Annotated in this window: 67 protein-coding genes and 6 pseudogenes; 38 read left to right on the top strand and 35 right to left on the bottom strand. The window is 34.9% G+C overall.

Annotated features, from left to right (window positions below):
- The first annotated feature begins 139 nt into the window (after window positions 1-139).
- From BWD121_RS07840 to traG, 3 genes are all read left to right on the top strand, one after another.
- Entirely contained in the window at window positions 140-358 is a 219-nt protein-coding gene (locus tag BWD121_RS07840) for a TraC family protein (protein ID WP_078664110.1), read from the top strand.
- Window positions 359-422: 64 nt separating this feature from the next.
- Window positions 423-635, top strand: coding sequence for a conjugal transfer protein TraD (locus tag BWD121_RS07845; RefSeq protein WP_078664111.1), 213 nt, complete (start codon window positions 423-425; stop codon window positions 633-635).
- Entirely contained in the window at window positions 625-2,538 is a 1,914-nt protein-coding gene (traG, locus tag BWD121_RS07850) for a Ti-type conjugative transfer system protein TraG (RefSeq protein ID WP_078664112.1), read from the top strand. The genes BWD121_RS07845 and traG overlap by 11 nt, the downstream gene beginning before the upstream one ends.
- Window positions 2,539-3,635: 1,097 nt before the next feature.
- Here the strand turns inward: traG and BWD121_RS07860 are convergent.
- Window positions 3,636-4,292 (bottom strand): hypothetical protein, encoded by a 657-nt coding sequence (locus tag BWD121_RS07860; protein WP_078664114.1) that lies wholly within the window; start codon window positions 4,290-4,292, stop codon window positions 3,636-3,638.
- An 805-nt stretch (window positions 4,293-5,097) separates the two neighbouring features.
- Here BWD121_RS07860 and BWD121_RS07865 point away from each other — a divergent pair.
- From BWD121_RS07865 to BWD121_RS07880, 4 genes are all read left to right on the top strand, one after another.
- Window positions 5,098-5,319, top strand: coding sequence for an antitoxin MazE family protein (locus BWD121_RS07865; protein ID WP_078664115.1), 222 nt, complete (start codon window positions 5,098-5,100; stop codon window positions 5,317-5,319).
- The gene (locus tag BWD121_RS07870; RefSeq protein WP_197684881.1) at window positions 5,319-5,645 is read left to right on the top strand and encodes a type II toxin-antitoxin system PemK/MazF family toxin; all 327 of its coding nucleotides are present in this window, start codon (window positions 5,319-5,321) and stop codon (window positions 5,643-5,645) included. The genes BWD121_RS07865 and BWD121_RS07870 overlap by 1 nt, the downstream gene beginning before the upstream one ends.
- Window positions 5,646-6,292: 647 nt before the next feature.
- Window positions 6,293-6,976, top strand: coding sequence for a ParA family protein (locus BWD121_RS07875; protein WP_078664117.1), 684 nt, complete (start codon window positions 6,293-6,295; stop codon window positions 6,974-6,976).
- The gene (locus BWD121_RS07880) at window positions 6,973-7,341 is read left to right on the top strand and encodes a hypothetical protein (protein ID WP_078664118.1); all 369 of its coding nucleotides are present in this window, start codon (window positions 6,973-6,975) and stop codon (window positions 7,339-7,341) included. The genes BWD121_RS07875 and BWD121_RS07880 overlap by 4 nt, the downstream gene beginning before the upstream one ends.
- On the opposite strand, the gene BWD121_RS07885 is transcribed toward BWD121_RS07880, so the two are convergent.
- Window positions 7,342-7,665 carry a helix-turn-helix transcriptional regulator gene (locus BWD121_RS07885; RefSeq protein ID WP_078664119.1) on the bottom strand — a complete coding sequence of 108 codons (324 nt, stop codon included), beginning with the start codon at window positions 7,663-7,665 and terminating at the stop codon, window positions 7,342-7,344. It lies immediately after the preceding gene.
- Between the two features lie 822 nt (window positions 7,666-8,487).
- On the opposite strand from BWD121_RS07885, the gene BWD121_RS07890 reads away from it, so the two are divergent.
- Window positions 8,488-8,739: a DNA-binding protein gene (locus tag BWD121_RS07890; RefSeq protein WP_078664120.1), complete on the top strand. Its 252-nt coding sequence runs from the start codon at window positions 8,488-8,490 to the stop codon at window positions 8,737-8,739.
- Window positions 8,736-9,134: a type II toxin-antitoxin system VapC family toxin gene (locus tag BWD121_RS07895; RefSeq protein WP_078664121.1), complete on the top strand. Its 399-nt coding sequence runs from the start codon at window positions 8,736-8,738 to the stop codon at window positions 9,132-9,134. The genes BWD121_RS07890 and BWD121_RS07895 overlap by 4 nt, the downstream gene beginning before the upstream one ends.
- 8 nt (window positions 9,135-9,142) lie before the next feature.
- Here the strand turns inward: BWD121_RS07895 and BWD121_RS07900 are convergent, their stop codons facing one another.
- Entirely contained in the window at window positions 9,143-9,799 is a 657-nt protein-coding gene (locus BWD121_RS07900; RefSeq protein WP_078664122.1) for a recombinase family protein, read from the bottom strand.
- A gap of 178 nt (window positions 9,800-9,977) precedes the next feature.
- Between BWD121_RS07900 and BWD121_RS07905 the strand changes: the two genes are divergently transcribed.
- Both BWD121_RS07905 and BWD121_RS07910 read left to right on the top strand, forming a co-directional pair.
- Window positions 9,978-10,268, top strand: a complete 291-nt coding sequence (locus BWD121_RS07905; RefSeq protein ID WP_078664123.1) for a hypothetical protein — start codon at window positions 9,978-9,980, stop codon at window positions 10,266-10,268.
- Window positions 10,265-10,532, top strand: a pseudogene (locus tag BWD121_RS07910) (type II toxin-antitoxin system RelE/ParE family toxin). Before BWD121_RS07905 ends, BWD121_RS07910 begins: the two are co-directional and overlap by 4 nt.
- A 412-nt stretch (window positions 10,533-10,944) precedes the next feature.
- Here the strand turns inward: BWD121_RS07910 and BWD121_RS08565 are convergent.
- The 5 genes from BWD121_RS08565 to BWD121_RS07935 form a co-directional block, all read right to left on the bottom strand.
- Entirely contained in the window at window positions 10,945-11,445 is a 501-nt protein-coding gene (locus tag BWD121_RS08565; protein WP_346418176.1) for a hypothetical protein, read from the bottom strand.
- 28 nt (window positions 11,446-11,473) lie between these two features.
- Complete coding sequence (locus BWD121_RS07920; RefSeq protein WP_078664124.1) at window positions 11,474-11,779, bottom strand: hypothetical protein; 306 nt, start codon at window positions 11,777-11,779, stop codon at window positions 11,474-11,476.
- A 176-nt stretch (window positions 11,780-11,955) separates the two neighbouring features.
- The gene (locus BWD121_RS07925) at window positions 11,956-12,225 is read right to left on the bottom strand and encodes a type II toxin-antitoxin system mRNA interferase toxin, RelE/StbE family (RefSeq protein WP_078664125.1); all 270 of its coding nucleotides are present in this window, start codon (window positions 12,223-12,225) and stop codon (window positions 11,956-11,958) included.
- Between the two features lie 2 nt (window positions 12,226-12,227).
- A complete protein-coding gene (locus BWD121_RS07930) occupies window positions 12,228-12,500 on the bottom strand; it encodes a type II toxin-antitoxin system RelB/DinJ family antitoxin (RefSeq protein WP_010703143.1) in 273 nt (90 codons plus the stop codon).
- Between the two features lie 245 nt (window positions 12,501-12,745).
- On the bottom strand, window positions 12,746-13,267 hold the full coding sequence (locus BWD121_RS07935) for a hypothetical protein (protein WP_240536719.1): 522 nt from the start codon (window positions 13,265-13,267) through the stop codon (window positions 12,746-12,748).
- Between the two features lie 819 nt (window positions 13,268-14,086).
- Here BWD121_RS07935 and BWD121_RS07940 point away from each other — a divergent pair.
- On the top strand, window positions 14,087-14,482 hold the full coding sequence (locus BWD121_RS07940) for a helix-turn-helix transcriptional regulator (protein WP_078664126.1): 396 nt from the start codon (window positions 14,087-14,089) through the stop codon (window positions 14,480-14,482).
- Window positions 14,483-14,596: 114 nt separating this feature from the next.
- On the opposite strand, the gene BWD121_RS07945 is transcribed toward BWD121_RS07940, so the two are convergent.
- From BWD121_RS07945 to BWD121_RS07955, 3 genes are all read right to left on the bottom strand, one after another.
- On the bottom strand, window positions 14,597-14,773 hold the full coding sequence (locus tag BWD121_RS07945; protein WP_240536720.1) for a hypothetical protein: 177 nt from the start codon (window positions 14,771-14,773) through the stop codon (window positions 14,597-14,599).
- A 93-nt stretch (window positions 14,774-14,866) separates the two neighbouring features.
- Window positions 14,867-15,175 (bottom strand): HigA family addiction module antitoxin, encoded by a 309-nt coding sequence (locus BWD121_RS07950; protein WP_078664127.1) that lies wholly within the window; start codon window positions 15,173-15,175, stop codon window positions 14,867-14,869.
- A 10-nt stretch (window positions 15,176-15,185) separates the two neighbouring features.
- A complete protein-coding gene (locus BWD121_RS07955) occupies window positions 15,186-15,464 on the bottom strand; it encodes a type II toxin-antitoxin system RelE/ParE family toxin (RefSeq protein ID WP_078664128.1) in 279 nt (92 codons plus the stop codon).
- 140 nt (window positions 15,465-15,604) lie between these two features.
- On the opposite strand from BWD121_RS07955, the pseudogene BWD121_RS07960 reads away from it, so the two are divergent.
- Window positions 15,605-15,786: pseudogene (locus tag BWD121_RS07960) on the top strand (type II toxin-antitoxin system HicA family toxin).
- A gap of 16 nt (window positions 15,787-15,802) precedes the next feature.
- A pseudogene (locus tag BWD121_RS07965) lies at window positions 15,803-16,196 on the top strand (type II toxin-antitoxin system HicB family antitoxin).
- Window positions 16,197-16,306: 110 nt separating this feature from the next.
- On the opposite strand, the gene BWD121_RS07970 reads toward BWD121_RS07965, so the two are convergent.
- The 16 genes and pseudogenes from BWD121_RS07970 to BWD121_RS08045 form a co-directional block, all read right to left on the bottom strand.
- Complete coding sequence (locus BWD121_RS07970; protein WP_240536721.1) at window positions 16,307-16,831, bottom strand: hypothetical protein; 525 nt, start codon at window positions 16,829-16,831, stop codon at window positions 16,307-16,309.
- Window positions 16,832-16,856: 25 nt separating this feature from the next.
- Entirely contained in the window at window positions 16,857-17,162 is a 306-nt protein-coding gene (locus BWD121_RS07975; protein WP_078664129.1) for a hypothetical protein, read from the bottom strand.
- Window positions 17,163-17,344: 182 nt separating this feature from the next.
- Window positions 17,345-17,803 carry a hypothetical protein gene (locus BWD121_RS07980; protein WP_240536722.1) on the bottom strand — a complete coding sequence of 153 codons (459 nt, stop codon included), beginning with the start codon at window positions 17,801-17,803 and terminating at the stop codon, window positions 17,345-17,347.
- An 82-nt stretch (window positions 17,804-17,885) separates the two neighbouring features.
- Window positions 17,886-18,191 (bottom strand): hypothetical protein, encoded by a 306-nt coding sequence (locus tag BWD121_RS07985; RefSeq protein WP_078664130.1) that lies wholly within the window; start codon window positions 18,189-18,191, stop codon window positions 17,886-17,888.
- A 109-nt stretch (window positions 18,192-18,300) separates the two neighbouring features.
- On the bottom strand, window positions 18,301-19,578 hold the full coding sequence (repC, locus tag BWD121_RS07990) for a plasmid replication protein RepC (protein WP_078664163.1): 1,278 nt from the start codon (window positions 19,576-19,578) through the stop codon (window positions 18,301-18,303).
- Window positions 19,579-20,446: 868 nt separating this feature from the next.
- The gene (locus BWD121_RS07995; protein WP_078664131.1) at window positions 20,447-20,716 is read right to left on the bottom strand and encodes a type II toxin-antitoxin system mRNA interferase toxin, RelE/StbE family; all 270 of its coding nucleotides are present in this window, start codon (window positions 20,714-20,716) and stop codon (window positions 20,447-20,449) included.
- The gene (locus BWD121_RS08000; protein ID WP_078664132.1) at window positions 20,716-20,988 is read right to left on the bottom strand and encodes a type II toxin-antitoxin system RelB/DinJ family antitoxin; all 273 of its coding nucleotides are present in this window, start codon (window positions 20,986-20,988) and stop codon (window positions 20,716-20,718) included. The genes BWD121_RS07995 and BWD121_RS08000 overlap by 1 nt, the downstream gene beginning before the upstream one ends.
- Before the next feature lie 79 nt (window positions 20,989-21,067).
- Window positions 21,068-21,373 (bottom strand): hypothetical protein, encoded by a 306-nt coding sequence (locus BWD121_RS08005; RefSeq protein WP_078664133.1) that lies wholly within the window; start codon window positions 21,371-21,373, stop codon window positions 21,068-21,070.
- A 110-nt stretch (window positions 21,374-21,483) separates the two neighbouring features.
- A complete protein-coding gene (gene repC, locus BWD121_RS08010) occupies window positions 21,484-22,761 on the bottom strand; it encodes a plasmid replication protein RepC (RefSeq protein ID WP_078664163.1) in 1,278 nt (425 codons plus the stop codon).
- Between the two features lie 802 nt (window positions 22,762-23,563).
- Complete coding sequence (locus tag BWD121_RS08330; protein ID WP_158078258.1) at window positions 23,564-23,719, bottom strand: hypothetical protein; 156 nt, start codon at window positions 23,717-23,719, stop codon at window positions 23,564-23,566.
- A 261-nt stretch (window positions 23,720-23,980) separates the two neighbouring features.
- Complete coding sequence (locus BWD121_RS08015) at window positions 23,981-24,409, bottom strand: type II toxin-antitoxin system HicB family antitoxin (protein ID WP_078664134.1); 429 nt, start codon at window positions 24,407-24,409, stop codon at window positions 23,981-23,983.
- A gap of 428 nt (window positions 24,410-24,837) precedes the next feature.
- Window positions 24,838-25,131, bottom strand: coding sequence for a HigA family addiction module antitoxin (locus BWD121_RS08025; RefSeq protein WP_078664135.1), 294 nt, complete (start codon window positions 25,129-25,131; stop codon window positions 24,838-24,840).
- Between the two features lie 16 nt (window positions 25,132-25,147).
- Window positions 25,148-25,429: pseudogene (locus tag BWD121_RS08030) on the bottom strand (type II toxin-antitoxin system RelE/ParE family toxin).
- Window positions 25,430-25,772: 343 nt separating this feature from the next.
- Entirely contained in the window at window positions 25,773-26,078 is a 306-nt protein-coding gene (locus BWD121_RS08035; protein ID WP_078664136.1) for a BrnA antitoxin family protein, read from the bottom strand.
- Window positions 26,056-26,355, bottom strand: a complete 300-nt coding sequence (locus BWD121_RS08040; protein ID WP_078664137.1) for a BrnT family toxin — start codon at window positions 26,353-26,355, stop codon at window positions 26,056-26,058. Before BWD121_RS08040 ends, BWD121_RS08035 begins: the two co-directional genes overlap by 23 nt.
- 45 nt (window positions 26,356-26,400) lie before the next feature.
- Window positions 26,401-27,309, bottom strand: coding sequence for a DUF488 domain-containing protein (locus BWD121_RS08045; RefSeq protein ID WP_078664138.1), 909 nt, complete (start codon window positions 27,307-27,309; stop codon window positions 26,401-26,403).
- Between the two features lie 272 nt (window positions 27,310-27,581).
- On the opposite strand from BWD121_RS08045, the pseudogene ssb reads away from it, so the two are divergent.
- The 4 genes and pseudogenes from ssb to BWD121_RS08065 all read left to right on the top strand — a co-directional run bounded on the left by ssb (window position 27,582) and on the right by BWD121_RS08065 (window position 29,233).
- A pseudogene (gene ssb, locus BWD121_RS08050) lies at window positions 27,582-28,030 on the top strand (single-stranded DNA-binding protein).
- Window positions 28,031-28,044: 14 nt separating this feature from the next.
- Window positions 28,045-28,580 (top strand): annotated as a pseudogene (locus tag BWD121_RS08055) (hypothetical protein).
- Window positions 28,581-28,643: 63 nt separating this feature from the next.
- The gene (locus BWD121_RS08060; RefSeq protein ID WP_078664139.1) at window positions 28,644-28,901 is read left to right on the top strand and encodes an antitoxin; all 258 of its coding nucleotides are present in this window, start codon (window positions 28,644-28,646) and stop codon (window positions 28,899-28,901) included.
- Window positions 28,901-29,233 carry a type II toxin-antitoxin system PemK/MazF family toxin gene (locus tag BWD121_RS08065; RefSeq protein ID WP_010703163.1) on the top strand — a complete coding sequence of 111 codons (333 nt, stop codon included), beginning with the start codon at window positions 28,901-28,903 and terminating at the stop codon, window positions 29,231-29,233. The genes BWD121_RS08060 and BWD121_RS08065 overlap by 1 nt, the downstream gene beginning before the upstream one ends.
- A gap of 105 nt (window positions 29,234-29,338) precedes the next feature.
- Here BWD121_RS08065 and BWD121_RS08070 read toward each other — a convergent pair whose 3' ends face one another.
- The gene (locus BWD121_RS08070) at window positions 29,339-29,542 is read right to left on the bottom strand and encodes a hypothetical protein (protein WP_240536723.1); all 204 of its coding nucleotides are present in this window, start codon (window positions 29,540-29,542) and stop codon (window positions 29,339-29,341) included.
- On the opposite strand from BWD121_RS08070, the gene BWD121_RS08075 reads away from it, so the two are divergent.
- Together BWD121_RS08075 and BWD121_RS08570 are read left to right on the top strand one after the other, a co-directional pair.
- The gene (locus BWD121_RS08075; RefSeq protein WP_078664140.1) at window positions 29,527-29,772 is read left to right on the top strand and encodes a type II toxin-antitoxin system HicB family antitoxin; all 246 of its coding nucleotides are present in this window, start codon (window positions 29,527-29,529) and stop codon (window positions 29,770-29,772) included. The two genes, BWD121_RS08070 and BWD121_RS08075, sit on opposite strands and share 16 nt — an antisense overlap.
- Before the next feature lie 244 nt (window positions 29,773-30,016).
- Complete coding sequence (locus BWD121_RS08570) at window positions 30,017-30,235, top strand: hypothetical protein (RefSeq protein ID WP_240536724.1); 219 nt, start codon at window positions 30,017-30,019, stop codon at window positions 30,233-30,235.
- A 197-nt stretch (window positions 30,236-30,432) separates the two neighbouring features.
- Here the strand turns inward: BWD121_RS08570 and BWD121_RS08365 are convergent, their stop codons facing one another.
- The gene (locus BWD121_RS08365) at window positions 30,433-30,624 is read right to left on the bottom strand and encodes a hypothetical protein (RefSeq protein ID WP_206779516.1); all 192 of its coding nucleotides are present in this window, start codon (window positions 30,622-30,624) and stop codon (window positions 30,433-30,435) included.
- A 190-nt stretch (window positions 30,625-30,814) separates the two neighbouring features.
- Window positions 30,815-31,534 carry a nuclease gene (locus tag BWD121_RS08085; RefSeq protein ID WP_078664141.1) on the bottom strand — a complete coding sequence of 240 codons (720 nt, stop codon included), beginning with the start codon at window positions 31,532-31,534 and terminating at the stop codon, window positions 30,815-30,817.
- A gap of 104 nt (window positions 31,535-31,638) precedes the next feature.
- On the opposite strand from BWD121_RS08085, the gene BWD121_RS08090 reads away from it, so the two are divergent.
- The 18 genes from BWD121_RS08090 to virB11 all read left to right on the top strand — a co-directional run bounded on the left by BWD121_RS08090 (window position 31,639) and on the right by virB11 (window position 43,439).
- Window positions 31,639-31,953 (top strand): TrbC/VirB2 family protein, encoded by a 315-nt coding sequence (locus BWD121_RS08090; protein ID WP_078664142.1) that lies wholly within the window; start codon window positions 31,639-31,641, stop codon window positions 31,951-31,953.
- A 16-nt stretch (window positions 31,954-31,969) separates the two neighbouring features.
- Window positions 31,970-32,296, top strand: coding sequence for a type IV secretion system protein VirB3 (locus BWD121_RS08095; protein ID WP_078664143.1), 327 nt, complete (start codon window positions 31,970-31,972; stop codon window positions 32,294-32,296).
- Window positions 32,293-34,653 (top strand): VirB4 family type IV secretion/conjugal transfer ATPase, encoded by a 2,361-nt coding sequence (locus BWD121_RS08100; protein WP_078664144.1) that lies wholly within the window; start codon window positions 32,293-32,295, stop codon window positions 34,651-34,653. The genes BWD121_RS08095 and BWD121_RS08100 overlap by 4 nt, the downstream gene beginning before the upstream one ends.
- Window positions 34,650-35,357 (top strand): type IV secretion system protein, encoded by a 708-nt coding sequence (locus tag BWD121_RS08105; RefSeq protein WP_078664145.1) that lies wholly within the window; start codon window positions 34,650-34,652, stop codon window positions 35,355-35,357. The genes BWD121_RS08100 and BWD121_RS08105 overlap by 4 nt, the downstream gene beginning before the upstream one ends.
- Before the next feature lie 32 nt (window positions 35,358-35,389).
- Window positions 35,390-35,605, top strand: a complete 216-nt coding sequence (locus BWD121_RS08110) for an EexN family lipoprotein (RefSeq protein WP_078664146.1) — start codon at window positions 35,390-35,392, stop codon at window positions 35,603-35,605.
- A 109-nt stretch (window positions 35,606-35,714) separates the two neighbouring features.
- Entirely contained in the window at window positions 35,715-35,999 is a 285-nt protein-coding gene (locus tag BWD121_RS08115; RefSeq protein WP_078664147.1) for an EexN family lipoprotein, read from the top strand.
- 50 nt (window positions 36,000-36,049) lie between these two features.
- A complete protein-coding gene (locus tag BWD121_RS08120; protein WP_078664148.1) occupies window positions 36,050-36,955 on the top strand; it encodes a type IV secretion system protein in 906 nt (301 codons plus the stop codon).
- Window positions 36,956-36,971: 16 nt separating this feature from the next.
- Window positions 36,972-37,319, top strand: a complete 348-nt coding sequence (locus tag BWD121_RS08125; RefSeq protein ID WP_240536725.1) for a type IV secretion protein VblB7 — start codon at window positions 36,972-36,974, stop codon at window positions 37,317-37,319.
- A gap of 49 nt (window positions 37,320-37,368) precedes the next feature.
- Complete coding sequence (locus BWD121_RS08130) at window positions 37,369-37,764, top strand: EexN family lipoprotein (protein ID WP_240536726.1); 396 nt, start codon at window positions 37,369-37,371, stop codon at window positions 37,762-37,764.
- A gap of 40 nt (window positions 37,765-37,804) precedes the next feature.
- A complete protein-coding gene (locus tag BWD121_RS08135; RefSeq protein ID WP_078664149.1) occupies window positions 37,805-38,029 on the top strand; it encodes an EexN family lipoprotein in 225 nt (74 codons plus the stop codon).
- Window positions 38,026-38,379, top strand: coding sequence for an EexN family lipoprotein (locus tag BWD121_RS08140; protein WP_240536727.1), 354 nt, complete (start codon window positions 38,026-38,028; stop codon window positions 38,377-38,379). The genes BWD121_RS08135 and BWD121_RS08140 overlap by 4 nt, the downstream gene beginning before the upstream one ends.
- Window positions 38,380-38,429: 50 nt before the next feature.
- Window positions 38,430-38,732, top strand: coding sequence for an EexN family lipoprotein (locus tag BWD121_RS08145; protein ID WP_078664150.1), 303 nt, complete (start codon window positions 38,430-38,432; stop codon window positions 38,730-38,732).
- 90 nt (window positions 38,733-38,822) lie between these two features.
- On the top strand, window positions 38,823-39,380 hold the full coding sequence (locus BWD121_RS08150) for a type IV secretion system protein (protein ID WP_240536728.1): 558 nt from the start codon (window positions 38,823-38,825) through the stop codon (window positions 39,378-39,380).
- Window positions 39,381-39,396: 16 nt separating this feature from the next.
- Window positions 39,397-39,684: a type IV secretion protein VblB7 gene (locus BWD121_RS08155; RefSeq protein WP_078664152.1), complete on the top strand. Its 288-nt coding sequence runs from the start codon at window positions 39,397-39,399 to the stop codon at window positions 39,682-39,684.
- 5 nt (window positions 39,685-39,689) lie between these two features.
- Window positions 39,690-40,361, top strand: a complete 672-nt coding sequence (locus BWD121_RS08160; protein ID WP_078664153.1) for a VirB8/TrbF family protein — start codon at window positions 39,690-39,692, stop codon at window positions 40,359-40,361.
- A gap of 2 nt (window positions 40,362-40,363) precedes the next feature.
- On the top strand, window positions 40,364-41,230 hold the full coding sequence (virB9, locus tag BWD121_RS08165; RefSeq protein WP_078664154.1) for a P-type conjugative transfer protein VirB9: 867 nt from the start codon (window positions 40,364-40,366) through the stop codon (window positions 41,228-41,230).
- 13 nt (window positions 41,231-41,243) lie between these two features.
- Window positions 41,244-42,374, top strand: a complete 1,131-nt coding sequence (gene virB10, locus BWD121_RS08170) for a type IV secretion system protein VirB10 (RefSeq protein WP_078664155.1) — start codon at window positions 41,244-41,246, stop codon at window positions 42,372-42,374.
- Window positions 42,375-42,386: 12 nt separating this feature from the next.
- Window positions 42,387-43,439: a P-type DNA transfer ATPase VirB11 gene (gene virB11 / locus BWD121_RS08175; RefSeq protein ID WP_078664156.1), complete on the top strand. Its 1,053-nt coding sequence runs from the start codon at window positions 42,387-42,389 to the stop codon at window positions 43,437-43,439.
- Window positions 43,440-43,461: 22 nt separating this feature from the next.
- On the opposite strand, the gene BWD121_RS08180 is transcribed toward virB11, so the two are convergent.
- From BWD121_RS08180 to traA, 5 genes are all read right to left on the bottom strand, one after another.
- Window positions 43,462-43,776, bottom strand: coding sequence for a helix-turn-helix domain-containing protein (locus BWD121_RS08180; protein WP_078664157.1), 315 nt, complete (start codon window positions 43,774-43,776; stop codon window positions 43,462-43,464).
- Window positions 43,776-43,973, bottom strand: a complete 198-nt coding sequence (locus BWD121_RS08705) for a type II toxin-antitoxin system RelE/ParE family toxin (protein ID WP_346418178.1) — start codon at window positions 43,971-43,973, stop codon at window positions 43,776-43,778. The genes BWD121_RS08180 and BWD121_RS08705 overlap by 1 nt, the downstream gene beginning before the upstream one ends.
- A 121-nt stretch (window positions 43,974-44,094) precedes the next feature.
- Entirely contained in the window at window positions 44,095-45,510 is a 1,416-nt protein-coding gene (locus tag BWD121_RS08190) for a Fic family protein (RefSeq protein WP_143245277.1), read from the bottom strand.
- A complete protein-coding gene (locus BWD121_RS08195; protein WP_010703107.1) occupies window positions 45,497-45,685 on the bottom strand; it encodes an antitoxin VbhA family protein in 189 nt (62 codons plus the stop codon). The genes BWD121_RS08190 and BWD121_RS08195 overlap by 14 nt, the downstream gene beginning before the upstream one ends.
- A gap of 81 nt (window positions 45,686-45,766) precedes the next feature.
- The gene (traA, locus tag BWD121_RS08200; protein WP_078664158.1) at window positions 45,767-49,483 is read right to left on the bottom strand and encodes a Ti-type conjugative transfer relaxase TraA; all 3,717 of its coding nucleotides are present in this window, start codon (window positions 49,481-49,483) and stop codon (window positions 45,767-45,769) included.
- Between the last annotated feature and the right edge of the window lie 70 nt (window positions 49,484-49,553).

Here is a 49,553-nt window from a genome sequence, read left to right on the forward strand (position 1 = left end):
ACGTATAATTGCGCCTTCAAAAAATCTTTCGAAGAAAGACATTTTCAGGAGCGCATAAAATGCGCACTTTCGATTATTGATATCAGTGTCTTTTTCTGTTAAAAAATTTATAAACTTTACAAAAAAGAAAGATATTTAAATGGCAAGAAAATCATTAAATAAGCTCATAGAAGAAAAAAAGATTCTTGAAGAAAAAAGAAAAAAAATCATTGAAGATATTAAAGCTGCTAAAAAATATGAAGGGGAAAAAATTGCATTATTAGCAGCAGAAGCTGGATTAACAGAATTAAATATAACAAATGAACAATGGAAAGAAATTTTTGAAGAAGTTAAAAAGCGATTTCAAAAAGAACAATAAAAATCTGAATAATCTTGGAAAATCCATAAAATTACTAAGACGTATTGAAAAAAGGATTAGATATTTGAATGACGAAATAAGACGTAAAGATGCACGTGAAAAAATTATATTAGGAGGGCTTGTTGTAAAAGCTGGTCTTAGAGAAGAAAATAAGTCTTTCATTTTAGGTTGTTTGATTCATGCGTCAAAACTCGATAAAACTTCGAAAGAATACAAAGATTTTGAAAAAATAGGAAAAGATGCTTTTGCGGATATGCGGATAACAAATGATAAATAAATTAGATAGTAAACAAATCATACTTTTAATATGCCCAATTATTTTTTCTATTATCATACCTTTTCTTGTTAACATAACAATCAGTGAAATTACAGAAAATGGTACAACACCAGATGCTTATTGGTTTATACGTTCAAAGCCTCTTGATGTTCTAATTCTTATTGCACTTTCATGCTCTTCATTCGTCTTGTTACAAAAAAGACATATTAGAAAAAATATCACCATCTCTTCATTAATCGTATTTTGTCTCTTTGCTACTTATTACAATGCATCTGAATATATAAGATTAAGTCCCTATGTTGGACAAAATGGTATGACGTGGAAAAATGTTTTGCCATTTTTTGATAGGATGGTTTTAGCTGGATCTTTCATTGGAATTCTTATTCTTGGTTTCACTATGAAATTATCATTAGCTTCTCCCTCTCCTTTAAAAAATTCGAAAAAAATGATTTTTGGGGGAGCTCAGTGGATTGATATGAAACGTTTGGAAAATATTTTTCCAAGTAATGGGGAAATAATTATTGGTGAGCGATACAGAGTCGATGAGGACGTTGTAAAAGATATACCCTTTAATCCAACAGATAAAACAACATGGGGGAAAGGTGGGAGTCAGCCACTTCTAACATATAACCTTGATTTTGACTCAACACATATGCTCTTTTTTGCTGGTTCAGGAGGTTATAAAACAACAAGTAATGTCATCCCTACTTGTCTCAAATATAGTGGGCCATTAGTTGTTTTTGATCCATCAACAGAAATCGCTCCTATCGTTAAAGAAACACGGCAATGCCTTAATAACAGAACTGTGCATGTTCTTGATCCACATGGAAAATCAACTAAAGCTTTTAATCCTTTGGATTGGTTATTAAATGAAAATATCCCCTTATATGAAAGGGAAGCTGGTTTAGTTGAAATTGCTAGACTTTTATTATCTGAAAACCATAAATCAACATCAACAGACCAGTTCTTTACATCACATGCACACAATTTGTTGACGGGATTACTGGCTCACATTGTTTTTTCCAATGAATACAAATTAGAAGAAAAAAATCTAAAAACTCTTCGTGTTCTCGTATCTGAACCTGAACCCTCTGTTATTAAGAAATTGCGTAAATTACAGTCCTCTTCACCATCACAATTCATTCGTGAAACCCTTGGTGTTTTTACCAATATGGCAGAACAGACATTTTCTGGTGTTTACGCTACAGCATCAAAAGATACACAATGGCTCTCACTGTCTAATTACGCTCAGATGATTAGTGGAAATGATTTTAAAACAGAAGACATAACAAAAGGCGATATTGATATCTTTTTAAATATCCCTTCAAAAATTTTAAAATCTTACCCTGGTGTCGGCCGTATTCTTGTTGGTTCTTTTCTTAAGGCAATGGAAGCTGCTAATGGTCATTATGCTAAAAGAGTTTTATTTGTTCTAGATGAAATTGATCTTTTAGGATATATGAACATTTTAGAAGAGGCTCGTGATCGTGGGCGTAAATATGGCATATCACTGATGTTATTTTATCAATCGGTCGGTCAAATTGAAAGACACTTTGGTTATGCTGGTGCTATGGCATGGTTTGAAAGTTGTGCTTTCGTTAGTTATGCAGCAATTAAAGATATTAAAACGGCTAAAAATATTTCTGAGTCATGCGGAAAAATGACTATTGAGGTTAAAGGGAAAAGTAAAACTTTAGGGACAACAGGAGTAAAAGGAACCGAAAGTACAAGCTTTCAACAAAGACCTTTAATCTATCCTCATGAAATAACACAATCCATGCGAAAAGATGAACAAATCATCCTTGTACAAGGACAGCCTCCTATTCGTTGTGGACGATCTATATACTTTAGACGAAAAGATTTTAAAGCTCTTGCTAACGAAAATAGATTTGCACTTAAATAACAAAACTCCTATTTTCAAAAAAATGAGAGGTTTTCCACCTCTCAAACTCACCGGACCGCTCACCAAAATCATGAAGTCGTTTCCGCTTTTAGAGAAGGAACTAACAAACCTAGGTTCTTAAGGTCAAGGAAACCCCTATGGGGCGCTTAACAGCGTCCTTGACTCCAGAACCTAACGGTTTGTTCTATCCTTCTCACGCGGCTCCGAAATCATGATATTAAGAGGAGAGCTTATAAGGGCATTTCAAAAAATGCCTTAAAAAAGCATTCTATATGGTGGGGAAGATACTAATGTGCGTTAAGTAAAGAGGATATATTTTAAGCTGTTTTAACTAAACACGTACAGTATTTATACCGGCCATCTCAAGTCTAATAGCTAGATTAGCGCTAATAACAGACTTTCCATTTAAAACCCTAGAAAGCGTTATACAAGATAAACCAAGCTATGGAGTTTGAGAGGCGGAAAGCCTCTCATTTTGAATTATGTACAAACGAAGTGATATCTCATTTAGCCAAAAAGCATGATATCATAACCAGGAGGCGCGAGAGACAGTAAAAGTGCATCATAAGCCCAAGTAAGCCATAAACAAACACATGCAAAAATAAATCCACAAATTATTATTGCTATGTACAAAAACGATGTTTCATCTACTAGCATGCACCCAACACTGAAAAAGAATAACGTTAACATTGATCCTCCCGCGAAAAAACTTAGGATGGCACGAACTGGTGTACGAATAAACAAAAGAAAGAGAAAAAGGAGATGTAAAAATCTACCTATGAAAAATAAAAATATACGTATAAATAGATTGCGTTCACGTTTCTTTTTCGAAACAGGTTGTTCTTCGTGTAAGCTTTCTTCTGTCTTGTTTAGTTCAACCTCAGATATACTATTCATTATCCTTATCCCCTCGCGTCTTTAAATATATTAAATCATAATTTAACATATACTATATCTTTACAAGATGTAATAACAACTTCAAACTTTTCTTTTAGGAGCTTAATTTTTTTAAAACCAACCAAGATTAAACCGCATCATTTATGTGACGCGGCTTTATTTTTTGCTATTTAAAAGCAGGTGCCCCCTGTGCCTGTTATTTACGCTGCCATATCAACCGTCTCGACGACATTATCGCCCTCATAAACCTCACAATTTGTTGGAACACTAAACAACTCACTGCGTCTTTTAATTCTCGCATTTCCATGAACTTTTCCACGAATTACTCCGTAACCTGTCACTTTCGCATTTCCATAAACAGAACCGTAAACATCAAAATGATCACCAACCGTAGCGTTTCCATAAACTTCACCAAAAATTCTTACAGCACCAGAGACTTTTGCATTCCCATAAACTTTTGCTCCTGGTTTAATACGAGCTGAACCAGAGACCTGGGAATATCCAAAAACATGTGCATCATTATGAATCCATGCTTTATTTAAAATACGAGCATTACCATAAACTTTTGCACGAATATAAACACGAGTATTTCCAGACACATGAGCATTACCATAAACGTGGCCACTAACAACAGCATCATCACATACAATAGCATTGTCGTAAACTAAAGCTTCACCACACACAAATGCATTACCCCCAACCCAACAATCGCCATTATGAGAAAGATTTTCTTCTTTCTCTATAAAACCACCTAAATCACCAGCTTTAACATTACCAAAGTCTCTTAACGCACGAATACGATGCAGAGTACGCTTACCAGCTTTTAGGGTTTCATTTGTAAATTCATATTTTTTCATAACGAAGTCCTTACTATTTCAATGTTTCTTAATGACACCCTTAACGGGCGCCGGGTGTTAAGAAACACGGTAGTAAGTCCGTCGTTACACTTTCCCCATAAAGGGTATTGTATGGTGTAACTACACCCGACAAAATCACTATACGTTGGAATACGTATAAAAAAAAGTCAGTTTAAAAAGACATTGGAGAGATTGTTTCGTAACCTATCCGCTTACTATCAAGGTGTTTCTTAAGCACTTGAATATTTATATAACAAAATTCTCCGTTACTGTCAATTATTTTATTCTCTTTTTTTGACATTTTTTATAATTTTTTCAAATACATAGCTCATAAAAAAGCCTTATATTTTTATCAATTTTTTCTACTTAAGTGCCCTTATAAGCTCCCCCCTTATTATCATGATTTCGGAGCCGCGTGAGAAGGACAAAACAAACCGTTAGGTTCTGGAGTCAAGGACGCTGTTAAGCGCCCCATAGGGGTCGCCTTGATCTTAAGAACCTAGGTTTGTTAGTCCCTTCTCTAAACGTGGAAACGACTTCATGATTTTGGTGAGCGGTCCGGTGAGTTTGAGAGGTGGAAAACCTCTCATTAAAAAACTACAACTTAGTGTTTTTAGACTCCAGGAATACCAATGTGAGGACACTCACTACCAGCCGGGGGGATATTGAGAAGTACAAAAAAGTCTTTATAATAAACTTTTTTATTTATAAAAAATTTGGAATTTTCCCAAAATTGTTAGAAATTTCGTTTCATGTAACTTTTTTTCGTGTTATACGTTACATGAAACATAGTGGAGGTTATACTATGGGTACAATGCATGTTAATGAACGCGTTCAAAAATATCGCAATGCACAAAGAAAAGCTGGATTACGTTTAATGCAAATTTGGGTACCAGATATACGTCAACCGGACTTTGCTGAAGAATGCCGTCGTCAATGTCGCTTAGTAGCAAAGACAGATAAAGATAATGCATTTATGCAATCATTTATGGAGCAATCCTTAATGGATATTGATGGCTGGACATAATAATGAGAGGTTCTCTTATAACAGTAGCTATGCAAGGCGATTTTGGCAAACCAAGACCCGCACTAGTAATCCAAGCTAATCAATTTAATGAGCATACCAGCATCACAATCTTACCAATTACAAGCACACTTATTGTCGCTCCACTACTGCGCATTACTATTCAGCCAAATAGCGAAAATGGTCTGCTAAAACCCTCTCAAGTGATGATTGATAAAATTATGACGGTACGACGTGATAAAATTAGTTCAATTTTCGGCTATATTCACACAGATGAAATGATACAAATTGAACGCTGTTTAGCTGTATTTTTAGGAATAGTAAAATGAAAATTAATATTTTTTCCTTTTGAATAGGTATACGTATTTTGTGATAAATTTATTAACCGAGTTAGGCAGTTAACTAATACGTCTTATCGTTCAATTAAGAACCTAGTAAAATATGGAAACAGAAATGATTTTTACTTCTTTTCATAGACGATCATTATTTTCTGAAGCATTTCTTTTTCTATGAACTCTATGTATTTTGCAGTTTCTCTTCTTTTTTCAAAAAGATAGCTTAAAAAAGCCTTATATTTCTATCAATTTTTTCTATTTAAGCCCCCTTATAAACTCTCCTTTTAATCATGACTTTGGTGAATGATCCGGAGAGGAGAAGCGGAAAGCCTCTCATTTTGAACTCTGTACAAACGAAGTGATATCTCATTTAGCCGAAAAGCCTGGTATCATAACCAGGAGGCGCTAGACGTAGTAAGAACGCATCATAAGTCCAAGACGCCCATAAACAAGCACATGCAAAGATAAATCCACAAAAAATAATTTATTGTACGTGTATTATATGTATAGCATATGTATAACATACGTTAAGCATATATAATACATATTTATTATATAAATTTTACAAATATTAAACATATGTTAAGTGTATGTCATGTATAAGTGTGACATATATAATATGTATGTAAGGATCTTTATATATGCCAACAATTGTATTTTGTTCAACAAAAGGTGGTGTTGGAAAATCAACATCAGCGCTTATTCTTTCTCAGGTGTTAGCTCACCATGGATCTAAGGTAAAAATAATAGATACTGATCCCAATCAGCCTATTGCTGATGAATGGTGGCAAAATGCTGGTCCTCATTATCCAGATAATATAGACGTTCAAGGAGGGGTTAATGAAAATACCATTATAGACGTTATAGATGAAGCAGCGGATACAAATAGTTTTGTCATTGTTGATCTTGAAGGGTCAGCAAATATAACAGCATCATACGCTATTAGTCGTTCTGATATGGTTATTATTCCTATGGCCGGAACAAAACTTGATAGTCGCGAAGCGGCAAAAGTCATTGCTTTTATAGCTCGTGAAGGAAGAGCGAGACGAAGTGATATTCCTTATCGTATCATGTTTTCAAAATGCTCTGTAATACAAACTCGTGAAGAAAAAGAAATCCGTAAAGAACTGATTGAAGCAAAGCTTCCTGTTTTGGATCACGGAATGATGAATAAAGCTGCCTTTTCTTCTATTTTTGGATTCGGTTGCACTCTTTATCAACTTAATAAAGAAGATGTATCAAACGCTGAATCTGCCATAAAGAATGCTGAACAAGTTGCTACTGATATTGTGAAAGCATTAAAACTCGAAGGAATAATAAAATGATAAAAGAACGCAAATCAACATTTTCAGCCTTAAAGGATCTACATGATTTAAAACCTATTACAAAGGCTCCTAAGCGTGAAAAACAAGATATTGATAAAATTGCACAACAAAGTGGTTTTACAACGCGTCATGCATCCTATGAAAATCTAAGAGAACCTATTTTAACTAAATCCGGTTCTATTGATGGTCGTTCTAGACGCCGCAGTATGAAAACTAACCGCATAACTCTTTCAATCAGACCTGATGTTGACGAAGAATTCCGCGCACTCGCTGAAAAATTAACGCCACCTGGACAAGATCTTTTAACTCTTGGTGATGTTTTGCAGTTTTTAATCTATTATTATAACAATGCTGAAAAAGATTAACTAAGGAGCAAAAATAACGTCAACATGGCCTTTCAGTGTGCTCACTTTTTCAGAGCTAACAACAATTTTGATATCATTGCCCAATTTAGCTAAACACTCAAGCATCTTCATCTCACTAATTCCTCGAAATTCTCCATTTAAGATATTGGATAACTTAGGTTGAGAGAGAGTCAAAATTTGACAAGCTTGTTGTTGAGTTAGACCTTTTTCTTTAAGGATTTGACTAATTTTTCTGGCAAGTTTTGCTTTAATAAGCATCTTTTCAGAATCTGGAAAATCAAGATCTGCATAAATATTACAACTTCCGTGAAAAATGTCTGTCATTTTTATTCTTATCCCAGTTGTTCTGTTAATTTAAAACATTCTTTGATGAAGCCTATATTTAATTTAAATGTTGCAATGCCATGAGTTGATTAAAAAAACAATGGAGTATGTAAAGAGTATTCTTATATTGCACAATGTAAACAAGCGCGATAAGTTTCTTGTTTACTGTATGTAACAATCTTTAATATATTTGTAGATTCAAAACCTTTCAAATTTTGACATTTTTTCAAACACATAGTTAACGAGAAACCTTATATTTTTATCAACTTTTTCTACTTAAGTGCCTTTATAAGCTCCTCCCTTATATCATGATTTTAGAACCGCATAAGAAGGACGAAACAAATCGTTTAGGTTTTTCAAATCAAGGACGCTGTTAAACGCTCCATAGGGGTTGCCTTGATCTTAAGAATCTAGGTTTGTTAGTCTCTTCGTTAAACGCGGAAAAAATTTCATGATCTTGGTGAGCAATCCGGAGACTTTGAGAGGTGGAAAACCTTTTATAGAAAGTCTTTTTAAAAAGACAATTTTAAAATTAATCTCTAATTAGAATGAAAACTTCTTAAACTCATGACATGTAGCACTCTTATAATTATTTGATAAATAAACAATATTTATTACGTATTTTGTACGTAAATAATAAATATTCACTATTTATTTTATGCGTAATAATTGAGAATAGGGTATATATTCCGGTTAACAGCGATTTTCCACTATCATTTTGAGATAGATCATCTGCTTACAACTTCTTCTGAAGAAGTAATTGAATTTTACATTACTTTTATATATACTCAATAACTATATTTATAAATGAGGACTTTTTTTATGCCTTCATTAACTGTTACAGCAAAAGGACAAATTACGTTGAAACGGGATTTACTACAGCACCTTGGTGTTAGACCTGGTGAGAGGATTGATTTTGATAAATTACCAGATGGTGAACTTCGTATAAAAGCGTCACAGCCTACAAGCACAATTGAGAGCTTTATTGGACGATTTGCTGGAAAACTAAAAAAACCACTAACCATTGAAGAAATGAACGAGATTGTTGCTTCTAGTTGGGCGAATGAGAAATGAAGATTTCTGTAGATACAAATGTTTTAGCTCGCGCTGTTTTACAAGACGATAAAAAGCAGGGTGAGGTAGCAAGCAAGATCTTAAGAAAGGCTTCACTCATAGCTATTTCTTTATCTTGTCTTTGTGAACTTGTTTGGATACTTCGTCGAGGTGCAAAATTATCAAAAGAAGATGTAGCTGGAATGTTACGTGATTTACTAGCAACTAGTAATATAGTAATGAATCGACCAGCTGTCGAAGCAGGGCTTTCTATCCTTGAGGCTGATGGAGATTTCGCTGATGGTATTATATCCTATGAGGGAAATTGGCTAGGTGGTGAAACCTTTGTTTCATTTGATAAATTAGCGATTGAACTATTAACGAAAAACGGACAATCTACAAAACTTCTTTCTTAACGAATAAGTTAAGACCGTAATGCTGCAATTGGCATAGTAATGATTGGAGCAATTTTCGTAGGTTTAATGTTTCTGCGTTTGATAAACAATCGTACAGTATCTAAGCTTACTCCTAAAATTTTAGCAATACGACGTTGTGATAATCCAATATTGATAAACGCTTGAATTTCTTCAATACGGCTATCAAGTTTTAATTTCGTGGCTATACTGCCTTTTGGCCGCCCTAATTTTATACCACGTTGGCGAGCAACATGGAGTGCTTCTTTTGTACGTGTCTGAATGAAATGTCGTTCAATTTGTGCAACCATCCCTAATACAGTTGCTATGATATCACTTTGTAGGCTTCCATCCATAATAAGACGTTGTTTTGTTATATGAAGAATTAAACCACGTTCACTAGCTGCTTTAAGGATTTCTAATACAGCAAGAGAAGATCCAGCTATACGAGAAAATTCAGGAGTCAGTAATACATCACCTCGTTTAGCTTTTTCAAGTAAATAACCAAGTTTACGTTTACGCCAGTCTTTTTCTCGACTTGCAATTTCCTCTTCAATATGAAGTGGAGCAAACCCATGATTATTAGCATACTCTAACAAACCAAGTTTTTGGTTTTCTGTATCTTGTCCATCACGAGAAACGCGTAAATAAGCATAAAATTTTGTCATGACCAATAAAAATACCAATTTATATTTAAAATAGTATATTTTATTATAGAAAAAACATCAATTAAATATATCATTTTGATCTAGAAAAAACGATCGTTTTTTTAATAGAATTCTATTGAACAAGAACCAAAAATATATTACATTTGAATTATATTGTAACACATTAAATGGTAATAAAATGGCTGAAACAACATTTACCTTTCGCGTTGATGATGTATTAAAAAATGAGTTTTCCAAAGTAGCAAAAGCATTTGATAGATCTGGTGCACAACTTTTACGGGATTATATGCGTGATATAGTAAAAGAACAAAAAGAAAAAAGTGCATACAATTTATGGTTTCGGGAACAAGTTCAATTTGGAATAAATTCTGCTAATGCAGGCCATATAATATCTTCTGAAGAAATCGAAGCAGAAGCAGAAGAATGGCGCTTGAAAACACAAAGTAAACTAGATAAATCAACTTTATGAAGCTAATTTGGACACGGATAGCACATGTTGATCGCAAAAAAGTGAATATATAGCACAAGATAACCCTTCTGCTACCTTAAAATTTGATAAACTTTTATCTGAAAAGATAAAAAACTTGTTAAATTTCCTACTCTTGGTCGTTCAGGACGAATTATAAATACACGTGAACTTATCGTGCATTCAAATTATATCATGATTTACGATATTTCAAATGGCGTTGTACGTATTTTGCGTGTGCTTCATGCAAAACAAAAATTTCCATAATCAACTGCTTGCAAAGCCTTTTGTATCTGCTCTTGTATTAAAAACTACTTCTTTAGTATCGTAATTTATATAATTAAATTTTCTTTTTTGATAAGAAATAAATCATGGTCTTTACTAACATTTTCTCTAACTTTTTTGTTGGCCAACTTTTTTTAGAGCAGATGTTGTTTTTCCACTACCACCTTTTGAATTGGCAAATGAGATAACAGGCATTCAATTCCTCATTAAATAGGATATTATATTATAAGATATAGTATTCTAGGATAGGATAAGATACTATATTATACTATATTCTAAGATATAGCGTTTAAAAGAGTTTTCTAATTCTGCTAACTTGTGTTGGGAAAAATAGGCTGGCCACTTATCCTTTAATAAAATAAATACAATGGTAATTAGAGAGACATGCCTTATTTTATGACAGATCAATACCAAGCGCCTTTGCTTGCATTTGTTCGTACAATTTGCGCATGACTTTCATATTGTCTCTTCGTGCATCAATGATTGATTTTTCAACGGTTGTTAAACGCGATTTGTCCAAATTACCTAACCTTGTATAATGCGATGCCATTGCCTGACGTGCTTCATCATGAGGCAATCCATTTTTTCGGTGTTTTGACAGACTATGCGCTTTGTTGATCAATTGATATTGTATAGGATCAGCGACAATTGTTAAATGTTCTCTAACAACATTGATTTCAGTCAAAGCCGTTTCAAGACTACTTTTCATTGCATTGCTATTGGCATACCTAAACAAATCATTTTTCACAATACTCTCTTCCATATTGAGAAGTAGTGAAAAATCACCACTCTTACCGATATTGCGAATATAATTATAAAGACCTTTCCGCACATCACTCAAATTTTTAGCTACTAATGTATCTTTAAGATCCTTAACATAACCATCTTCTCGCAACAAAAATTTTCTTAAAATTTCACTTTCGTTAGAAATGATGACCTCCTATAGTAACACCTTTGTCCAACCAATCTGGTCCGTATTCTGCGTCAGCATTTTTGGTAGAAAACCCCATATCACGGATAAATTGGGGTCCATGCTCATGTCTAAGAAATAAAAGCGAATGAGCTGGCAACTCAGTCATAGCTAACCATTCCCATGCTGTCTGACCGTCATTAGCTTTATCCGCTGCCTCTGATTCAGCAATATAGATACTATTTTGCGACAATCCCCCCGCACGTAATTCTTCACGTTGCTCATCAGTCATATAACTTTTAGGTAACTTTTTCTTCATCCAAATCTCCTCATCGTTATGTAGGAAATATATACTATATATTAGTTTAAGTCATGAATTTAAGCAATTAAAACCACGGTTTTCTCTGATACTTTCTCTAACTTTCTTGTTGGTCAACATGTTTTTTAAAGAGCAGATATCATTTTTTTCATTATAATTAATAAACTATTGAATGATTATTTAAATAAATCTGAATGGGTTCCTGTTCTGTCAAAATGAACATGTTCATCATTAACAATATAAATTAGTAACCAATCTGGTTCTATATGAAGATCGCGACGTGGTTTCCAATTACCTTGTAATGCATGATCACTTAATGAGGGAGGTAATTGCTGCTTATTGATTAAAAGATGCATAATCGTTGTAAGTTTTTGCATATCCTTTCCGCGTTTTTTAGCGCGTTTCATATCCTTTTTAAACTTTCCAGAGTAACTTACTGAACGCACAATTAAATATCCAGTTGCTTAAATAGATCCGTTGCATCTTTCGCGTAAAAAACATCCTCCCCCTTATCAGTTTTCTCAAAAGTTTTAAGTGTTTCTGCATTAGGTATATGCATATCGAATGGCAATCCCCGTTCATTGACAACTTTAGTTAAAGCAATTCGTACATAATCAGAAATAGTAAGCCCCATATTTGCTAATATTGCACTGGCTTCTTTTTTTAAACTTTTGTCTATTCGGGCGCGTATAACATCTTTCGAACTTGTTGCTACATCCATAGAATAAGCTCCTTTCTATTCTACTTCATAATATAGCACAATTGAGCTACATAACAAACTTTTTAAAATCTCATTTTTGTTAGAAATGATGACCTTCTATAACAACACTTTTATCTAATTAATCTAGTCCATATTCTGTGTCAGCATTTTTGGTAGAAAATCCCATATCACGGATAAATTGAGATCCACATTGATGCTTAAAAGGCCGCATCATATCAATGACGCGGCTTTTACTTTGTTAAAAACTACTGTTTCACTGTTACAAAAACTATTCTTCCATCCATACGAGGTTGTACATAATTATTACCAATTCTGTCATTACCTACATACTCAGCAGAACCACCAACCTTAGCATTTTCGTATACATGAGCATCCCCATGAACCCTGACACAATCCATAACTACCGCATTGTCATAAACACGTGCCCTTTCATAAACTTCAACACCTCCTTGCACTATAGAATTTCCATAAACAGATGCATCATCATAAACATGTACACCTCCTCTTAATTTAGCATTATCGAAGATTTGAGCTTTTCCACTAACAATAGCATTATCACACACATAAGCGTCATTATAAACCATAGCATTATCTTCAACCCAACAATCACCATAGTGAGAAAGATTATCTTCTTTCTCTATAAAACCACCAAGATCACCAGCTTTAACATCACCAAAGTCTCTTAAGGCACGAATACGATGAAAAGTACACTCACCAAGTTTTTGGGTTTCACTTGTAAATTCATATTTTTTAAAGATCGTGTTCATAATGAACTCCTTACGGTTAATAAAAGTTTTGAATTGACCCCTTACAGAAGTCGGGTGCTCAAAACACGGCCGTAAGTCCGTCGTTACACTTTTCCCATAAAGGGTATTGTATGGTGTAACCACACCCGACAAAGTCGTTATACGTTGTAATACATATAAAAGATAGTCAGTTTTTTAAAGACAGAGGAGAGATTGTTTCGTAACCTATCCGCTTACGGCTTAAGTGTTTTGATCACTTAAGTATTTATATAGCAAAATTCCTTTTTATTGTCAATTATTTTATTCTCTTTTTTTGACATTTTTTCTATTTTTTTCAAACACATAGCTCATAAAAAAGCCTTATATTTTTATCAATTTTTTCTACTTAAGTGCCCTTATAAGCTCCCCCCTTAATATCATGATTTCGGAGCCGCGTGAGAAGGACAAAACAAACCGTTAGGTTCTGGAGTCAAGGACGCTGTTAAGCGCCCCATAGGGGTTTCCTTGACCTTAAGAACCTAGGCTTGTTAGTCCCTTCTCTAAACGTGGAAACGACTTCATGATTTTGGTGAGCGGTCCGGTGAGTTTGAGAGGTGGAAAACCTCTCATTAAAAACTATTTTATTGCCAATTTTTTGAAAATACTTTATGAGTTAAGGGGTGTATTGATCGTATACGCAGCGATCAAGAGGGATCTAAAAACCCTACAGTTTAGGCGCAAAAATTAACCCATTATATGGGGTTCCCGGGATTCCGGGAGTTTTTGTGATGTCCAGGTGCTATAGCACTAAAAGCAAAAAAGCTGACCTAAACTCAGTGTTTTTAGACTCCCGGAATACCAATGCGAGGGCGCTCGCTACCGGCGGGGGTTGCCCTAGAAGTGCAAAAGAATTCTCATAATGATATTTTTGTTGGCAAGAAGATTCGATTTAGAAGAAGAATGCTGGGAATGTCTCAAAGAACACTAGCTGACTATTTGGGTATAAGCTTTCAACAGATTCAAAAGTATGAAAAAGGATTAAATCGTGTAGGAGCTGGCCGTTTGAAAGATATTGCCGATATATTCGGTGTTCCTATTTCCTTTTTTTATCCTGATACCACAACAAAAGAAGGCGCTGTGCATCATCATGATGAAATGATATCGAGCAAGGAAGAGTATCTGCTTTTAAAAAGTTTTAGAGTTCTTACACCTATAAAGCAGAAGGTAATCTTAGAACTAATTTCTAACTATAACTAAAAACTTTATTCAAAAAGGTAATATCTGTAAAAATAATTTATTACACCTATAGCATATATTTAGCGTACATAATGTAAAACTAAAATCTCCATCTTAGAAAAAGTCGATAAATCGCTAAAGAGACATGTCCTTATTTTGAGACAGATCAATCCCGAGAGCTTTTGCTTGCATTTGTTCGTACAGTCTGCGCATGACTTTCATATTGTCTCTCCGTGCATCAATGATTGATTTTTCAACTGATGTTAAGCGAGATTTATCTAAATTACCCAACCTTGTATAATGTGACGCCATTGCCTGACGTGCTCCATCATGAAAACTGTACTGCTCTGCTTGAAATTATGAACGTAGTAAAAAAATTGTAAGTTTTAAGCTTTAATATGGTTTTCAAATAATATGAATAGTTGGAATTTTACTAACATCTGTTTCATGCTCAGCATGCCAAGCATCATAAGCTGCTTGCATACGCAACCAGACAGCAGCACCATCCCCAAATAATTTACCTAGACGAGCTGAAACGGAAGGAGAAACTGGTTTTTTTGTTTTCAGAATATCATAAAGATGCTGACGTGATATCCCAAGCATTTGTGCAATTTCTAATTTTGTTTTGCCAGTTGCTGGAATAATTTCTGCCAGTAAATCACCTGGATGAGAAGGACAACGGTTTCTTTTGCATTGTACAGGAATATCATTCATAATTTTACTCCTAGTGATATTGTTCAAGATTAACATGATAAGCATTGCATGAGTCAAATTCAAATGTGATGCACCATGGTCCATTTACATGTACCGTGTAACGAGTGGGGTGAAATCCAATTAAAGCATGAAAATTAAATCCTGGAAGATTCATGTCTTCGGGTTTTTCAGCAACATCTAAACGGTCAAGACGAACAATGATCCGTTTAAAAAGTCTCTTGTCAATTTTGGATGAACTTCCCGTTTCAAATAATTCAGCTAATGTCTTACTTTTGAACGTTTTAATCATACTATATTTATAATATTAAGAGAATAGATATGTCAATAGATAGCTTACATTTTAAAATAAAAAATCATGATTTTTTTAAATTGATATTAGATTTAAAATTAATAAAATGTGTATATATTTACACATTATGAGTATATAAAATGGAACAAGATAGCCGAAAAATCATTGCAAAATTAAAATGTGACGGCTTTGAACTTGTTAAAGTAAAAGGTTCTCATCATAAATTTAAAAAAATGGTCAGGTAATTATTGTTCCTCATCCTAAAAAAGACCTTCCAATCATCGGTACAGCGCGTTTCATTGCACAACAAGCAGGTTGGTAAAAAAAGGAAAAAAAGAATGAAAAGATTTTTTGCTCTTGTTCACAAGGATGAAAATTCTGCTTTTGGTGTTCAGTTTCCTGATTTTAAAGGACTATTTTCTGCTGCCGATCAGGAAAAAATCTTATTGCTAATGCAACAGAAGCTCTTCAACTATATTGCGAAGAAATGGATAAATTGCCAACTCCTTTAAAATTTGAAGAAGTGATACAGAAAGAAACTGTCAAAATAGCTTTGTCGGAAGGAGCTTTTTTAATACAAGTTCCATTTATTGAAAATGATTCAGAAGTGGTGCGTATGAATATATCAATTGAACGAGGGCTCTTGCGTGCAATTGATGATTGTGCACAAGAAAGAGGCTTAACACGATCTGCTTTTTAGCAACAGCAGCACGTCATGAGCTTAATATTTAGGCAATTAAAACTACAATTTTCTCCCATATTTTCTCTAATTTTTACTATTGACTAACTTTTAAGAGGCAAATGTGGCTACTTATCATCTAGAAAAATAAATACAATGATAATTAAAGAGAAATACCTTTATTTTGAGACAGATCAATCCCGAGAGCTTTTGCTTGCATTTGTTCGTACAATCTGCGCATGACTTTCATATTGTCTCTCCGTACATCAATGATTGATTTTTCAATTGATGTTAAGCGAGATTTATCTAAATTACCCAACCTTGTGTAATGCGATGCCATTGCCTGACGTGCTCCGTCATAAGGCAACCCATTTTTTCGCTGTTTAGGCAAGCCATATGTTTTGTTTACTGCTTTATACAACACAGGATCAGCGACAATTGTTAAATGTTCTCTAACAACATTGATTTCAGTCAAAGCCGTTTTAAGACTACTTTTCATTGCATTGCTATTAGCATACCGAGACAAATCATCTTCTACAATGCTATATTCTGTATTGAGAAGTAATGAGAAATTACCACTCTTACCGATATTGCGGACATGATCACAAAGCTTTCTTTGCACAGCAAATAAATTTTTTGCAGTTAATGTTTCGTTGTGTTTTTTTATATATCCACTTTGTCGTCCCAATAGCTGTTCTAAAATTTCACTTTCGTTAGAAATGATGACCTCCTATAGTAACACCTTTATCGAGCCAATCAGGCCCATATTCTTCATCAGCATTTTTGGTGGAAAACCCCATATCACGGATAAATTGCGCTCCACGCCTTTTTTTAATGCCCAAAAGCCCATAGGCTGGCAGTTCTACCATAGCTAACCATTCCCATACTGTCTGTCCATCATTAGCAGCAGCAGCAGCATCTGATTCAGCGAGATAGATAAGCTCTTGATCAGCGCCTTGCGCTCTTAATTCTTCACGTTCTGCGTCAGTCATATAGCTCTTAGGTAATTTTTTCTTCATTGAAATCTCCTCATTAGTATGTGGGAAATATATACTGTATATTAATTTAAGTTATAAATCTAAGCAATTGAAACAATGGTTTTCTCTAATATTTTATCTAACTTTTTTGTTGTCCAACATGTTTTTTAAGGAGTAGAGTGAAACGTTAGGTTTCTACTTCTACAACTTCGCGCAAATGATAATTAAAGAGAAATACCTTTATTTTGAGACAGATCAATCCCGAGAGCTTTTGCTTGCATTTGTTCGTACAGTCTGCGCATAATTTTCATATTGTCTCTCCGTGCATCAATGATTGATTTTTCAACTTCTGTTAAACGAGCTTTGTTTAGATTACCCAACCTTGTGTAATGCGATGCCATTGCCTGACGTGCTCCATCATAAGGCAACCCATTTTTTCGCTGTTTAGGCAAGCCACATGTTTTATTGATTGCCTTGTACAATATAGGATCAGAAACAAGTGTTATATGCTCTTTAATGATATCTATTTCAGTCAAAGCCGTTTTAAGACTACTTTTCATTTCTGGACTATTAGCATATCTAGACAAATCATCATCAACAAAACTACGCTCCGTATCAATAACTAATGAGAAATCACCACTTTGACTTATTTTGCGGATGTAGTCGCACAGATCGCTTCGCACATCATGTAAATTCTTAGCGGCTAATGTCTCTTCAACATCTTGAACATAGCCGTTTTGAAATAAAAAAAGCTCTCGTAATTTATTAAAAATGATGACCTCCTATAGTAACACCTTTGTCCAACCAATCAGGTCCGTATTCTGTGTCAGCATTTTTAGTAGAAAACCCCATATCACGGATAAATTGGGGTCCATTCCATTTTCTAAGACATAACAGTGCATGAGCTGGATATTCGACCATAGCTAACCATTCCCATGTTGCTGTCTCATCATTTGCCTTAGAAGCAGCTCGTGCTTCAGAAAGATAAATACCATTTTGCGACAATCCTCCTGCTCTTAATTCTTCACGTTGCTCATCAGTCATATAACTTTTAGGTAATTTCTTCTTCATTAAAATCTCCTCATTCGTATGTGGAAAATATATACTGTATATTAGTTTAAGTCATAAATCTAAGCAATTGAAACAATGGTTTTCTCTAATATTTTATCTAACTTTTTTTTTATTTTTCCGCGACAGTTTGTTGATTTGAATTGAGTAGCCCATAGATAGAACGCTCAAGATATAATTCCCCTCGTTTTTCCTTATCAATCATGCCACGCAAATATCCTCCTGGTGAATGAATGATTTGACGAGCGTATTTTTCGAGAATAATGCCCATAGCAAATGCAGCTTTTTTGAATCCCATGGTTATTTTAGCGTGTTTAACAGCATCAGGAGAAATACCAGTCATTTTAGCTAAGAAGTCCGTTGAGTTGACCAAATCGTCGACTGAATTGAGTTTGTTATCAAGGAATTCAGAGACGTTAGGCATAGCACTAATTAAAGTCTCAGGTTTAATTTGAGGCAATGCACCACCATTTAAAAGAAGTGTTTGTTCGGCTTCGCGTGTGTCTCTTTCACTGTTATTTTTGACGCGACTGAAAGTCGCGTTAATTGTTTTAGAGTATTCGGATTTATCCGAATTCATTATTGTTATTTTGTTTTTTGAAGAGTGGTTTGTTTTTTGTGTGTTTGTATTACTTTTACAAATGGGATAGGGGTTTGTATTATGTATGTGCATGTCGTCGGCGACATACGTGTATGTCGTTTTTGATATTTTAACATCAAAAAAACGTTGCAAAATCCACTCGAAAAATCGAATAGCTTTCTTCAGCTTTTCAAAAGAAACTTGTGATGGCCGTCCTATAATATGTATAACTTTTTGTACTCTAGAAAAAAGCATATGCGTAAACGGTGTGATTTCAGATGCACAAGAAAACTTAATCTGTCTTACTAATCCTCTAAAACAACGTAAAGCTTCTCTTCGCTTTTCTAAATCTTCCAATATATCATCGGCTTTTTGTTTAAGCTCACAATAGCGAGCAATTAAAATACGCAGATCAATACCACAAGCCGTTGTGATATTATTATGACTATTGTGTGCAGAATACCGTTTAAAATTTCCAGAGTCCCGCATGACAATAAGACCCTTATCATAAAGACTTGAAAGCAAACGACTAACACGAGAGTCACTACGACTGATTTCCACTCCCAAACGTTGATTGCTTTTGAATACGATTGGCATTCCCCCTTGTTCAAAAGAAGAAACTGAAGCTGTATCCAATAAAGCTAAAAGAAGATTACATTCAGTGTCTTTTATAAAACCAGTCATTCGCAATTTCTTAGCTAATCTAATCAATTGGCCACGGCTTACAGAACCAACCTCTGCATTTTCCGCCAATCTTCTGTATTCTATATGATGAGCATCTATACGTCTTCCCGACGTTTTATTAACCATAATCATTTTAACCTCTCTGTTAGAGGCAAAAAAATGATAAAAACATCCTATCTCCGCAAAAAAAACTCTTGCAGAACTCTCCGTAATGCATTAAATTGGGGATTGTGAGTTTCCCGCATTTTTATGCACTATATTTAAATGTTTTTAGAAAACCCTTCTGTTTCAGCAGTTGGGTTTTTTATTTTTTTGCCATTAATTTCCTCTTATTAAAAAAGAATCATTGATTTGCATATTTCATGCAATCTGCGACTATATGTAAAACAAAAACATTTTCAATACACTAATAAATCTAAGGTCTAAGGTCCCCTTCCTCCTATTCGGAGTATTAGACTAATAAGCCAAAGTCCTCCGTTTTTCTTTCTTCTATTAAAGAATTCTTCTTTCCTTCACTGCATTGAATATGCAAAGAAAAAACAATATTGTTGCTATCAAATACGAAATTAGGATTGACAAAATACCAACCGCGACAAAAGGATCTAGCCTATAATATTAGCTTTTTCTAACTCAACTAAACCACGTGAAAAGGTTGAGTGCGATAGTGTTATTTTTTCTCCATCCAAATCTCCTCATGAATATGTAGGAAATACATATTGTATATTATGTTTAAGTCATAAATCTAAGCAACTAAAACGATCGTTTATTCTGACACTTTTTCCAATATTTTTGTTGGCCAACGTGTTTTTTAAAGAATAGAGCGAAACGTTCTGTTTTTGCTCCTATGGCCTCACAAGTGACAGAGGGGTTTTATTAAACAAACTAGAAAAAATGGGAATACAGTTTTGAAGCGGTTAGATTGGTTTGTTTTTGGAAAAGGGGCCGGTCTCTTACCCCCAATTATATAAATATGATGATAATTAAAAAGAAATAATTATTTAAATAAATCTGAGTGAGTTCCTGTACGCTCAAATCGCAATTGGTTGTCACTAATTTTGTAAATTAAAAGCCAATCTGGTTCTATATGTACGTCCCGAAAACCATGCCAATTTGCTTTGAGTGGGTGATCTTTGTAATGTAAAGGTAATGGCTTTCCTGTTTGTAGTAATAGCATAACTCGTTTAATTTTTTCTAAATCTTTACCACGTTTAATAGCCATTTTAATATCGCGTTTAAATTGATTTGAGCGAACTATCTGGAACATTAAATCCCCAAATCATTAAATAAATCTTCCATATCTTTCGCAATATATAAATCTTCCCCTTTCTCACTTTTGTTTAAAGTTTCAATTGTTAATTGATTAGGTATATGCATATCGAATGGTACTCCCCGTTCATTGACAACTTTAGTTAAAGCAATTCGTACATAATCAGAAATAGTAAGCCCCATATTTGCTAATATTGTACTAGCTTCTTTTTTTAAATCCTTGTCTATTCGGGCACGTATAACCTCTTTTGAATTCGTTGTTACATTCATAAAATAAGCTCCTTTCTATTCTACTTCATAATATAGCACAATTGAGCTACATGACAAACTTTTTAAGATCTCACTTTCGTTAGAAATGATGACCTCCTATAATAACACCTTTGTCCAACCAATCAGGTCCGTATTCTGTGTCAGCATTTTTAGTAGAAAACCCCATATCACGGATAAATTGGGGTCCATTCCATTTTCTAAGACATAACAGTGCATGAGCTGGATATTCGACCATAGCTAACCATTCCCATGTTGCTGTCTCATCATTTGCCTTAGAAGCAGCTCGTGCTTCAGAAAGATAAATACCATTTTGCGACAATCCTCCTGCTCTTAATTCCTCACGTTGTTCATCAGTCATGTAACTTTTAGGTAATTTCTTCTTCATTGAAATCTCCTCATCGTTATGTAGAGAAATATATACTGTATATTAATTTAAGTTATAAATCTAAGCAATTGAAACAATGGTTTTCTCTAATATTTTATCTAACTTTTTTTTTATTTTTCCGCGACAGTTTGTTGATTTGAATTGAGTAGCCCATAGATAGAACGCTCAAGATATAATTCCCCTCGTTTTTCCTTATCAATCATGCCACGCAAATATCCTCCTGGTGAATGAATGATTTGACGAGCGTATTTTTCGAGAATAATGCCCATAGCAAATGCAGCTTTTTTGAATCCCATGGTTATTTTAGCGTGTTTAACAGCATCAGGAGAAATACCAGTCATTTTAGCTAAGAAGTCCGTTGAGTTGACCAAATCGTCGACTGAATTGAGTTTGTTATCAAGGAATTCAGAGACGTTAGGCATAGCACTAATTAAAGTCTCAGGTTTAATTTGAGGCAATGCACCACCATTTAAAAGAAGTGTTTGTTCGGCTTCGCGTGTGTCTCTTTCACTGTTATTTTTGACGCGACTGAAAGTCGCGTTAATTGTTTTAGAGTATTCGGATTTATCCGAATTCATTATTGTTATTTTGTTTTTTGAAGAGTGGTTTGTTTTTTGTGTGTTTGTATTACTTTTACAAATGGGATAGGGGTTTGTATTATGTATGTGCATGTCGTCGGCGACATACGTGTATGTCGTTTTTGATATTTTAACATCAAAAAAACGTTGCAAAATCCACTCGAAAAATCGAATAGCTTTCTTCAGCTTTTCAAAAGAAACTTGTGATGGCCGTCCTATAATATGTATAACTTTTTGTACTCTAGAAAAAAGCATATGCGTAAACGGTGTGATTTCAGATGCACAAGAAAACTTAATCTGTCTTACTAATCCTCTAAAACAACGTAAAGCTTCTCTTCGCTTTTCTAAATCTTCCAATATATCATCGGCTTTTTGTTTAAGCTCACAATAGCGAGCAATTAAAATACGCAGATCAATACCACAAGCCGTTGTGATATTATTATGACTATTGTGTGCAGAATACCGTTTAAAATTTCCAGAGTCCCGCATGACAATAAGACCCTTATCATAAAGACTTGAAAGCAAACGACTAACACGAGAGTCACTACGACTGATTTCCACTCCCAAACGTTGATTGCTTTTGAATACGATTGGCATTCCCCCTTGTTCAAAAGAAGAAACTGAAGCTGTATCCAATAAAGCTAAAAGAAGATTACATTCAGTGTCTTTTATAAAACCAGTCATTCGCAATTTCTTAGCTAATCTAATCAATTGGCCACGGCTTACAGAACCAACCTCTGCATTTTCCGCCAATCTTCTGTATTCTATATGATGAGCATCTATACGTCTTCCCGACGTTTTATTAACCATAATCATTTTAACCTCTCTGTTAGAGGCAAAAAAATGATAAAAACATCCTATCTCCGCAAAAAAAACTCTTGCAGAACTCTCCGTAATGCATTAAATTGGGGATTGTTGGTTTCCCGCATTTTTATGCACTATATTTAAATGTTTTTAGAAAACCCTTCTGTTTCAGCAGTTGGGTTTTTTATTTTTTTGCCATTAATTTCCTCTTATTAAAAAAGAATCATTGATTTGCATATTTCATGCAGTCTGCGACTATACGTAAAACAAAAACATTTTCAATACACTAATAAATCTAAGGTCTAAGGTCCCCTTCCTCCTATTCGGAGTATTAGACTAATAAGCCAAAGTCCTCCGTTTTTCTTTCTTCTATTAAAGAATTCTTCTTTCCTTCACTGCATTGAATATGCAAAGAAAAAACAATATTGTTGCTATCAAATACGAAATTAGGATTGACAAAATACCAACCGCGACAAAAGGATCTAGCTATAATATTAGCTTTTTCTAACTCAACTAAACCACGTGAAAAGGTTGAGTGCGATAGTGTTATTTTTTCTCCATCCAAATCTCCTCATGAATATGTAGGAAATACATATTGTATATTATATTTAAGTCATAAATCTAAGCAACTAAAACGATCGTTTATTCTGATATGGCCTCACAAGTGAGAGAGGGATTTTATTAAACAAACTAGAAAAAATGGGAATACAGTTTTGAATCCGTTAAGTTGGCTTTTGAGGGTAAGGAGTTAGTCTCTTATCTTTAATTTGTATAAATACAATGATAATTAAAGAGACATGTCCTTATTTTATGACAGATCAATACCAAGCGCCTTTGCTTGCATTTGCTCGTACAGTTTGCGCATAATTTTCATATTGTCTCTCCGTGTATCAATGATTGATTTTTCAACCTCTGTTAAACAAGCTTTGTTTAGATTACCCAACCTTGTGTAATGCGATGCCATTGCCTGACGTACTCCATCATGAAAACTGTATTGCTCTGCTTGAAATTATGGACGTAGTAGAAAAAACTTTAATTACAAGGCTTCAAAATAAAACTCTAGATACTCTCAAGATTCTGGCAGTTCTTACAGGTTTTGGTAATTCAGATTTGCCCTGAACATTGGATCCTTTGTTGGAAGCTTATAGTCCGTGTTCAGATGGAGTATCTTATCAGCTATAAATAAACCACACTCCCCTTCCCATCTTTAAAAGATGGGGAGAGGTTAAGCTGCATCCTTGATTGTGATAATCACCTCTTTACCAAGAACGGACAGTGCTTGTTCTAATGTTTGAAGTTTAGTCGGATAGTTTGGATCAAGAATGCGCCGTGCTTCTGTTTCTTTTTTGCCGAGACGGTTGGCTAATTCTGTTTTTGTAATATTAGCTTCATTAAAAGCTTCTATCACTGCCAATTTAAGAGCATTCCATGCATTCACTGTTACTGCCATTAAGTTTTCATACCGTTGTGGTGTAGGTAAAGGCAACCCACGCATAGGATAACTACGCAATGCCAACCCTAAAGCTTCAACCGCATGTTTTAGCGCTTCAGCACGATTTTTACCAGCTGTGATTGCTTCAGGTACATCCGGAAAGGTTACTACAAAACCGCCATCTGGATCAGCTTCTAATTTTGCTTGATAAATATATTCCATTTTAGACCTCTCTATTATTACCAAACATGTTTGAAACAAAGAATTAAAAGCGTTTAAGTTGTTTTACATCCCTAATCGCTTTTTTATTATTTTCACATAAAGTGGTGTCAACTCACCGGATTTAATAACAGTTGTCTTATCTCCAAAAATCACTAAACAATGTGAGCCTTTACCCGCATCAAGAGCTTCGCTGTAATGAATGTCTCTCTTTCTAGCTTCTTTACGCAATTTTCTAAGAAGAGCTTCTCATTTCATTTAGTCCCTCTTTAATTCTCAATACAATTTATATCGCACAAAAAAGTTCGACAGTCAACAATAAAACAAACAAAAAAGTTCGAATTTATATTGATAAAAGGTAACTAAAATTACTGTACACTCACAATAATCAAATTTTCTAACAAGATGGAGAGAGGGTCTTTAAGCTTTTTCTAAAGATGTCCTGTTTGTTCAAAAGGTGCAATATGCAGAATCGGGTTATTCTGTCGTGCTTGCCATAAATCGTGTTTTTGTTGCAGTTTAAGCCAAAATTCTGCATCATTTAAACCGGCCTTTTCTAACCGTAAGGCTAGATTAATGCTGATTGCTGCATTGCAGTTTAAAACACGCGATAAAGTTAAACGGGCAACACCGAGACGACTTGCAGCTTCTGTGACTGTCAATTTTAGTTCATCAAGCAATTCTTCTTTTAAAATGCCACCTGGGTGCGGAGGATTGTACATCATAATAACACCTCAAAAATCAATGATAGTCTTGATAATCAACAAGTTCAACGTCTGTTCCAATGAAACGAAAAGTAACACGCCAATTTGCATTGACACGCATTGCCCAATAATCCTTTAATTCTCCTGTCAGTTTATGAAGACGATACGATTTAATCTTCATTTGTTCAGGAGAAGATATTGTATCTAAAATCACTAAAATATTTGCTAGTTTTTGAGCATGTGCAGGTTGTATACCTTTGCATACCCCTCTTTCAAAGAATAATTTTAATCCCTTATGCTAAAAACTAACGATTGCCATAATTCACCTTTTGATACTTGACACGATACACGATGCACATTTTATAAGTCAAGTATTTGTTAGTTTATTCATTACATATGTTTTATATTACATTTCCACTGAGGCAGTTTGGAGAGAACGAGTGCAATAAACTCTGTGTGTTTTTCAGTTTTTCTTGTTAATAGGCTTCCATCCACAGAACCGTTTTCTGTGTTCATTATGCTTTAAAGAAGATCAATTGGTTGAAGCAGTGAAGAATATTTTGAAAAAATAAAAACAGCACAAATTCCTACGTGGGTGGAGGAAGCTGAACACCTAACCTATGTTTATGCATAACTCTATTTTTGCGAACGATTATGTCACTCTATCGTATCGAGCGAAGCATAGCATCGCGTAAAATAGCATTAATTCGCGTCTGATAACCTTTACCTTGACTTTTAAGCCATGCCAACACATCGGAATCTACGCGTACAGTCGTTACAGTTTTAGTTGGCTTGTAAAATGAATTACGAACAGCATTTTTCCAAAATTCACTATCTAGTGGTGGAATATCACTATAATCAATTTCACTGTCAGGCATTTTAGCCAATTCATTAATTTCAACTTTCTGTTCATCAGTCAAAGGCGGTAGATTACTTACATCAACCTCATAACGAACTTTCTTCTTCATAACGCTTTCTCTCTTTCAAACTAGCACGTCGTGCTGAAATAATACGAATTACCTCTCCCCCATCTTTATCGTCATAGATAGTATGAGCGACCAATAGTAATAAGAAGCCATTTACAAGACCCAAAGTTTGCCAACGATATTCTCCATTTTCAATACGATCCTGTCTCGTCATAGCAAATGGATCTGCAAAAACACGAACAGCTACCTCAAAACTTATATGATGCTTTCGGAGATTGTTTTCCGCTTTAATTTTATCCCACTCAAATCTTATTTTCATACTTTATTGTTAATACAATTATGTATGTACGTCAATAATTTCAAATCAAATATGTTTTATTATGTATTTCCACTGAGGTCGTTTGGAGAGAGCTTGTGCAATTTGCCCTCTGTGACACATGCATACATTTTCTTCAAAACAAGTAATTGCAATGCGTTTTTTATCTAAAAACAACTGACATAATTTTTCTATTGCAAGATGATTATTTTTAAGAGTTGTATTGTTATAATCTTGAAAAAGACGCTCATAATCTTTTTGCGTTTTCAAATCTTGACGCTTTTCAGAAATAATACCCAGTTCAGGAATATGCCTATATTCAATACCCAATGCATTTACAGTTTTAGACAATTGTGTTTTAGAAAATCCATATTTGCGACTTAGCGGGTTTTTGCGAACGTCACACAAAGTTTTGATATTATTTTTGATAAGACGATTAAGATAATTTTCAAAAGACTTCCCCTCATATCCAATGGTGAAGAAACAAAAAGTCTCATCCTCTGATCGAAATGTATCAATTTTTTCTAAATCTTTTTTCTCCATAAGATTATTTGCTATACAGCTGTTAATCGCAAAATATGGATAGTTTTTGTAGACATACCGAATAAGTTCATCACCTTTGAGTTTGCTAAATTTTTCAACAAATGAAGAAATTTTCTTTTGTGTAGCAAATTCAATATGAGTACTGTGATCACTCTTTATTGATGTAAGCCGCCAATCATTTTTGTTGGCAAGCATACCTAATTCTATAAGCTTGTGTTTGTCTGCATAAGATTGAAAAGAGAAGCATCCATATTTGTAGGGTACAAACTCATAACTTTGTTTTTCTTCCCATTGCGTAAATAAAAATAAGTACTTTTGAAAATCTATACTTGAAAGGTGTCCTTCAAATTCTTGAAGTAAGGCTAATAATAGTTTTTGCCGTTTGAATAGAATCCTACTTTTTACTGTTTTCATAGTATTATTTCTGTATCTGATCGATGTAGATAAATTTGAAAAAATCACTCAAATTTCAACAAGTGCGCTGGTTTATAATTTGCTTAGAACCAAACAAATGAAATTATATCACAAAACAGCATTTATGCACCGATAAAATTGACAATAAACTGTTTATTTTCAGTTATTTATGTCATTTTTTCTTTGGAAAATGTACTATATATGCTATAGTAAAAGCAGCGTTTCATATCCGTATTTCATTTCAATTATTTTCCTTAGAAAAGATATAAAACATGCTTAATAAAGTAATTTTAATTGGTTTCTGGGTGCCGATCCAGAAAGCAGAACAATGCCATCTGGAGTAGAAGTGGCGAATTTCCGTATAGGCACTTCTCAAAGCTATATAGATAAAACAACTTCTCAAAGAATAAATAAAACAGAATGGCATTCTATTGTAATTTTTAATCCACATCTTGCAAAGGTTGCACCTCAATATCTGGGCAAAGATTCCAAGGTTTATGTTGAAGGTCAATTACAGACGCGTAAATGGCAAGATAAAAGTGGGCAAACACACTACACAACAGAAATTGTCTTACCGCAATATAAGGGTGAGTTAAAAATCCTTGATAGTGCTCAAAAGTCTGATTCTGACATGGCTACTCAAGAGCAAGCAACGGCATGGGAGAATAGTAGGCAGGAGCAATATTTAGAAACGACTTTGAATGACAGAATTCCGTTTTAATTGGTAGATTTATCATGAAAAAACGCAAAAAAAGGGGAAGACCTAGAATAGAATGTCAAATAAGAGAACCCAATGGACGTATTTCGCGTTCAAAAAAGCCTCGTAAGCCTGCTGATCAATTAACTCTTGAAATGCGTGCCAAGCGTTATGGAGTGAGTATTCAAGATGTGAAAAACCCGATTATGGGCACTTATGTAGGACGATTATATTTGTTGGAAAAAAGATTAATCAAGATCAATATGATGCGTCACAACAGTATATTCGAGTATTAAACGATTATCGGTGTGCGAAAGGATTTCCACGGGCTATTTATGATGAAACACCAATATCTTCTGATGATAGAGAAAGGGACAAGTGGGTTGAGACAGCAACTGATCGCTATGAAGCTATGCAAGAGATTATTAGAGAAACACAGAGACTGCATCGTCAGTATAACCTTCATGATGCATTAGAGCATCTGGTTATTGAAGACCAACAACTGCCACATCTTGTCAACTCTCTACGCATGGCTCTGAATGCTCTTCAGAAATACTTCTCGCAAAAGCGTTAAAAACTATTGAATAATAGGTTTTAGAATATTATATTTTTATATAATACCTTGAAGGGAGATTCTATGCACACAACGAAATTGCGTAAAGTTGGAGGGTCAGTTATGCTTTCTATACCACCTGCATTACTTGATGTTTTACACCTCGTTGAAAATACTGAGGTTGGTTTGACTATTGATAATGGGTGTTTAATTGTACAACCTCAGGTATTTCCTAGTTATACTCTTGACGAATTGTTAGCTCAATGTGATTCTTTGGCTGATTTGAGTGATGAGGAAACAGAATGGCTTGATGCTAAACCTGTTAGTAGAGAACTCTTGTAATGAATCGGGGAGAAATTTGGTTAGTATCGCTTGATCCAAGTTCAGGATATGAGCAAAAAGGAACGCGTCCGGTGCTTATTGTATCACCAGAAGCATTTAATCGTGTGACTAAAACACCGGTTGTTTTACCCATTACAAGTGGGGGAAGTTTTGCAAGAACAGCGGGTTTTGCTGTTTCATTGATGGGAATGGGATTGCACACAACAGGTGTGATACGCTGTGATCAACCACGTGCTCTCGATATAGGAGCGCGCAAAGGAAAAAAACTAGAAACGGTTCCTGTCATGATTATGAACGAAGTATTAGCTAAGTTGTCAACATTCCTTACGTAATTAATTATATTGATTACAGTTAAGATTATCATATTTATCATAATCATAATATTATTTATGTTGGTGTTTTAATGTTTGACACAAGTCACGCCGATTAATATCAAACTACTCAAGTACTTCATCTGGAAGATCATCCAAATTTTGCGGACCAACATTGAACATGTCAAGAGCATCATCTAGGTCGTTTGGAATATAATAATTCTCATCTGCATTTGTTTCTCGTTCACAATTAGCAAAAACAAGCCCACTGATAAATCTACCCAACAAAAGTTCTTCAACTATATTGCGAAGAAATGGATAAATTGCCAACTCCTTTAAAATTTGAAGAAGTGATACAGAAAGAAACTGTCAAAATAGCTTTGTCGGAAGGAGCTTTTTTAATACAAGTTCCATTTATTGAAAATGATTCAGAAGTGGTGCGTACGAATATATCAATTGAACGAGGACTTCTGCATGCAATTGATGATTGTGCACAAGAAAGAAGCTTAACACGGTCTGCTTTTTTAGCAACGGTAGCATGTCATGAGCTTAACATTTAAGCAATTAAATATAAAAAAACTTACAGCTTTTCTTCTACGACCATTTGCACTTAAAAAACACTGGATTTAGGTTTAGCAAAATAAAACATTTGCTTCCGGTGTTCAAGCAATTTTTAGTCTATCTCGTACCGGATATCGTGCTCTTATTTTAGCTTTGCAAATATACCATGCCAATCAAAGTAATCATGATGAAAGCATCACTCTGATTTGGTATGATGGGGGAGTTAATGGACAAAAGCTGGATATGACTGATAGAACATTTTATAGCGGCATAAAAGAACTTATAAATAAAAAAATTTTGCAATCAAAATTACCAAATCAATATTGGATTAATCTAGCCATATTCTTCAAAGGTGATAAAATTTCTTTTATAAAAGAATATCAAATAAAATCATTTTCTACCAAAACTAAAGAAAAGACAAATCAAGTAAAACAAGATTTTCAAAATGATATATCAAAGTAATATTGAATATTATTACAAATAAATAATAATCACACTTCATTGTTTTTTGTATAATTAAAGAGGAAATATATAAAATCCTCTTGTATTATAATAAATATAAGTTATTCTGTTTAAATATAACATTTTGATTTAATTATAAGCTACTTATAAATAAGTTACTTCATTTTTTATGTACCCCTGCTGAAAAGCCCTTCTGTTTAGACAGTTGGGTTTTTCTTTTTTTTGTATTTCTCTTTTTTCACGTCATTTATTTCATTGCTTTCTCTAGCGACACGAAACGGTGTAGAGGGAAGGGAGCGCGCTCCTTCATAGCGCCGTAGTGACCACCCGATACGAGTAAGTAAAAGCTTCAATAAAAACAACAATTTTCCATAACCGGAGTTGTCCATCAGAATGCAAAGCAGGCTGTGGTCAACTTTTACCTGACAGTATTACTGGAGGGCCGGTTGTGGAAATATTGTCCGGCCACTTTTAAAGGCTATCTTTTAATAATCTCAAAGTTAATATGATATTTTGTACTTGATAACAAATTTCTTAAAAATTTTTATACGAAATCAGTTCTGATTCTGTTTAGAACGATCAATGTGGATCGATAGGATTATAAGCACCGTTTCTTCTTCTCCAATCTTCAGGATGTTCAAAATCGCCAGACCATAATCCAACTTTGGCTTTTTGAGCAGAAAATTGCAATTCTTTGTAATGTGCAGGTGAAGGAAAATTGTGTTGATCTTTCGGTAAAACCATCATTCCTTCTGAAAGGCCTAAACTGGCAATATCAACCCCATCAACAAAACACTGTGCGTAATGAATCTGCCTGACGACACGAGCTTGCTTACAACTAACATCTTTATCAATTGTTTTAGATACAAGCCATGCAGTAACAAAAAAACCGCAAGGCCACTGAACACCGTTACGTAATGCAAATTGACGTGGCTCACATGATTCAACACCATACAATTGAACACGACGTACAATTCTCTTTCGCCAGATCTCATCTACTGGTGTCATCATTTTAAAAGTAACGCCGCTTGTTACCTGTATAGCACCTGAATAAGTTGGTGTGTTCTCTTTGTGTAATTGTGATGAACCGGAAATTGTTATTGGTTTGCTTGAATCAAAAGCAAATTTTGAAGTCTGATCTTGAAATTGCTTTTCTATTATAAATTTTGCTTCTTGAATGAAAGGTAATTGAATAAAATTTTCAGTATTTTTACTAAAAGTAAAAATAACAACAATAATGATGTAAGTTAAAATTAGATATTTAAACCACGATCGAAATATTTTTTTGTTTATATCCATTGTTATAGAATTATTATTCTCATGAAATAGTTGCACAAACTATTTTTTCACTTATACAGTTATTATTTTATAAAGCTATCATAATATAAGGAGCGGGGGATTTTATGCCTTCATATAAATTAACTGTATCAGATACACAAAAGAAATGGTTAGCCACAGGGCTTATGTTATTTATCGCATTTATAACACTAAGTGACCCAGCGTTGGCTCAGAGCTTCGGGCAAGTTGAAAACGCTCTTGGTAAAATAGTAGACGCTATGACGGGAACTATTGCAAAATCTATTGCGACTATTGCGGTTGCTGGAACTGGTATCGCGTGGATTGCCGGTTATATCGAAATGCGTAAAGCTTTCTTTGTTTGTGTCGGTATAAGCATTATTTTCGGCGCATCACAAATTGTAGGAATGCTATCATCTTAATATAGTGGTTTAAAGCATGAAAGAGCGTGATCAACTCACTGAAGATACACTGTTTCTTGCCTGTACACGGCCCGCAATGATCGCGGGCGTTACAGTAGAAGCTATGGGTTTAAATTTTATGGGCACGCTCATAATATTTATTCTAGCAGGTAATATTTTCTTCATGGCACTTGGTGTTACTGTACATTTTATAATGAAGGAAATTATCAAACATGATCATAATAAATTTCGTGTTCTTCTTGCGTGGTTGCAAACTCGCAAGTTCTCAAGAAACGCTGAGCAATGGGGGGGTAGTAGCATTTCTCCATTACGGTTAATCCGTAATTATGAGGAACTAAAATGAACATAGCTCAGCGCAAGCGTGAACCACAGCCGGAATCAGTCATACCTTATGTACGTCATGTGAATGAACATATCATAGCGTTGTCATCACGAGCGCTTATGACTGTTATAACACTTGAAGGAGTTAATTTTGAAACGGCAGATATTGCTGACCTTAATGTCCTTCATGAGCAATTAAATAACTGCTTTAAAAACATAGCTGATGAACGAATAGCAATTTACAGTCATATTATCAGAAGGCGTGAAACAGTCTATCCAGATGGCACTTTCAGATCAGAATTTGCACAAACATTGGATGATAAATACCGTCAAAGGATGGTGTGTCAAGAATTATATCGTAACGACCTTTATCTTTCAATCATATGGAACCCTCATGTTGATAAAACCGATAAATTAGCTGACTTTTTTAAACGCTTAGGAAAAGCTAAAGAAGCAGAAACAGAAGTAGATGCAGAATCAATTCGTAAGCTCGAAGATGTTGCAACCAATCTCATGCAAAACTTAGAGCGTTATGGTGTAAAACGGCTTGGTCTTTATGAGCATAACGGTAATATTTTTTCTGCACAAAGTGAATTTATTCATCAATTAGTAGGCGGCCGTTATGAACGTGTACCTCTTACGTGGGGAACAATAGCATCATCTGTATATTCAGATCGGATTCTTTTCGGTAAAGAAATCATAGAAATACGCCACGAAGCAAAGCAACGGTTTGCAGGAATGTTTGGTTGGAAAGAGTATCCAGCTAAAACCAGGCCAGATATGACAAATGGTTTGCTCACTCTCCCGTGTGAGTTTATTTTTACGCAATCCTTTATTTTCAAAAGCAAAAACGTTGCAAAACAGATTATGGGGCGTAAACAAAATCAGATGATCAACGCCGGGGATCGTGCAGGATCTCAAATTGATGAATTAGATGATGCACTGGATGATCTTGAATCAAATCGTTTTGTTTTAGGCGAGCATCACTTGTCATTAGCAGTCTTTGCTGACACACAACGAGAACTCATTGACAATCTTGCAAAAGCACGTTCTCGCCTTACAGAAGGTGGCGCTGTTGTTGCTCGTGAAGACTTAGGGCTTGAAGCAGCATGGTGGGCACAACTTCCTGGCAATTATGCTTATCGAACGCGTTCTGGTGCTATTACAAGCCGTAATTATGCCGCGCTTTCACCCTTTTATTCATTTCCGATTGGAAAAATAGACGGCAATCAATGGGGGCCTGCTGTTGCTCTTATGAAAACATCGGCTGGATCTCCTTTTTACTTTAACTTTCATTTTGGTGATTTAGGAAACACTTTTATTTGCGGTCCATCTGGATCTGGTAAAACCGTTATTGTTAATTTTCTATTAGCGCAGCTTCAAAAGCATGACCCTGATATGGTGTTTTTTGATAAAGATCGTGGAGCAGAACTGTTTGTTAGAGCTGGTGGTGGCACATACATGCCGCTAAAAAATGGTAAACCAACAGGTATAGCGCCGCTAAAGGGATTAGATTATAGCAATCCTGCCAATAAAGTATTCCTACGACAGTGGATTACAAAGCTTGTCTCTAACGAGGGGAAAATAATAAGTGAAGCAGAACGCCAGGATATTTCTGCAGCTGTTGATCAACTAGCATTATTACCTAAGGAACAGCGCACAATATCTGCATTGCAAATGTTTTTTGATACTACCCATAGGGAAGGCATTGCTGGGTGTTTGGAAAAATGGCGTAAAGGCAATGCGTTAGGGTGGGTCTTTGATAATGATGACGATGATATCGGGATTGACGCGAAATTTATCGGTTATGATATGACTGACTTTTTGGACAATGACGAAATCCGCCCTCCATTAATGATGTATTTATTCCATAGAATACTTGATCTGATTGACGGGCGCCGCATTATCATCGTCATTGATGAGTTCTGGAAAGCGTTAGAAGATGACTCATTTAAAGCATTTGCGCAAGACAGGCTAAAGACGATCCGTAAACAGAATGGTTTAATGCTTTTTGCGACACAATCACCAAAAGATGCACTCAATTCAACAATTGCACACACCATTATAGAACAATGCCCAACACAAATATATTTTCCTAACCAAAAGGGAAATTACGCAGATTATGTAGAGGGTTTTAAATTATCAGATCGAGAATTTAACCTGATACAAACAGAATTAACGCGGGAATCACGCCGATTTTTAGTCAAGCAAGGTCATAGTTCTGTGGTTGCAGAACTAAATCTACGTGGATTTGATGATGAAATAGCTATTTTAAGCGGAACAACCAAGAATATTGAATTACTGGAGACAATCATGAGCGAAGTGGGTGAATCTCCAGAAAAATGGTTCCCGCTCTTTCAAGAAAGGCGAAAACAATGAGGAAAATTTTATTAACAATAGCGTCTTGTACAATCTCTTTTGGGCTAACATCAAATGTATTAGCACAAATGCCCACATTTGATGCAGCAGCTGTTGCCAAAATGGTGGAACAATTAAAACAAGGCAAACAACAACTTGATCAATTAACTTCTCAAATAGATGAAATGAAAAAACTGTATGATTCTTTAAATGGCATTGCAGATTTATCTTCACTTCAAGAAATGCTCAATAATAAAGAGATTCAAGCTGCCTTACCTTCTAATTTTGGTGATTTTGAAAAATTATTAGACGGTAAAAGTGGAAACAGTGCAAAATGGGAAGAAAAGCTTTCGTATAAAAAACCAGCAGGTGGTGCAGGGTCAAAAGAAGCAGTTGATGCTTTCTATGAAGAAGAAGTTAAAAAAGCTGAACAACGCAATCAGGGGCAAGCAGCCACAGGTGAAGCTGTTTATGCATCAGCTAATGAAGTGAAACAAACTATCGCACAACTAATGAAACAACTTAAAAATGCACAAACTGCCGGTGAAGTTCAAGGTATTCAAACGCAATTAGCAGCTACGCAGGCAATGTTGCAAACGCAAGTCTTACAAATGCAAGCTGCTGCTATGATTCAACAGGCTGAAATTGAAGCTGCAAAGCTTCGTGAAGAAGAAGAATTTAGAGCACGATATAATAGTTATGCTGACCAGTTGCTCAACAAATAAATCATAAAAAAATTAAGAGAGAAAATTTAATCATGAAAAAAATCATTATAACAATATTACTTCTTTGTACTGGGCTTATCATTGCAGGCTGTGAAAAAACTTACAGTGTAGAAGAATTTAAAAAAAGTAAAGAATTACTCAACGAATGGGCAATTAAGTGCGGATCTTCTGATCAATCTAAAAATTGTAAAAACGCGCGGATAGCGGCGAGACAGCTTTGGAGTGAACGTTATAATCCTACCAAATAACGTCGTGAAGAGGAAGAAAAGAAACATAAAGAAATGGAGCGGAAAAAAGAATTCCACAACGAATAATTATGTAACGTAACGAACTCATAAACAAAAGGGGAATCTAATCATGAACAAAATAATTATGACAACATTACTTCTTTGCATGGGCCTTATCATTGCAAGCTGTGAAAAAACTTACAGTGTCGAAGAATTTAAAAAGAATGAAGAATTGCGCAATGAATGGCTATCTAGGTGCGGACTGGGTGGAGGGCCTAAAAATTGTCAAAACGCGCGGTTAGCGGCTGATGAACTCCGTAAAGAATATTATGATAATCTTTCAAAACAACTTCTCGAATCTTCTGAAAAAAGGCGTAAAGCAATGGAACAGAAAAAAGAACCTAACAACGAATAACATGAGAACACGTAACAAAACGAACTCATAAATAAAATGGATATCCTATAATGGCAGTATCAGGAGAAGTAGCTATATTTGGTACGATGGACGAAATGTTGATGAAACCCGTTACGCAAACAATGGACCAAAGCATTACAAATCTTTCATCTGCTTTATCTGGCCCAATTACGGTAAGCGCGACAATTTACATTGCGTTCATTGGTTATAATGTCACATACGGGCGTTCTACCGTGCCATTATGGGATTTTATAGCCACAGTCGTAAAGCTTGCCATCATTGTTACACTAGTAAAACAAGCCTCTGACTATAACATTTGGGTCAAAAATCTATTTTTTACTGATTTGCCTAACACTATTACAAGCGCTATACAAGCGTCAAATGTAGATCATAATGCATGGGACAAAATGATTGATGATGCTTCTGGACACGTCTTTCGAAAAATAAACAAATCACATGGGTTCGAGTGGCTGGGCAATTGGGTTGCAGGTATAGTCTGTTTATTCATTGTTACTATATTTTGTACAATTGGTTTTATTGTTGCAAGTTTTGCTAAACTTGGTCTTTCCCTTGTCTTATCATTAGGACCACTTTTTATAGGCCTTTATATGTTTTCAACAACCAGACGATTCACAGAAGCGTGGTTAGGTCAAGTTGCAAATTTTGTCATTTTGCAAGTATTGGTGGTTCTTCTAGGTGGTATATATGTCCATCTCACAATGAGTATTATTGGAAAAGATATTACAGATATAATGATTGCCCTTGTTCAGTTTCTCGCGATTGGTGCATGTGGTATCTATCTTTTCATAAATTTACCCGCCATTGCATCAGCTTTAGCCGCTGGTGGTGCAAATCTTACAGGAGCAACACATTTAGCTCAGGATTCTGTTAAAGCAGCTAACAAAGCAGCAAAAGAAATCGGTCATACTGTTAGAAAGCTAATTTCAAAAGCGTGAAGAGGATAAATCACAAATGCGGGGTTTCAAAAACATTGGGATTATTTTATTGCTCATCTGTTTTATGAGCGGATGTGCGTCTTTTCAAAATACAGGACAATCATTACCGAAATGTAATGGATATTCTAAGAGACCGTTAAATAAATCAATGTGGAATTGGGAAGGGAAAAATCCATCTTCCACTCCAATCATGATCAACAATGATACAAGCGTCAAATCATCAGCGCAAAATGATAGTTTTGATATGGCTTTAGCTGAAAAATCAAAACATCAAGAAATTGAATCATATAAAAATTGCGCAATGAATGGGCAGCTAGATGTGGAATGGGTGGACAATCTAAAAATTGTCAAAACGCCCGGGTAGCAGAGGATCAACTCCATAGAGAGTACTATGAAAATCTTTCTAAAGAATTATGATGATTCTAACAATTAATAAAGAAAAGCACAAAGAAAATTTAATCATGAAAAAAATCATTATGACAATACTGCTTCTTTGCACTGTGCTTGTTATTACAGGTTGCGAAAAAATTTACAGTGCAGAAGAATTTAAAAAAAATAAAGAATTGCGCAGCGAATGGGCATTTAAATGTATGACTGGAGAATCTTCTAAAAATTGTGAAACTGTGCAGGAAGCCATCAACGAAATTGAAATAGAAAATAGAAAAAAGAGGATGGAAGAATTCAAAAAAAAGCTAGAGGACGATAGGAAAAAAGCTAAAGAAGAATACCAAAAACAGCTAGAAGAGTATAATAAAAAGAAAGAAGAACGCGAAAAAACTCAACAGAAAAAAGAACCTCACAACGAATAGAGAAACGTAACGAATTCATAAATAAAAGGGGAATTCAATCATGAAAAAAATAATTATGACAACACTACTTCTTTGCACTGGGCTTATCATTGCAGGCTGTGAAAAAACTTACAGTGTAGAAGAATTTAAAAAAAATGAAGAATTGCTCAAAGAATGGGCAGCTAGATGTGGAATGGGTGGACAATCTAAAAATTGTCAAAACGCCCGGGTAGCAGAGGATCAACTCCATAGAGAGTACTATGAAAATCTTTCCAAAGAATTATGATGATTCTAACAATTAATAAAGAAAAGCACAAAGGAAATTTAGTCATGAATAAAATCATTATGACAATACTGCTTCTTTGCACTGTGCTTGTTATTACAGGTTGCGAAAAAATTTACAGTGCAGAAGAATTTAAAAAAAATAAAGAATTGCGCAGCGAATGGGCATTTAAATGTATGACTGGAGAATCTTCTAAAAATTGTGAAACTGTGCGGGAAGCCATCAACGAAATTGAAATAGAAAATAGAAAAAAAATAATGGAAGAATTCAAAAAAAAGCTAGAGGACGATAGGAAAAAATTCGAAGAACGTAGAAAAGAAATGGAGCGGAAAGAAGAACTTCGTAACGAATGATATGAGAATATATAACGTAACGAACTCATAAACAAAAGGGGAATTCAATCATGAAAAAAATTATTATGACAACACTACTTCTTTGCACGGGTTTTATCATTGCAGGCTGTGAAAAAACTTACAGTGTAGAAGAATTTAAAAAAAATAAAGAATTGCGCAGAAAATATTCATTTAAGTGTCTAGCTGGAGAATCTTCTAAAAATTGTGAAGCTGCACTAAAAGCTATCAAAGAAATTGATAACGAAAATATGAAAAAAGCACAAGAAAAAACCGAAAAACAGTTAGAGGAAAATAGAAAAAAACAAGAAGAACGTAGAAAAAATCAACAGAGACAAGAACTTCGTAACGAATGATATGAGGATCTGCAACGAAACAAACTCATAAATATCGTAAATAAAATGGATATCCTATAATGGCAAAAATATTAGAGGAATATGGCATCTATGGTCCAAAAGACTTCTAAGCACGTTTTTGAAAAAACGGCAAAGGCAAAATGGTGGCAATGGATTGGCTTATGGCTTACAGGTATGTGCTGCATTATCATTGTTGGTGCATTTTGTTCTGTTGGTTTTATCGTCACAATTTTTGCTAAACTTGGTCTTTTTCTTGTTTTATCATTAGGACCACTTTTTATAGGTCTTTACATGTTTTCAACAACTAGACGTTTTACAGAAGCATGGTTAGGTCAAGTTGCAAACTTTGTTGTTTTGCAAGTATTGTTGGTTGTGCTAGGTGGCTTATATCTCAATCTTACACTAAATATTATAACAAATGATATTGTGGATTTAGCAAGTGCCCTCAGCAAATTCTCGGCGATTGGTATATGCGGTATTTATCTTTTTATGAATTTACCTGGCATTGCAACGGCTTTAGCTTCAGGTGGTGCAAATCTTATAGGGGGAAAAGATGCTGCTAGGCACGCAGGGAAAGCAGCAAAAGCGGGTGGGCGTGCAGCAAAAGCAGTCGGTCGTGCTATTAGAAAGCTAGTTACAAAAGTGTGAAGAGGATAAATCACAAATGCGGGGTTTTAAAAACATTGGGGTCATTTTATCGCTTGTTTGTTTTATGAGCGGATGTGCGTCTTTTCAAAATACAGGGCAATCATTACCAAAATGTAACGGGTGTTCTAAGAGACCGTTAAATAAATCAATGTGGAATTGGGAAGGGAAAAATCCATCTTCCACTCCAATCATGATCAACAATGATACAAGCGTCAAATCATCAGCGCAAAATGATAGTTTTGATATGGCTTTAGCTGAAAAATCAAAACATCAAGAAATTGAATCATATAAAAATTGCGGGTAAACAAAATGAAAAAGAAAGACGTTGAGCAGTACATTGCTGAAGCGCGATCATTTGATCAAGATCGAATAATCACATCCCGCCGTATTACACGTGCCTCGCTTGCTGTTGCTGGGGTAGCAGTTATAGCTGCAATTGTCTCTTCATTAGCTGTTATAGCGCTTGTGCCCCTCAAAACAGTTGAGCCATTCGTAATCCGCGTTGATAATTCAACAGGTATAGTTGAGGTGGTTGAAGCGTTAAAAGAAAGCCCCGCAAATTTTGATGAAGCTATTACACGCTATTTTGCTGCAAAATATGTTCGTGCTCGTGAAGGATTCAATTTAAGCGAAACGCAAAATAATTTTAAGACGGTCTCTTTGTTATCTTCTTTTGAAGAGCAAGGTAGATTTGCTGAGTGGTATGGTGCAAAAAATCCACAAAGTCCACAGTTTTTATATAAAAACGCTATTGCAACTATCTTTATAAAATCAATCTCGTTTATCAGTAAAGATGTCACTCAGGTTCGTTATTATAAAACAGTTCGTGAAAATGACACGAATAAAGAATCCATTACGCATTGGGTAGCAACTCTTACTTTTGGATATAGCAATGCTCCGATTTCTACACAAAATCGTTTGGTAAATCCTCTTGGTTTTATGGTTCGTGAATACAGAACTGATCCTGAAGTGGTGAATTAACAATGAAGCAAATTATATTTTCTTTTTTTCTCAGCATTGTGGTCAGCTTTTTTTTAAATAATATGAGCTATGCTAGTATCTCTCCTGTACGCGCACCTAATGACAATAGAATTCGCTTTGTCAATTATGATGCCTACAATGTAACAAAAATCATTGGATCTATACGTTCATCTGTACAAATAGAATTTTCCCCTAATGAAGAAATTGCACATGTCGCTATTGGAAATAGCATTGCATGGGAAGTGGCGCCGGCTGGAAACATTATCTTTCTTAAACCACGAGAAGTTCAGCCTATTACAAATCTACAAGTCATAACAACACGGCGTGATGGGTCAAAACGGTCTTATCAATTTGAATTGATGGTTAAAAATGGGGAAATTTCATCTGAAAATGAAACATATTTCCTTGTAAAATTTCGCTATCCTGAGGATGAAGCAGCACAAAGACAAATTGAAGCACAACTTAAAAAGGATAGAAAACAAGCGCTACAGGTAGATGAAGTCTTTGGTGCTTACGAACAACATGGACCAAGAAATTGGGCTTATTCAGCTCAAGGAACAGTTATTCTTGAACCAACATCAGTTTATGATAATGGCAAAACAACCACATTTACTTTTTCTGATAATCAAGAAATTCCCGCTATTTATATCGTTGGAAGTGATGGTAAAGAATCCCTCATTCCTAAAACAACAAAAGGCAATATGGTCATTGTGCATGCTATTAGTCACCAATTCATTTTAAGACATGGGGCAAATGTTTTATGTATTTTTAATGAAGCCTATCAGCCTAAAGGAAGCGATCCAGAAACAGGTACAACCTCACCATTTGTTGAACGTAAAATCGTTACAGATCTTCAAGGGGAAAAGTGAAAGGAATAAATACGTGAGTGACAACAATGATGAGATAATCGCTGAGGATCGCGGAAAAATTGATGATAATCAAAATAGTATATCAAGCGAAACAAGAAAAAAAGTAATTATAGGACTCGCCTTTTTAGGGTTTGGCGCCTACATGCTTTGGAATATATTATCAACCTCATCAACACAAGATGATATAGAAAAAGAGCCTAAAAAAGAAGTACAAAGCTTTAATACTTCACTCACTCCTTTAGAATTAGCTCCTCCTGAACCAAAACCGCAAATTGGTCAAATTACATTACCAGCACCAACACCACCAACCGAAGATATTAAAGATGATCCATTATTTGATGCAGCAAGACGTGCACCAGTTTTAGCTTTTGCTAGTGAGGCTCATTCCCAAAACAATAAAACAAAAAGAAACAATCTTTCTGAAATAACTGAAATCTTTAATAAGGATTCTCAAAATTTCTCTGCTCTTTTAAAGCCCACAAAAACAGAAGAAACAAAAGCAGGATTACTAGGCAATAGAAATTTTATTATTGCAATGGGAACATCCATTCCATGTATATTAGAAACAGCAATAAGCAGTGATCAGCCAGGTTTTACAAGTTGTGTTATTAATCGTGATATTTTATCTGATAATGGCCGCGTTGTTCTTCTTGATAAAGGAACACAAATCGTTGGTGAATATCGAGGTGGATTAAAAAAAGGACAGCACAGACTTTTTGTTCTTTGGACAAGAGCAAAAACACCCAATGGAGTTATTGTTACTCTCGCATCACCAGCCACTGACAATTTAGGAAGATCTGGTTTTGATGGTACCATTAATACCCATTGGTGGGAACGCTTCGGATCAGCATTGTTACTTTCTATCGTTGATAATACCTCAGCAAACTTATCAGGTCAAATAAGTGATAACATCCAAATCGCTGGCACAAACAACCTTGGTAAAGACGCAGCTAGCATTGCACTTGAAAATCAAATTAATATACCTCCTACCTTAGAAAAAAATCAGGGTGAATTAGTAAATATCTTTGTAGCAAGAGACTTGGATTTTTCGTCAGTTTACAAGTTAGCCGTAACAGAAAAAGAGAACAAAGTCTTTACGCGCTCTGCTCCAAGCAATTTCTTTCTCCATTCTCCATATCGGTAAAAGTAAACCATCATGACAGCAACGAAAAATGCAGAACGAGCCTCTGTTGTTTTAACAAAGTTGAAGTTATTAAATGACTACTTAAATGATGAAAGTTTATTTGAAATTGTTATCAATCGTCCTGGCGAGATCATGGTTGAGAGTCAAAATGGTTGGAAAACACATAAACTTGAAGAACTGACATATAGTGAATTGGAAGGCATAGCAAAGGTTGTTGCTGCTTACACAACTCAAAAAATCAGTGTAGAAAATCCAATCCTCTCAGCAACACTACCTAATAATGAACGCATACAAATTGTAATGCCTCCTGCAGCTGCACCAAATACTATCAGTATGACAATTCGTAAGCCTTCCTCACGAACTTTTTCTCTTGAAAGTTTGCATGAAAAAGGTTTGTTTTCTGTCACTAAAAATGTCAGTTTTACCCCATCTGAACAAATGGCTGAACGGTTAGGTGAGCTTTCCGATAGCGAACAAGAGTTAACGAAATTATTCATTGCTAAAGATTTTATCAGTTTTTTAGAAAAGGCTGTTATTGCACAACAAAATATTTTGATATCTGGTAAAACAGGATCAGGGAAAACAACACTCTCTAAAGCTCTAATTGCAAAAATTCCTGAAGATGAACGAATTTTAACTATTGAAGATACTCCCGAGCTTGTCGTTCCTCATCCAAACAAAGTGCAATTATTTTATTCAAAAGATAATCAAGGATTGGCAAGAGTTGGGGTTAAAGAATTGCTTGAATCTGGATTGCGTATGCGACCAGACAGAATTCTCTTACAGGAATTGCGTGATGGGACAGCTTTTTACTATATCCGCAATGTCAATTCTGGGCATCCAGGATCAATCACAACTGTTCATGCTTCATCCACTCTAGCAGCCTTTGAACAAATGACACTTCTTGTCAAGGAAAGTGATGGGGGAAGCGATTTGGCACGCGAAGACATCCGTGGTTTATTGATTTCTATGATCGATATCATTATTCAATGCAAACGTTTAGAAGGCAAATTCCGTGTAACAGAAATTTATTATGATCCTTTTAAACGTCGAGATGTTTTCTAAAAAACTTAATCTACTAAAATAGCTACATTGATAGAGCTTTTTTAAGTGCACGGTTGACGGCATCAGGTTCATTTTCAATGACAGTAAGTAATATGCGAGAAGAAGCATCTATAGAATATCGTCCTTGTTCCCAATCGCGAATACGTCCTACAGAAAAACCATACCGTGCTGCAAATTGCGTTTGTGTTAAATCAACATTTTTCCTGATTTTTTTCACATCAATGTTTGAAGGAATATGGATACCAAACTTTGTAGTATCTGCTTCACCTTTTGCATAAGCAAGAGCTTCACGAGCACCTTGTAATATACGTGATCCTACTTTATTTACCTTATCCATTACATCTCTCTCCTATATTCGTTTAAGAGTGCAGTTAAAATTTTCTTCAGTTCATTTCTCTCTGCCTTTGTTAAATTTCCTTGAGATGACTTACTATAAATATCTAAAAGAAATACGGGGATATCTTGACCACTAAAAAAGGTAATAATTCTATATCCACCACTTTTACCTTTCTGTTTAGAATGATATCCAATAATTCATCAGATAATATACCTTCCTCTTTTGCAGAGGTCAGATAAGCTATTGTTTCAATTACTGTCTGCATACTTTAAATGTGCGGGTAACCCGTACTTGTATCAAGCAATAATATAGTTACAATTACCTTATAATTCCTTTTGAAACCGTACGTGTTATTGCAAGATTGTTTAGCTCTTGTATATGTCTTTGTTGTAGAAATTTTATTGCCGTTTGAAGTTCATTGACAAGCTTCTTATCATAAGGCTGTTTTGAGGCTATTTCTTTTGATAAGTTAAAATCTCGCTTATAAATCATATCTTCTCCAAAACGCCTATTTAAAGCACTTTCAAGCTGCAAAAATTCTTTATTAATGTTCTCTGGTATCTTGGAATAATTATTACGGCTAACTTCAACATTTTTCATATAAGCAATAGCTTCTTGAGAGAGAGAAGGCACCTCAACTTTTAATTGCTCACGTTCACGTGTAAGCCTATCCATATGCTTCTCATAGGAGTTTTTATAAAATGATTGAAGTTCTCTAATTGTAGAAACTGCAAGAGGAACATTATAAAGTGCAGCTTTTCGTTCTTTTCCTGCTGATCTTAGTTTGTCTATTAAACGATCTGATCCACGTAGTTCACCAGCTCTATCAGGTGTTTTAGCTAAAATATCAGGTAATTTATCCCCCTTGCCTGCTAAAATCGTTTTTTCAATCTTAAGTGCTGCTGCTTGGGGATTTTTATAGATAGTCTTCAAATGATCGTTTAATTCTTTAAAAGTATCAACGTAAGATTTTTCATTCCTAAGAGCGTTTTGCGCTTTTTGTTCTAAATTAGAAGTATCTGTATAAGAAGAAAGGTACGGTGCTGGTCGTATTGATTGTGTCGTAATCTTTTCATTTGTATCAATGTAAGAAGAAACTCGTTCACCAACACCTTGAGAAACATCAATTCTTCTATTTGCAGTAAATTCAGTGAGGTTCTTACGGATTAGTGCAGACATTAAATCAGAATTACCATAATATGATTCAATTGACGCACGCGTTATTTCCTGTCGCTCTACACGATCCCAATCAATATAATAACCAGCTTCACGAGCAAGTTGCCAAATAAATTCACGTAGAGTACGTCCATTACCTTCTCGAAACGGGTGCAACACATTCAACTCACCCATGTAATATCCAGCTCTCTGGCTAAATTCATTAGCGTCAAGACCGCGTAGATGTTGTTCTCTTGCAAGCTGTTGTGTAATCTGCGGTGCGTAACTCTCAATCTGAGTATAATGGGCAAATCTACTATTACCTTTGGCAATATCCACTACACGGATCTTTCCTGCCCATTCATAGACGTCACCAAACAGCTTTTTGTGGATTTCTTTCATGTGATCTAGATCGAACTTACCGCTAATAGAAGTACGTCTAAATTCAAGAGCCCTTACACAAGTAAAGGCAGTTTCTACACGTTCCAGTCTGGCTTGGTCTTTAATTCCAAGCAGGTTATACATAACACCAGTCTCTGAATCAGTATAAGGATCGTTGCTCCCTTCATATTTCACCACGTTTTATCCGTTCCATCAAATCTTTGATGACATCACTTGTTTCAAGCTCTCCGATAGCAACACGCTCCATTTGTGCAACGACTTGTGGATCTGGCTCCAAACCTTCTAAACGGTGACTTGCCAATACATCTCTAACATCACGACGACGCTCTTCAATCTCTTCCTCGCTTAACATATTAAATCTCCTTCAATTGCCTATTATTATAGCAAAATAGGACTATAACAACAACGTTTTAATGCTTTAACTTTTACTTTTTTACCTTATAATTCCTTTTGAAACCGTACGTGTTATTGCAAGATTGTTTAGCTCTTGTATATGTCTTTGTTGTAGAAATTTTATTGCCGTTTGAAGTTCATTGACAAGCTTCTTATCATAAGGCTGCTTTGAGGCTATTTCTTTCGATAAGTTAAAATCTCGCTTATAAATCATATCTTCTCCAAAACGCCTGTTTAAAGCACTTTCAAGCTGCAAAAATTCTTTATTAATGTTCTCTGGTATCTTGGAATAATTATTACGGCCAACTTCAACATTTTTCATATAAGCAATAGCTTCTTGAGAGAGAGAAGGCACCTCAACTTTTAATTGCTCACGTTCACGTGTAAGCCTATCCATATGCTTCTCATAGGAGTTTTTATAAAATGATTGAAGTTCTCTAATTGTAGAAACTGCAAGAGGAACATTATAAAGTGCAGCTTTTCGTTCTTTTCCTGCTGACCTTAGTTTGTCTATTAAACGATCTGATCCACGCAGTTCACCAGCTCTATCAGGTGTTTTAGCTAAAATATCAGGTAACTTATCCCCCTTCCCTGCTAAAATCGTTTTTTCAATCTTAAGTGCTGCTGCTTGAGGATCTTTGTAAATAGACATCAAACGGTCGTTTAATTCTTTAAAAGTATCAACGTAAGATTTTTCATTTCTAAGAGCGTTTTGCGCTTCTTGTTCTAAATTAGAAGTATCTGTATAAGAAGAAAGGTACGGTGCTGGTCGTATTGATTGTGAAGCTATATTAAAATCTTTTTGTGATTGCTCAATCTTGATACCTTCTTTTTGAAGTTTAGCAAAACTTGCTTTTGCTCTATCCCAAAGCCTTTCAATCTTTTCTCTCTGTTTTTGCAACCATTCTTTATTTGTCTCAATATAAGAGAAAACTCGTTCACCAAAACTTTGAGAAACATCAATCCCTCTATTTGCCGTAAATTTAGCAATATAATCTCGATAATCAGGGGATTCAGAAAAATCGAGGGTTGTTGTTTTGACGCCAGATCTCGAAAAAGCCGCTACTAATTTTTCATATGTATTTGCACAATCAAATTGATTGACACCACCAGCTAAAGAAGGGTCACCGCGTTCTATTAAATCAACATTAAAAATATTCTTTTTGATTTCTTTATTGTTAACAACAATAGTTTCTTTGTCTTGACGAAGAGATATCTTATCACCAAACTCAATACGAGCGCCATCTATAGCAAAAGGCAGATTCACACCATAAACACGTTCAATTCCACGTGAAGTTGCGATATCAGCATAAGGTGTTTTGATTTTTGCATTTTCATTAAAAGAAGTATACCCTGTTTCTACAAGTTCACCAATTATTGTACCTTTAATCTGCCTGTGTTCATGTAATCTCACATTTTTAAAATCCTGCTCTGCTACATAAAGATGTGATTGATATCTGTGTCGAGACATAGAAACATATGCAAGATGTTGATCCATAAATGATGAGGCTAAAACAAAAACATTATCAACTGTCACTCCCTGACTCTTATGAATGGTAGCCGCATATCCGTGATCAACATTTTGATAAGTCTGATTGGAGAAAACAACCTCTTGGCCAGAATCAAGACGCACCTTTAAAAGTGGTTTTCCTGTTTTATTTTGCGTAGACAAAACAGTGCCTAACATACCATTTTTAACTTTTTGCTCTCCTAATTCTGGTGCATATCTTTCCTTAAACTGAGCATTTTCAAGAAAAATAATCCGGTCACCAACAACAAATTCCCGTTGTCCTTTCATAGTATCAAAGTTTGTTGTGCTCGCTATATCTTCTGATTTGAGTAAACGAGCATTTTTAAGTGCTGTTCGAATTTTTTCGTTTAATTTTTTTACGGCCGCATTTGTATGTGCAAGAACAAGAAGTTCATCACCCCTTAAAGATTTCCCTTCTTCTACATATTTTGTTTCTACCTTCTTTCGTGTATCCATCCAATCTTTAACAATAGTATTTATTGCTTGTTCACGCGTTTTAGTTTGGTGAATGAATCCCCTATTTTTATAGTTATCTAAAGCTTCTTTTACTTGACCACGCGCAAATTGTCTTGACGCTTCCTGTCCCCATTCTTCTTTTTGTCTTCTTATGCCGGACAATTCAACATAGCCAATATTATCAACAACAGCACGAAATGCTGCTCCAGCTTCAATTGGTTGTAACTGCATATTATCGCCAACAAGAACTATTTTAGCACCAGCTTTTTTAACTTTTTGAACAAAATAGGAAAGCTGCTTTGAAGAAATCATCCCAGCTTCATCAATGACAAAGACATCACCAACCCGTAGTTCATCTTTTTTATTTTTCCACGCTAGCTCCCAAGCGGCAAGAGTTTTACTTTTTATTTTTGAGGATTCTTCAAGACTTTCTGCAGCTTTACCCGCAAGAGCCGCACCAAATACACGTCGACTACCATTAGTCCAAGCAATATTTGCCGCTTCTAATAAAGTTGATTTTCCAGCACCAGCATAACCAACAATCGCTGCAATACCTTTATCACCTGTAATATGCTGTACTGCTAACTTTTGTTCTTCTGAAAACTTGAATCTATTGCCGCGATCTTTATTCTCAACAAACTTTATTGCATCTAAAACTTTCTTACTTTTAAGACCATGTCCTGTTGTTTGAAACAAAGAAACGACGTCACGTTCCATATTATATTCAGTTTTTATAATTTCTTTTGTTGAGTAAATAATTTTATTAGGATGAGAATGATCTTTAATTTTAATAAGATTGTCACTTTGCTCTAAACGCACCATAATATCATTAAACTCATTTGCATCATCAACATATCGATTAATGATTTTAGCAAGGTCTATACGACTAAATGTTGATTTTTCAAATGAAATTAACTTCAGTACTTCATCAGGATTTTTTTTAATTATCTCTACAGATTTTTGTTTTATTTTTTCATTAGCTTGCACTGCATTACTAAGCAGTCCCCTTTTTTTCATCGCATTTGCAGACTGTCCTAAATGAATAGTTGGTTCTATAGATAACCCCCTATCTTTATATGATCGCATATCCACTTTCATATCATAACCAGACATTACTAAATGCTTTGTTGCGATTTCACCCCATGAATTACGCAAATCCTTAATTGCATCTTTATAACCTATGACATTTTCATAAACTACACGTTCTTCTCTTTTTATCGCATTTCCTTCCTTGTCATGAATCGTAACAAAAGATTTTTTCACTGTTCCATCATCATTTAAAACAGCTATTTTTTTTGACCCAAGCCCATGTTCTGCAACAGGACGTAAAGTATGCATTATATGAACATGTGGATTTCCTTCACTATTGTGGTAAACCCAATCAGAAATAAGACCTCGTGATGTAAAGTTTTTATTTATAAATTCTTGTACAAGGGAAATATTTTGTTTTTTAGATAATTCTAATGGTAATGCAATAACAACTTCTCTTGCTAACTGCCCATTTACACGCTCGTTATTTTGAACATAATTCCATAACCATTCACTTTTTTCTTCGTTTTTATTGAGATATTTTAATGGTTCTGCAAGCCATTTCGGTGAATTTTTAGGAAAGTTAATTTCTGAATAGACGAGATCTTTTTCTTTATTATATTTGTGCGTACTCGATCCTTCTAATTCATCAAACATTCTCGTTCTATGACGATACGCTGCAGCTGCAACTGCTGATCTTCCGGAACTGATAATTTTAGCTGATAAATGCGCTATTGCCATAAGGTAAAATTCTTTTAAACGATAATATTTTTTATAAAAAAATTCTTAGCATGAAACGTTTAAAAATAAA

The sequence above is a fragment of the Bartonella sp. WD12.1 genome (genome assembly GCF_002022415.1).
GTDB lineage: Bacteria > Pseudomonadota > Alphaproteobacteria > Rhizobiales > Rhizobiaceae > Bartonella.

Bases quoted from the DNA above. Each gene is read 5' to 3' on its own strand.
- BWD121_RS07840 (WP_078664110.1), top strand. From the start codon at position 140: ATGGCAAGAAAATCATTAAATAAGCTCATAGAAGAAAAAAAGATTCTT.
- traG (WP_078664112.1), top strand. From the start codon at position 625: ATGATAAATAAATTAGATAGTAAACAAATCATACTTTTAATATGCCCA.
- BWD121_RS07860 (WP_078664114.1), bottom strand. From the start codon at position 4,292: ATGAAAAAATATGAATTTACAAATGAAACCCTAAAAGCTGGTAAGCGT.
- BWD121_RS07865 (WP_078664115.1), top strand. From the start codon at position 5,098: ATGGGTACAATGCATGTTAATGAACGCGTTCAAAAATATCGCAATGCA.
- BWD121_RS07875 (WP_078664117.1), top strand. From the start codon at position 6,293: ATGCCAACAATTGTATTTTGTTCAACAAAAGGTGGTGTTGGAAAATCA.
- BWD121_RS07880 (WP_078664118.1), top strand. From the start codon at position 6,973: ATGATAAAAGAACGCAAATCAACATTTTCAGCCTTAAAGGATCTACAT.
- BWD121_RS07885 (WP_078664119.1), bottom strand. From the start codon at position 7,665: ATGACAGACATTTTTCACGGAAGTTGTAATATTTATGCAGATCTTGAT.
- BWD121_RS07890 (WP_078664120.1), top strand. From the start codon at position 8,488: ATGCCTTCATTAACTGTTACAGCAAAAGGACAAATTACGTTGAAACGG.
- BWD121_RS07895 (WP_078664121.1), top strand. From the start codon at position 8,736: ATGAAGATTTCTGTAGATACAAATGTTTTAGCTCGCGCTGTTTTACAA.
- BWD121_RS07900 (WP_078664122.1), bottom strand. From the start codon at position 9,799: ATGACAAAATTTTATGCTTATTTACGCGTTTCTCGTGATGGACAAGAT.
- BWD121_RS07905 (WP_078664123.1), top strand. From the start codon at position 9,978: ATGGCTGAAACAACATTTACCTTTCGCGTTGATGATGTATTAAAAAAT.
- BWD121_RS07920 (WP_078664124.1), bottom strand. From the start codon at position 11,779: ATGAAGAAAAAGTTACCTAAAAGTTATATGACTGATGAGCAACGTGAA.
- BWD121_RS07930 (WP_010703143.1), bottom strand. From the start codon at position 12,500: ATGGATGTAGCAACAAGTTCGAAAGATGTTATACGCGCCCGAATAGAC.
- BWD121_RS07935 (WP_240536719.1), bottom strand. From the start codon at position 13,267: ATGAACACGATCTTTAAAAAATATGAATTTACAAGTGAAACCCAAAAA.
- BWD121_RS07940 (WP_078664126.1), top strand. From the start codon at position 14,087: ATGCGAGGGCGCTCGCTACCGGCGGGGGTTGCCCTAGAAGTGCAAAAG.
- BWD121_RS07945 (WP_240536720.1), bottom strand. From the start codon at position 14,773: ATGGCGTCACATTATACAAGGTTGGGTAATTTAGATAAATCTCGCTTA.
- BWD121_RS07950 (WP_078664127.1), bottom strand. From the start codon at position 15,175: ATGAATGATATTCCTGTACAATGCAAAAGAAACCGTTGTCCTTCTCAT.
- BWD121_RS07955 (WP_078664128.1), bottom strand. From the start codon at position 15,464: ATGATTAAAACGTTCAAAAGTAAGACATTAGCTGAATTATTTGAAACG.
- BWD121_RS07975 (WP_078664129.1), bottom strand. From the start codon at position 17,162: ATGAAGAAAAAATTACCTAAGAGCTATATGACTGACGCAGAACGTGAA.
- BWD121_RS07985 (WP_078664130.1), bottom strand. From the start codon at position 18,191: ATGAAGAAGAAATTACCTAAAAGTTATATGACTGATGAGCAACGTGAA.
- repC (WP_078664163.1), bottom strand. From the start codon at position 19,578: ATGGTTAATAAAACGTCGGGAAGACGTATAGATGCTCATCATATAGAA.
- BWD121_RS07995 (WP_078664131.1), bottom strand. From the start codon at position 20,716: ATGTTCCAGATAGTTCGCTCAAATCAATTTAAACGCGATATTAAAATG.
- BWD121_RS08000 (WP_078664132.1), bottom strand. From the start codon at position 20,988: ATGAATGTAACAACGAATTCAAAAGAGGTTATACGTGCCCGAATAGAC.
- BWD121_RS08005 (WP_078664133.1), bottom strand. From the start codon at position 21,373: ATGAAGAAGAAATTACCTAAAAGTTACATGACTGATGAACAACGTGAG.
- repC (WP_078664163.1), bottom strand. From the start codon at position 22,761: ATGGTTAATAAAACGTCGGGAAGACGTATAGATGCTCATCATATAGAA.
- BWD121_RS08330 (WP_158078258.1), bottom strand. From the start codon at position 23,719: ATGGCATCGCATTACACAAGGTTGGGTAATCTAAACAAAGCTTGTTTA.
- BWD121_RS08015 (WP_078664134.1), bottom strand. From the start codon at position 24,409: ATGGAATATATTTATCAAGCAAAATTAGAAGCTGATCCAGATGGCGGT.
- BWD121_RS08025 (WP_078664135.1), bottom strand. From the start codon at position 25,131: ATGATGTACAATCCTCCGCACCCAGGTGGCATTTTAAAAGAAGAATTG.
- BWD121_RS08035 (WP_078664136.1), bottom strand. From the start codon at position 26,078: ATGAAGAAGAAAGTTCGTTATGAGGTTGATGTAAGTAATCTACCGCCT.
- BWD121_RS08040 (WP_078664137.1), bottom strand. From the start codon at position 26,355: ATGAAAATAAGATTTGAGTGGGATAAAATTAAAGCGGAAAACAATCTC.
- BWD121_RS08045 (WP_078664138.1), bottom strand. From the start codon at position 27,309: ATGAAAACAGTAAAAAGTAGGATTCTATTCAAACGGCAAAAACTATTA.
- BWD121_RS08060 (WP_078664139.1), top strand. From the start codon at position 28,644: ATGCACACAACGAAATTGCGTAAAGTTGGAGGGTCAGTTATGCTTTCT.
- BWD121_RS08065 (WP_010703163.1), top strand. From the start codon at position 28,901: ATGAATCGGGGAGAAATTTGGTTAGTATCGCTTGATCCAAGTTCAGGA.
- BWD121_RS08075 (WP_078664140.1), top strand. From the start codon at position 29,527: ATGGATAAATTGCCAACTCCTTTAAAATTTGAAGAAGTGATACAGAAA.
- BWD121_RS08570 (WP_240536724.1), top strand. From the start codon at position 30,017: ATGACTGATAGAACATTTTATAGCGGCATAAAAGAACTTATAAATAAA.
- BWD121_RS08365 (WP_206779516.1), bottom strand. From the start codon at position 30,624: ATGGACAACTCCGGTTATGGAAAATTGTTGTTTTTATTGAAGCTTTTA.
- BWD121_RS08085 (WP_078664141.1), bottom strand. From the start codon at position 31,534: ATGGATATAAACAAAAAAATATTTCGATCGTGGTTTAAATATCTAATT.
- BWD121_RS08090 (WP_078664142.1), top strand. From the start codon at position 31,639: ATGCCTTCATATAAATTAACTGTATCAGATACACAAAAGAAATGGTTA.
- BWD121_RS08095 (WP_078664143.1), top strand. From the start codon at position 31,970: ATGAAAGAGCGTGATCAACTCACTGAAGATACACTGTTTCTTGCCTGT.
- BWD121_RS08100 (WP_078664144.1), top strand. From the start codon at position 32,293: ATGAACATAGCTCAGCGCAAGCGTGAACCACAGCCGGAATCAGTCATA.
- BWD121_RS08105 (WP_078664145.1), top strand. From the start codon at position 34,650: ATGAGGAAAATTTTATTAACAATAGCGTCTTGTACAATCTCTTTTGGG.
- BWD121_RS08110 (WP_078664146.1), top strand. From the start codon at position 35,390: ATGAAAAAAATCATTATAACAATATTACTTCTTTGTACTGGGCTTATC.
- BWD121_RS08115 (WP_078664147.1), top strand. From the start codon at position 35,715: ATGAACAAAATAATTATGACAACATTACTTCTTTGCATGGGCCTTATC.
- BWD121_RS08120 (WP_078664148.1), top strand. From the start codon at position 36,050: ATGGCAGTATCAGGAGAAGTAGCTATATTTGGTACGATGGACGAAATG.
- BWD121_RS08125 (WP_240536725.1), top strand. From the start codon at position 36,972: ATGCGGGGTTTCAAAAACATTGGGATTATTTTATTGCTCATCTGTTTT.
- BWD121_RS08130 (WP_240536726.1), top strand. From the start codon at position 37,369: ATGATGATTCTAACAATTAATAAAGAAAAGCACAAAGAAAATTTAATC.
- BWD121_RS08135 (WP_078664149.1), top strand. From the start codon at position 37,805: ATGAAAAAAATAATTATGACAACACTACTTCTTTGCACTGGGCTTATC.
- BWD121_RS08140 (WP_240536727.1), top strand. From the start codon at position 38,026: ATGATGATTCTAACAATTAATAAAGAAAAGCACAAAGGAAATTTAGTC.
- BWD121_RS08145 (WP_078664150.1), top strand. From the start codon at position 38,430: ATGAAAAAAATTATTATGACAACACTACTTCTTTGCACGGGTTTTATC.
- BWD121_RS08150 (WP_240536728.1), top strand. From the start codon at position 38,823: ATGGTCCAAAAGACTTCTAAGCACGTTTTTGAAAAAACGGCAAAGGCA.
- BWD121_RS08155 (WP_078664152.1), top strand. From the start codon at position 39,397: ATGCGGGGTTTTAAAAACATTGGGGTCATTTTATCGCTTGTTTGTTTT.
- BWD121_RS08160 (WP_078664153.1), top strand. From the start codon at position 39,690: ATGAAAAAGAAAGACGTTGAGCAGTACATTGCTGAAGCGCGATCATTT.
- virB9 (WP_078664154.1), top strand. From the start codon at position 40,364: ATGAAGCAAATTATATTTTCTTTTTTTCTCAGCATTGTGGTCAGCTTT.
- virB11 (WP_078664156.1), top strand. From the start codon at position 42,387: ATGACAGCAACGAAAAATGCAGAACGAGCCTCTGTTGTTTTAACAAAG.
- BWD121_RS08180 (WP_078664157.1), bottom strand. From the start codon at position 43,776: ATGGATAAGGTAAATAAAGTAGGATCACGTATATTACAAGGTGCTCGT.
- BWD121_RS08195 (WP_010703107.1), bottom strand. From the start codon at position 45,685: ATGTTAAGCGAGGAAGAGATTGAAGAGCGTCGTCGTGATGTTAGAGAT.
- traA (WP_078664158.1), bottom strand. From the start codon at position 49,483: ATGGCAATAGCGCATTTATCAGCTAAAATTATCAGTTCCGGAAGATCA.